Origin of the sequence: Aquibacillus halophilus, assembly GCF_009649745.1 — a bacterium.
Taxonomy (GTDB): Bacteria; Bacillota; Bacilli; order Bacillales; family Amphibacillaceae; genus Aquibacillus; species Aquibacillus halophilus.
This window is the reverse complement of record NZ_WJNG01000011.1, coordinates 173,014-226,090: the sequence shown is the minus strand read 5'-3', so window position 1 is coordinate 226,090 and position 53,077 is coordinate 173,014. Positions and strand designations below refer to the sequence as shown.

The following is a 53,077-nucleotide window of genomic DNA, read 5'->3' as shown; positions in this document are numbered from 1 at the left end:
GACGATGAGGTTGATAGGTTCGAGGTGGAAGCGTGGTGACACGTGTAGCTGACGAATACTAATCGATCGAGGACTTAACTAAAATGATATGAGTTTTATGAATCAAAGAAAAAAGTCGTTCGTTGAATAACTTGATGTCTTCAAGTTCTTATCTAGTTTTGAAGGTATATAAATATCTTCATTTCTTTAGGTCTAGTGACAATAGCGGAGAGGTCACACCTGTTCCCATGCCGAACACAGTAGTTAAGCTCTCCAGCGCCCATGGTAGTTGGGGCTTTGCCCCTGCAAGAGTAGGACGTTGCTAGGCATTTGTTATTCTATTCACTAACCTCATATAGTACGCCAGTTTGGTGTAGCTATGAAGGTTACATGAAAAGTAAAGAGTAATAAATATAGTTATTCCACAGTAGCTCAGTGGTAGAGCAATCGGCTGTTAACCGATCGGTCGTAGGTTCGAGTCCTACCTGTGGAGCCATTTGCTTCCATAGCTCAGTGGTAGAGCACTTCCATGGTAAGGAAGGGGTCGCCGGTTCAAATCCGGCTGGAAGCTCTGTAAGATAATTGATTGTATGGCCCGTTGGTCAAGTGGTTAAGACACCGCCCTTTCACGGCGGTATCACGGGTTCGAATCCCGTACGGGTCACCAAATTTTCATCTAAGTTTAAATAACTCACCTTGTTATGGAGGATTAGCTCAGCTGGGAGAGCACCTGCCTTACAAGCAGGGGGTCGCAGGTTCGAGCCCTGCATCCTCCACCATAATGCTTGCTGACCTATATCAATTGGTAGCAGCAACGAGCAATACTTCTAACAAATAAACTGAGAATCACCTCGAAGCACAATGCTTCATTGCATATGCTTGTATATGCAAAGGTTGAACAAGATAGAGCAATAAATCGATTTTTAGATTGCCGGCCTAGCTCAATTGGTAGAGCAACTGACTTGTAATCAGTAGGTTGGGGGTTCAAGTCCTCTGGCCGGCACCATTTTTCACATCTGTTTAGTGAAAGATAGACTTATTACTATGATGGAGGGATAGCGAAGTTGGCCAAACGCGGCGGACTGTAAATCCGCTCCCATCGGGTTCGTAGGTTCGAGTCCTACTCCCTCCACCATAAAATTCTATAATTTTACTTCACAGTGCATGTTATTTTGCACTATTTTTATTGGGCTATAGCCAAGCGGTAAGGCAACGGTTTTTGGTACCGTCACGCGCTGGTTCGAATCCAGCTAGCCCAGCCATTTTTATACGTCTGGATCGACAGACACTATATTTTGCTATTAGTGAGATGAACAAATTTAGTTATTGAAAAAATCAAGAGCCATTAGCTCAGTCGGTAGAGCAACGAGCAATACTTCTACCGAATAAACTGCGAGTAACCTCGAAGCACAGTGCTTCATTGTATATGCTTGTAGATGCAGAGGTCTATTAGTGAGATGAACAAATTTAGTTATTGAAAAAATCAAGAGCCATTAGCTCAGTCGGTAGAGCAACGAGCAATACTTCTACCGAATAAACTGTGAGTAACCTCGAAGCACAGTGCTTCATTGTATATGCTTGTAGATGCAGAGGTTTATTAGTGAGATGAACAAATTTAGTTATTGAAAAAATCAAGAGCCATTAGCTCAGTCGGTAGAGCATCTGACTTTTAATCAGAGGGTCGAAGGTTCAAGTCCTTCATGGCTCACCATAACAAAGGTGTATAAATTATTAGTAAAAAAATCTGCGGAAGTAGTTCAGTGGTAGAACACCACCTTGCCAAGGTGGGGGTCGCGGGTTCGAATCCCGTCTTCCGCTCCATAAAATACTATCGGGGCCTTAGCTCAGCTGGGAGAGCGCCTGCCTTGCACGCAGGAGGTCAGCGGTTCGATCCCGCTAGGCTCCACCATTATTTAAATATAAATAAAGAATGATAAAAGAGGTTGAATTCATAGTCGAATTCAACCTTTTATTTATGTAGTTGTGTAAAATTTGATAGGGTCGAAAAACGTATATATATACATATAAATGTTAGGTTGAGTCATATTGCTATTTTTGTCTACAATAGGAGTGATGAAGGAGGATAAAATATGAATAATAAATTGTCAGTAATAGGTGTACCAATGGACTTAGGACAAAATCGCCGTGGAGTTGATATGGGTCCAAGTGCGATTCGGTATGCAGGTGTAATAGAAAGACTTGAAAGACTTAAATATGATGTCCAGGATTTAGGTGATATTGAAATATCTCGTCCTAACAGAAAAGAAGTTGAACTAGAAGATAAATTGCGTAACCTTAAAGAAGTAACGGATGGAAACGAAAAATTGGCGCGAGCTGTTGCGGAGGTTGTGGAAAAAGATAGATTTCCTTTAGTATTAGGTGGAGATCATAGTATTGCAATTGGTACAATAGCTGGTGTAGCTAATCACTATGACAATTTGGGTGTTATTTGGTATGACGCTCATGGCGATTTAAATTCTTCAGAAACCTCTCCAACTGGGAATATTCATGGAATGCCCCTTGCAGTCAATTTAGGTATTGGACATGAAAGGTTAACAAATATTCTTGAATATCAGCCGAAAATCAAACCAGAAAACGTAATTATAATTGGAGCCCGTTCACTTGATGAGGGGGAACGAGAGTTAATAAAAGAAAAAGGAATAACTGTGTACACAATGCATGAAATTGATCGTATTGGAATGTCTGAAGTAATTGATCAATCAATACAATATTTCAACGGGCGTGTAGACGGAGTACACCTAAGTTTAGATTTAGATGGCTTGGATCCTAGCGATGCTCCTGGCGTTGGAACTCCTGTTATTGGAGGTCTAAGCTATCGAGAGAGTCATTTAGCTATGGAAATGCTTGCGGAAGCAGATATTATTACATCTGCTGAGTTTGTTGAAGTTAATCCTATTTTGGACGAAAAAAATAAAACAGCTACAATAGCAGTCGGACTGATGGCATCATTATTCGGTGAAAAATTAAAGTGATAAACGTAAAACCCTTGTAATTTAAATCAAGGGTTTTTTTCATTATCCATGACTCTTATATTTTTAAAAAAAGGTGTATTTTTTTGTCCATCATAGCCTTTCAACTGATATAATTGTTTTGTATATCTTACAAAATATGTATGGACTTACATACCTTGAACAATAAAGTTTTGAAAAGTATTAAAAAAAGTGAAACCTCAGGATTAAGTCACTCGTAATAGTAGTGACCGCAAATAGCGGAGGTATAGTGATGGAAACGATGATAAAAGATAAAATCAAACAAGTTAAAAAAGGGGATCAATCTGCATTCGAGGATGTAGTTGCCTTCTATCAGAATAGAGTATATCAAATTTGCTATCGAATAATAGGGAATTCTCATGAAGCGGAGGACCTGGCTCAAGAAGCGTTTATTCGAGCATATGTTAACATTCATTCTTTTGATACCCGTAGGAAGTTTTCTACATGGTTATATCGAATTGCAACTAATATAACTATCGATAGAATAAGGAAGAAAAAACCTGATTATTTTCTAGATGCACAAATAAAGGGTACTGATGGGTTAGACATGTATTCTCAACTCCCTGCAGATCAGCCATTACCAGAAGATGAAGTTGAAAGCATTGAATTACAAAACTATATACAAGAAGAAATAATGAAACTTCCTGCAAAATATCGGAGTGTTATTGCTTTAAGGTTTGTCGATGAGTTGTCCTTAAATGAAATAAGTGAGGTCTTAGACATCCCAGTTGGTACTGTTAAAACTAGAATTCATAGAGGACGAGAAGCACTTCGGAAAAGGCTTCGTCATGTTTAAAGGAGTGTGAAACGAATGGCTTGTAAAAATAATAATGTGTATTTGATGCATAAATATTTGGACGGCGAACTGACAAAAAAAGAAGAGCAACAGCTGCGCTCTCACTTGCAGTCTTGTAATGCTTGTCAGCACCATTTTCATGAATTGAAACGAACAGTTACTCTTCTTAAGAGCAATAGTCACATACAAGCACCTAGAAACTTTACAGATAGGGTAATTAATAACCTCCCTAAAGAAAAGAAACGAGTTAGTTATATGAGGTGGTTTAAAGACCATCCTGTTGTTACAGCTGCAGCAATTTTCTTTATATTTATGTTTGGCAGCATCTTTACTGCCTATGATCAAGACACGCAGCTATCCGTTACGAAGAATAAAAATTTAATCATACAAGCGGACAATACGGTTATCGTACCAGAGGGGATAACTGTAGAAGGCGATTTAGTAATAAAAAATGGCGATTTAAAAATAGATGGGTCTGTTAATGGAGATGTGACGATTATAAATGGTGAACATTTACGTGCATCAGCTGGGGATATCTCTGGCGAAATTAAACAAGTGAACCAAATATTCGAATGGATATGGTACCATATAAAGGACATGGCAAAAAGTGTCTTTACTTTAACCTATAAGTAGTCTTTCAAGCCTTTGTTGGTAAATGTCAACAAGGGCTAATTTTATGAAGGAAAGTGAAATAGATAAAATGCCCCTAAAACTAAAGTTCATGTTGCACTATGATTTACATTTCTTATAAACTCTTATAGAGTAAGATTAAGTACCAAAAATTTAACTGTATACATTCTGGTAACAAATACTTACTTAATTAGACCATTATATGGTTATAGTCTAGCGTTATTGAAAACAATATAAATATGCTATAATAATTAAAGTTATTACTCACAGATAGGAAGAGGAATTCATGGATATAAGGATGTGTAAACATGCTTGATGGGGAACTAAATATTTTAAGTATTTTACGTATTGGTGTTGATATAGCCCTTGTCTGGTATGTATTATATAAGTTGATAATGTTAATAAGAGGCACGAAGGCTATCCAGTTACTAAAAGGGATCTTTGTAGTATTAGGAATCTGGTTTTTCAGCATCCTTTTCGATTTAAGAACGGTACAGTGGATTATGTCCCAGGCTATTATGTGGGGTTTTCTTGGAATCATTATTTTATTTCAACCTGAATTAAGACGTGCTTTAGAACAGCTTGGGAGAGGAAGTTTCTTTGCTAGAAACAGTAATTCCGAAGAAGAAATTCTTAATCGAACTATTGATTCCATTGTTAAGTCATGTAACTATATGGCTAAAAGAAGGATAGGTGCACTGATTACAATTGAAAGAGAAACAGCTTTAGGAGATTATATTGAAACGGGAATTTCAATTAATGGTAAGTTAACCAATGAGCTACTGACAAACATATTCATACCTAATTCACCACTCCATGACGGTGCTGTAATTATAAAACATGAGGAAATTGTTGCGGCAGCATGTTACTTACCACTCTCAGAAAGTCCATTTATTTCAAAAGAACTAGGAACTAGACATAGAGCTGCAATGGGAATCGGAGAAGTAACAGATGCCTTGACTATTGTAGTATCTGAAGAGACTGGTCAAATTTCTTGCACAAAAAACGGGGAGTTACATAGAGACTTAGACCAGGATAGATTAATGTCAATATTAAGAAATGAATTGGAAGACAAAATGAAAGCCCCTGCTACAAGAAGCTGGAATTGGAGGGGAAAGAAGAATGGATAATTGGTTAAAAAGTCCGTGGGTTATTCGCTTTATTTCTCTTGCTTTAGCAATATTGCTTTTTACAACTGTTAGTCTTAGTGAAAATTCTAGGCAATCTGCTGATACTGGTGTAGGAGATTTTTGGAGCAGTTCAGATGAAACTCAGGTTCTAGATGACATACCTGTTAATATTCAAATTGATCAAGAAAAATACGTAGTAAGTGGGGTGCCTTCAACCGTATCAGTAACCCTACAAGGTCCAAATAGCTCAGTTACATCAACCTCTACTCAGAGAAATTTTGATGTATTTGTTGATTTAGAAGGTTTTGATCCAGGCACATATATGGTCGAACTTGAACATTCAGGTATATCCAATAACTTAGATGTTTATATTGAACCTAAGGAAGTAGAAGTGACCATTGAAGAAAGAGCCGTTGATCAGTATGATATAACAGTCGATTATATTAATGAAGACCAGATAGAACCGGGCTTTGAGGTAGTTGAAGGAACTACTAATCCTGTTCAAGTAACAATTACAAGCTCTAAAAACGTAATTGAAAAAATTGCTACTGTTAAGGTGTTTGTCAATCTTCAAGGTGTGGACGAGCCTATTGACGGTAGAGAAGTGCCTGTAAAAGTCTATGATAGCGAAGGAAATGAACTGAATAATGCGCGAATTGAACCTTCTGTAGTAGAAGTAACAGTTGATGTTCAAAGTCCGAGTAAGGTTGTACCTATTGAAGTAACTACAACTGGGGAAGTGCAGGATGGTATAACAATTAACACTATTACACCAAATCTATCAGAGGTAAGGATATTTGCTCCTGAAGATGTGCTTGCAACCATTGAAGAGATAGAAACCGAACCATTAGACTTAACCGGAATAACCGAAGTGTCGACAGTTCAATTACAATTAAATGTTCCATCTGAGATAAGAAAGATTGAAACCGAGCAAGTAGAAGTGAGTATTCAACTAGATAGAACCGCAGAAAGAGTGTTTAATTTACCAATTGAAATACAGAATTTAACTGAAGAATATTCATTAACATTCATTGAACCAGCAGAGGGTGAGATGGACTTAACCGTGCTTGGTTTAGAGGAAGAAATCGGCAACCTGTCAGAAGAAGATCTCCAACTATCGATCAATTTAGATGGTCGTCAAACGGAAGAAGAGTTTGAAATTCCAGTGGAAATTAATGCACCAGAAGGAATTAACTTTGAGCCAGAATACAGAAATATAGTGGTTAGATTGGAACAAAGCTAATACTTCTAACTTAAGGAAAAAATGAGAAAAAACGATTGTTTCTGCTGTTAACTGGAACGAGTTTTTCTCAGAGGAAGTAAAGGAGAGAGGTACATCATGGGAAAATATTTCGGAACAGACGGTGTCAGAGGAATAGCCAACAAGGAACTAACACCGGAGTTAGCATTTAAATTAGGCAGATTTGGCGGATATGTGCTTACAAAAGAGACTACCAGACCGAAGATTTTAATTGGTCGTGACACAAGAATATCTGGAAATATGCTTGAGGGTGCACTAGCAGCAGGACTTCTGTCCATTGGTGCAGAAGTAATGCGTCTTGGTGTTATTTCTACCCCTGGTGTTGCTTATTTAACTAAAGCAATGAGTGCTGAAGCTGGTGTAATGATCTCGGCCTCACATAATCCAGTAGAGGATAATGGGATTAAGTTTTTCGGGCCTGATGGATTTAAGCTGACGGATGCACAGGAAAAGGAAGTAGAAGATTTAATTGATCAACATGAAGATACACTGCCTAGACCTACTGGAGCTGATATAGGTCAAATAAACGATTATTTTGAGGGCGGGCAAAAGTATATTCAATACTTGAAAAAGTCTGTTGAGTCCGATTTTACTGGTTTACATATAGCCTTAGATTGTTCTAATGGTTCAACCTCTTCACTAGCACCACATTTATTTGCGGATTTGGAAGCGGATATTTCAACTATTGGCTCTTCTCCGGATGGATTAAACATAAATGCGGGAGTAGGTTCTACACATCCAGAAACATTACAAGCATTTGTGATGGATAAAGAAGCGGATATGGGCTTAGCATTTGACGGTGATGGAGATCGTTTGATAGCCATAGACGAAAAGGGTAATATCGTTGATGGAGATCAGATTATGTATATATGTGGTAAGTACTTAAATGATAAAGGCTTGCTTCGTCATTCAACTGTTGTGTCCACAGTTATGAGTAATATTGGTTTTTACAAAGCATTAGAAAACAACGGGATGAAAAGCAATAAGACTGCAGTAGGAGACCGCTACGTTATGGAGGAAATGCGTAAAGGTGGATATAATTTAGGTGGAGAACAATCTGGTCACATTATATTCTTAGATTACATTACTACCGGTGATGGAATGCTTACTGCCTTACAATTGGCAAACGTAGTTAAAGAAACTGGAAAACCTTTATCAGAGTTAGCTAGTGAAATGGAAAAGTTTCCTCAAGTTCTTAAGAATGTAAGAGTAGTTGATAAGCATGAGGCACTAGTAAACCCTCGTATTCAAGAAGCAATTGAGAAAGTGGAAACAGAGATGGCTGGACAAGGTCGAGTTCTCGTCCGTCCATCCGGAACAGAACCACTAGTAAGAGTTATGGTAGAAGCGCCTACACTCGACGATTGCCACAAATATGTGGATGAAGTTGTTAAGGTAATAGAAGAACTACTAGGAATGAAGTGATTAAGTTATGTGAGCAGCTATTTGTCTGCTCGCATTTTTTAATGGGTTTAAAAGGATATACTAAGGCTAATTTAACCAATACACGCTTCACAATCTATAAGGTTCGGCATAACCTATAGAGAAGCTTACTTATTAAATAATAGGTATTCCAAGCATTCATATTTATAAAACTAATGAACGAAAATTATTGCCAGCAACTACTTTCTCAGTTAGAATAAAATAAGTTCGCGCCTGCCTGATTAATTTAATATTAATTGGTAAAAACAAAAAGGCATGGATCCTTCATTCAAATATAGAAAGGAGAATCGATGTAGTATAGCTTTTAAAGCGCCAGGACTATTCCTGATACGGGATAGTTGACGAGGTGGAGGGTGATCGAGCACATTCGGCGGATACCTCCCGGTTGCACACATCTCAACCGAAATGTTTTTATTTCAAAACGAAGAGGTGACTCTTTGTACAAAAATATTAACATATGATGTAAAAACATCGTGAGAAAGGGGCAAATAGGCGCCCCATTATAATAATTGGTCGTTTTGTTTGCCCCTTTAATTTTAAGGAGGAAACAACGATATGTGTGGAATAGTTGGATATATTGGAAATAACGATACAGTTGAAATATTATTAAATGGTTTAGAGAAGTTAGAATATAGAGGTTATGACTCTGCAGGAATTGCAACACTAAATAGTGATGGTGTTAACCTATCTAAGGTCAAAGGTCGTATTGCAGTACTTCGGGAAAAAGTAGATAACAATGTTCAAGCAACAATGGGTATTGGTCATACCCGTTGGGCGACACATGGTGCACCAAGTGAAGAAAATGCTCATCCACATCAAAGTGCGTCTGGTCGATTCACAATTGTTCATAATGGAGTTATTGAAAATTACTATGAAATCCGTGATCAATATTTAGCAGATGTTTCCTTAAAAAGTGAAACTGATACGGAGATTGTAGTTCAATTAATTGAAGTGTTAAATGAAAAACTTAATGATGTGACGGAAGCATTCCGTCAAACGATTTCTTTATTAAAAGGTTCATATGCAATTGGTCTAATTGATTCACAAAACCAAGATACTATTTATGTTGCAAAAAATAAGAGTCCACTACTTGTAGGACTTGGTGATGGTTTTAACTTAGTTGCAAGTGATGCAATGGCGACATTGAAACAAACTGATCGTTATCTAGAAATCAATGATAGAGAGATCGTTATCGTTAATCGTGATTTTGTAGAGATTCAAAAATTAGATGGTATCACTGTTGAACGCGAGCCATTTACTGCAGAAATAGATGCAACGGATATTGAAAAAGGTACGTATCCACACTTTATGCTTAAAGAAATAGATGAGCAACCATTTGTTATTCGTAAAATCATCCAAAAGTATCAGGATGATCACGACAATATCAAATTAGATTCTGAAGTGCGTCAAGCGATGCTTGATACAGATCGTGTCTATATTATTGCTGCCGGAACTAGTTATCACGCTGGCCTTGTTGGAAAACAATTTATCGAAAAATTAGCAAATGTACCTGTTGAAGTTCATATTGCTAGTGAATTTTCTTATAACATGCCACTTCTTTCTGAGAAACCATTGTTCGTATTCATTTCTCAAAGTGGTGAAACAGCAGATAGCCGTTCCGTGCTAGTACGAATTAAAGAATTAGGGCACCCTTCGTTAACAATTACTAACGTTCCGGGCTCAACCCTTTCTCGCGAAGCCAACTATACGTTACACTTACATGCTGGACCAGAAATTGCAGTCGCTTCAACGAAAGCATATACTGCACAAATCGCTGTATTAGCAATATTAGCGGTAGATACAGCTCAAGCAAAAGGAATTGATTTAAGCTTTGATCCATTACAAGAGCTAGGTATTGTTGCAAGTGTAATGGAATCATTAACCGATCAAAAAGAAGAATTCGAGGAGATTGCTAAAGAATTTTTCTCAGAAACCCGCAATGCATTTTATATTGGCCGCGGGATGGATTATTTCATCGTTCAAGAAGCTTCATTGAAACTGAAAGAAATCTCTTATATTCAAGCAGAAGGATTTGCTGGTGGAGAGTTAAAACATGGTACGATTGCATTAATTGAAGAAGGCACTCCAGTAATTGCCCTCTCCACTCAGGCAAACGTAAACTACTCAATTAGAGGTAACGTACAAGAAGTAGCTGCACGAGGTGCTAAAACTTGTATAATCAGTATTGAGGGTCTTGAACAAGAAAGTGATACGTTTGTATTACCGCATGTTCATGAGTTATTAACACCATTAGTAAGTGTGGTACCGATGCAACTATTAGCTTACTATGCAGCCCTTCACCGTGAATGTGATGTGGATAAACCGCGTAATTTAGCTAAAAGTGTAACGGTTGAATAAAAACGAATCATTAAATATTAAGAATCGAGCATACACTTTTGATGTGGATGCTCGGTTCTTTTTTGTTAAAAACTATAATATCGGTAATTATTTTCTATAATAATTTCAATAGGTTGTGGATATCTTGTGAGTAATTATTTTTAATAAGGAAAAAACTAAAAAGTTCCAAACATATACACAGTTTATTCACAGATGTATCGCTTTTTAAAAAATAAGAAGTATGACTAGTGTATAACGATCTAATACTACTACTAAAAAGGAGGTAGACATAATGGGTAAAGATCGACAAGAAAGAAAGCTTAAGAAATCAAGGAAGGTTGAATCCGATAGGGATCAAGGATTAGACTATCCAGGCGCAACAAGAATAGAAGAATCAGAACAAGCAAATAAGCGGAGAAAATAGATGGGCTGGAAATAAGTTAGAGTTACCGTGCTTGTACTCGTGATAAGGGCACACTCCTTTAAAGGGTTGTGTCTTTTTAATTTTAATTATAAAAAAGTATTGATTTATTTTTAAATACGATATACAATAACTACTGTAATAATGATAATCATTATCAATTAACAGGAGGGAAATACAATGGTACTAAATACATATAAGCAATTTAAATTGTTTGGTTTGATTTTAATAATGGCTTTTGTGTTTATGTTAGCTGGATGTGGCAATACAGAACAAGAACAAGTACAAGATCAAGAACAAGAACAAGAACAAACGAATGGTGAAGAAAACTCAGATGGAGCTAGAGAAATCACTCATGCAATGGGGACGACAGAAATTGAAGGAACTCCAGAAAGAATCGTAACATTATACCAAGGAGCAACTGATTCTATTTTGGAATTTGGTGTTACACCAGTTGGGGTTGTTGAATCATGGGTACAACAGCCAACCTATGAGTACCTCGGTGACCAGCTAGAAGGTGTTCAAATCGTTGGTACTGAAACCCAACCAAATCTTGAGGAAATTGCTAAACTAAATCCAGATCTTATTATTGCGTCAAAATTGCGCCACGAAGAAATATACGCACAGTTATCTGAAATCGCTCCAACAGTGTCACATGAGACGGTATTTGATTTTCAAGGAACTGTAGAGCTAATGGGTCAAGCCATGAACAAAGAAGACAAAGCAAATGAACTATTAACAAATTGGGAAGACCGGGTAGCGGACTTTAAAGGCAAAGTATCAGAGAAATTAGGTGATGAGTGGCCTACTAATGTTTCTATCTTAAATTTCAGAGCAGATCATGCCCGTATTTACTTCACTGGATTTGCAGGGTCAATCTTAGCGGAGCTTGGATTTACAAGACCTGAAAACCAACAGAGCGAAGAGTGGGGTATTCAATTAACAGATAAAGAAAGTATTCCTGAAATGAATGCTGATGTATTTTATATTTTTAATGAGGAAGATCCAGCTGTTCAACAGACATTCGAGGAGTGGACAAATCATCCACTTTGGGCTAATCTAGATGCAGTGAAAAATGACCAAGTTTATATGGTTGACGAGGTCATCTGGAATATGGCTGGTGGAATAAAGGCAGCCAATTTAATGTTAGATGATATCTATGATAGATTTGAACTAGAGAAATAATTATATATTTTCAGAAGACAAAGACGGGGGAAAGAGTTTTCTTTCTCCTTTCTTCTTTTTAAGTATAACTATAGGTAACGAAAGAGGATTCTTATGAAACGATTAGTTTCTCGAAAATCATATAGATGGTTGGCGTTGGCTATTAGTTCTGGCCTATTTTTGTTTATTTTTATGTTAAGTATTGCACTTGGTCAGACGCCAATTCAGTTACATACTGTTTTTGATGCTATCTTTAACTATGATGAGACAATAACTGAACACATAATTATTACCACCTCACGTCTTTCTAGAGCAATTATTGCTGCTGTAATCGGAGCTAGTCTGGCTGTTGCTGGTGCGTTAATGCAAGCATTAACAAAGAATCCACTAGGTGCCCCCGATATACTAGGTGTTAACGCTGGGGCTTTGTTCTTTATTGTTGTTTCGGCAACGCTTTTTTCTGTTAGTTCACTTGTACACTACATGTGGATTGCGTTTTTAGGGGCTGCGATATCAGGAGGGTTAGTTTATCTACTCGGTTCTTTAGGTAGAGATGGAATGTCCCCTATTAAAATTGTATTGGCTGGAGCTGCAATAACAGCCCTATTTGTTTCTTTTACACAAGGGTTATTGGTAACCGATGAACAAGGACTACAAAGTGTGCTATTTTGGTTAGCTGGTTCAGTGGCCGGTCGCTCTGTCGATATGCTATTACCCGTATTACCTTTTATACTTGGTGCTGGAACCATTGCATTGTTGATGGGCGGGTCAATTAATATTCTGATGTCAGGTGAAGATGTCGCTAAAAGTCTTGGTCAAAAAACAGTTCTAATTAAAGCTCTTATGGGTTTAATAATTATTATACTAGCCGGTAGTTCAGTTGCGGTTGCAGGATCAATTGGTTTTGTTGGTTTGATTGTACCTCATATGGTTCGTGGATTAGTCGGTTCTGATTATAGATGGATAATTCCTTTTAGTGCATTGTTAGGTGCTAGCTTACTACTTTTAGCTGATATTGTGGCAAGGTTTGTTATTATGCCTCAAGAAATGCCGATTGGCGTAATGACTGCCTTATTAGGGACACCTTTCTTCATTTATATCGCACGCAGGGGGTTAGCAAAGAATGACTAAATTTATTTCAATTAGAAATAAGTCAGGATCTTTATCGTATCGTCTTAATAGAAAAACATCGCTAACTTTCCTCATCCTATTTTTATTCTCCATACTCCTATTTTTAGTCTGCTTATCGGTGGGAAGTAGTTTCATACACCCATTCGCTGTAATTAACCACTTGCTTGGGAATGGTACCGGGGAATATGATTTTGTCATAAATACACTGAGACTTCCCAGGGTCCTACTTGGCTTTATGATTGGTGCTGCACTAGGTGTTTCGGGGTTAATATTGCAGGGGATTATTCGTAATCCACTCGCCTCTCCAGATATTATTGGGATAACAGGCGGTGCATCAGTTGGTGCCATTATATTCATTGTTAGTTTTATGGGAACAGTAAGTGTGCAGTGGTTACCTTTAGCGGCTTTGTTAGGTGCAGGAATTGTAGCCACTTTTACATATGTGATGTCATGGAAAGATGGAGTAACTCCTATCCGTTTGGTACTAATAGGAATTGGGGTTGCTGCAGCAATGAAGGCATTAACAACCATGATGATTGTGCTTAGTGATACGTATTCAACAAGTACAGCTTACCTATGGTTGACAGGTAGTTTATATGCTGCGAAATGGCAAGATGTATATTCGATGTTACCGTGGATTATATTATTTATTCCACTTGCACTTTTATTCTCTAGAATAGTCAATGTTAAACAGTTAGGTGATGATGTTGCCACTGCGCTTGGAGTGAGGGTCCAACTATACCGGATGATTCTACTATTTATAAGTGTAGCTCTGGCAGGATCAGCAGTTGCTTATGCAGGTGGAATAGGTTTTGTCGGCTTGATTGCTCCGCATATTTCAAGAATGATTGCAGATCGGTCATTTTCCAGCCTTGTACCAATTACATCATTAGTCGGCGGAATTATTGTAGTTTTGAGTGATTTAGTTGCCAGAACTGCCTTTCTACCACTTGATATCCCAGCCGGTGTATTTACATCGGGAATTGGAGCACCTTTTTTCATATATTTACTATACAGAAATCGTAATATGTAAAGATACAAAATATAGGGTACAGTTTAAGTTTGTATAAAATTAATCAAAGGGTGTACATTCTAATGACTAATCAATTATTAAGCCATGAAAAACAATACCTTATTGAACAATTTCGTATTATTGATAATGTTTCAGACGAAGAAATAATACCTTTAGATAAATTAACCAATCAGGTGTTTGTAGAAGAATATATCCATAATGTAAAAGCTATATTAAGGACCGATTACAAATTTGTTGCTGCATCTCAATTGATGAAACGAATTGGTTTTCTATTAACTACACCAGCACTTTATTCAATGACAGTCTATGACAAAAGGCTTGATATGGATATGTCTAGATGTTCGTTAATAACAAAATACAAAGATGGGTTATGGTTGCCACACTTGTTTTTAGACAGCTTTAAAGTGCAGCATAAAGGAAATAAAGATAGGTTTACGTGGAGAGAGGAGATTGTGGGTGAACTATTCTCCAACTTATCACAAATCATTGCTAATGTATCAACAGTGTCAACTGTACCCAAGCCAATTCTTTGGGAGAATGTTGCAGTGTATGTTTATTGGTTATATGAGGTAAAAATGCCTTTGGAAGCTAATAGGCCAATGAACTTGGAGAGTGATTTTCATTATCTAATTAATAATGTACCAGGGCATCTTTTAAATGAGTCCAAAAATCCACTGCAACTATTTTATAGAAGAAAACAAAAAGATGAGGACATAAGAGTTCGTCGCACCTGTTGTTTTTATTATGCATTACACGAAGATGGTACATGCTGCTCTACGTGCCCTAAAAGTAAACAGGACCTGAGAAAGCTTCCTTTAAAATGACAATAAGTGACAATATTGATTAACAATGTTAAAAGATCCATAAAAAAAGAATTACAATCCCATCAAAAAAATAAATGATAATGAAAAGTTGTGGCCTCAGCTAGGGGTCACTTTTTTCTGACTTATTTTCTTTATATATGTACTTCTATCCTCGAATCTGTATGAATCTAGCTAGTAGAGCGCCGATAAAATCCCTCCATGGCTCATAATAAAGGTTGATGAATGACAGTATTTCCGATACAATTTTGATACAATACTAGTAATATATCACTGCATAAGCACACTTCCCTATTAAATATCTTCATGACATCTTTTTTGAAAGGGGTTTCAAAACTTGAGAAAACTGCTCTTCATTTATATAGTAATAATTGGATTATTTGTAGTCTATGTCTATAACTATCAAACAGAAGATTCGACAACAAGACAATGGACTGAAAATGAATTGAAAGGGAGTATGGATGAAACCTATGTGATGGTAACCTTTCAAGTTGGAATTGATTATTGGAAACGTGCATTAAAGGGTTTTGAAGATTCAGCAGAAGCGTTGAATGTCTCCGTTGAATACCGTGGTGCCACGCAATATGATGTAAATGAAGAGATCACTGTTTTAGAGCAAGTAATTGCTAGAAATCCAGCGGGAATTGCTATATCAACGATGGATCCGGAAGCGTTAAATCCTGTTATCGATAAAGCGGTAGATGCTGGAATTCCAGTTGTTATGTTTGATGCTGACGCACCAAAAAGTAAAGCATACTCTTTTTTAGGAACAGATAATTATCTTGCTGGGGTAGAAGCAGCACATAAGATGGCGGAGTTATTAAATGAGGATGGCGAGGTTGGTGTTATTACGCAACCACATCAGTTAAATCACCAGGAGCGTACACAAGGATTTCAGGATACAATTTATATGGAATATCCAGACATAAAGATTGTCTCTATCAAGGATGGAAGAGGGGATCAAAGGTTATCCAAGGTTGTTGCTCAGGAAATAATAACTGAGTACCCAGATATAGCTGGAATTTTTGCTACAGAAGCAAATGGTGGGGTAGGGGTTGGTCAAGCCACCGTAGCAAATAACCTTCAGGAATCTATTAAAATTATTAGTTTTGATACAGATAAAGGAACGCTTGATATGATTGAAGATGGTATCATTTCTGCAACATTGGCCCAGGGTACATGGGAGATGGGGTACTGGTCGCTACAATTTTTATTTCATCTTCATCATGATATCGTTGAACAAGAGGATGAACGTACTCCTTTACCACGTTATGTGGATACGGGTGTCACTATAGTAACTAAAGAAAATGTTGAGTCTTACTATCCACAATAAACCTCTCTAGAATGGATTGATCTTATTGAAGCGTTGGATACAAATAAATAATTTACCCATTCGATATAAGTTAATCTCTCACTTCTTGATTATTAGTATTATTCCAATTATTTGTCTAGGACTTTTAATTAATTGGGCAGTAGAACGTGTACTAGAAGAACAAGTAAATGAGAATACATTGCAGTTGATAAGTAAAGTGAACGAAACCTTTGAATTTTATATGAATAATATGCAAAGTATCACCTATTATATTTCCTATAATGAAGAGGTGCAGGAATTTTTTGATCAAGAAGATCAAAGTATGGAAACAGATAATGAATATGAAGTCCAACGCTATCTTCGTAATTTTACGACCTTATCTCCAGAAGTTGCGGGACTATTGGTTGTTAATAGCGAAGGAAACTATGTAAGTAATGAATTTCATGTTCCTTCAGCACAGGATTTAACAGAAGAATCTTGGTATCAAGAAGCAATTGAAAATGACGGAATTTTCAAAATAATAGGACAACCTGAAGATCGAAGTATATCATCATTGGTAAACTATAAAAACGATGAGGTAGTCTCGGTGGTGCGTTCAGTTATCGATCCTTACACACAGGAAGTTCAAGGTGTTATTTTAATAGATTTAAAACTAAGAGTTATAGCTGAAACGTTAGTTGATGTTCGTTTGGGTAAAACCGGGTATTTAATGGTGGTTGATGATCAAAATCAAAATATTTATCAGCCAGATGACCCCTTAGTTGATACAATTCCTAGTGAATGGATAGCAGGAAGGAACTCTGGCACTTTTTCAAAGGAAATTAATTCACAAAAGCTACAATTTATCTTTCAGCAATCTCCCTTTGCAAATTGGACAACGATAGGTGTGTTCCCTGCAGAAGAAACAATATTTGAAATGCGGGAAATTCAGTTCTATATAGTTGTCTTTGTCTTTATTTTAATGTTATTTGGAATTCCTGTATCGTATGTTTTATCATCATCAATATCTAAACCAATTTCGCAATTAATGATCTTTATGCGTAAAGCTGAAGAGGGAAATCTTGAAGTTCGCTACAAGGAAAAACGTGATGATGAAATTGGGTTGCTTGGACGTAGCTTTAACAAAATGCTGAAGCAAATAAATCAATTACTTCAATTAACAGAACGACATGAAAGGCAAAAACGAGAAGCGGAGTTTAGAAGTTTACAGGCAAATATAAATCCACACTTTTTATACAATACTCTCGATACGATTCAGTGGATGGCTAGGAAACAAAAAGCAAATGATGTTGCAGAGGTAGTAGAAACTCTAGCAAAATTATTTAGAATAGGTCTAAGTCAAGGCAGAGATATAATTACTTTATCTGAGGAGATAGAACATATTGAAAGTTATCTATTGATCCAAAAGACTAGATATCGGGAAAAGTTAAATTACCAAATTGATATTGATGAAGGTATTCGTTCCTTACATGTTTTAAAATTCCTTTTACAACCAATCGTTGAAAATGCAATCTATCATGGCATTAAAGAACGAAGAGGTAATGGTCATATCGTTGTGACAACGCAAGAAAAAGAAGGCAAGTTATCAATTATTATTCAAGATGATGGTGTTGGGATATCAGAATTGGAGCTTCAAGAGATGAGACAAGCCCTAAAAGAAGCAATTACTAGAACAGAAAACCAAGGAGAAACGAGAGATAAAAAAGGCTATGGGATGTTAAATGTTCAGGCACGTATTTTGCTAGCGTTTGGAGAAGGTTTTGGTTTGTATATTAACAGCAAAAAACACGTCGGCACAACAGTTGAGGTATTATTGCCAATTCTGATAGATGATAGCATGGTAAAGGGGGATAAAGCATAATGCGTATGTGGAAGGTATTAATTGCAGATGATGAGTTTATTATACGCGACGGTATCCGTTCTTCTATTGATTGGGAAGAATATGGAATGGAAGTAGTGGGGGAAGCAGAAGACGGGGAAGAAGCAGTTGAACTAGCAATTAAGTATCAAATAGATATTCTATTAATTGATTTAAATATGCCAATTTTGAATGGTATAACTGCAATGAAGCGATTAAGAAAAGATTTACCACAATGTAAAATGGTTGTCATATCTGGTTATGATGAATTTCATTATGCGCAGGAAGCCATTCGATTGCAGGTTGAGGACTATTTATTAAAACCAGTGAGTTCAGAAAAACTACAAAACCTTTTGTTGAACTTAAAACAACAGCTAGATTTAGAAGTGAATCAGGAAGAGTACTTTAAGCAAGCCACTAACCAAATTAAAAAAAATCATACAAAACTAAAAGAACGTTTCTTTCAGGATTGGATAGCAGGACAATTAAATAGTAATGAAATCATAGAACAATTACATTTTTTAAGTTTACCCCCAGTTGTGCCTGTGCAATACATGGTAATTAGATGGCCTGAGTACCATCAAAACCAAACAATTTTGCAAGAGAATGATCGACAGATATTTTTATTTGCAATTGAAAATATTGTAGAAGAAATCGTAGGGTCAAAAATGGTTACTGTATTCAGAGATCAATCCCATTTTCTTAATGTCTGTTCATGGGAACGAATGACAAATGAGCAAACCACAAAGATAAAAGTTGCAGTACAGCAATATTTAAAAATCACGGTCTATTGGCATCTAGAAGAAGTGAAAGAAGAGGATCTAACAAATTTGCCCAATGTCTATAAACTATGTATAGATCAAATAGAGAAGCAAATACGAGTATCACCAATTGTTAAACAAGCTCAAAACTATATACAGCAACAATATCAGGACTCTTCGCTCACACTAGAAAGGGTTGCAGAAGAATTACATGTCTCAACTGTTTACTTGAGTCGTATCATAAAACAGGAGTTAGGAATTTCGTATGTAGGTCTATTAACACAGCTGCGCTTAAACAAAGCAACGGATTTACTAAAGACTACAGACATGACCATTCGAGACATTGCGGAAGAAGTAGGTTATGAATCTCAGCATTACTTTAGTACGACATTCAGGAAAAACGTAGGTGTATCTCCAAAACAATTTAAAGGCTAAATTAAAATAGAAGCACTTTCCATGAATAAATGGAAAGTGCTTCTATTTATGAAGAAGTGGCCAATGCCGCTCTCCTTTTTTGAAAGATGAGAAAATTATTACAATTAGATTAAAATTTTATAAAAACAGTTTAAATTAATGTAAAGCCTTACATTTAGTTCGGTGCTATTCTATATACAGAAAGAAATTAATAGAAATGAAAGGGGTTTCAATATGATAAAGAAATTAGGATTACTTGCACTATTATTTAGTTTTATGTTAGTTTTAGCAGCTTGCGGCGGTGATGATAGCGCTTCCGGAGGTTCTGATGATGGTGGAGCAGTAGAGTCAAACGATGCTTTAATTGGTATTGCAATGCCAACAAAGTCTTCTGCAAGATGGGTAGATGATGGAGACAATATGGTTAAGCAATTAGAAGAACTTGGTTATGAAACTGATTTGCAATATGCTGAGGACGATGTTGATAAGCAAATTGAGCAAATTGAAAATATGATTGTAAAAGGTGCAGATGTACTTGTTGTTGCATCAATCGATGGTACAGCATTATCAAATGTATTAGAAAAAGCAGCTGAGCAAGAGATTGAAGTAATTGCTTATGATCGTTTGATTATGGAAACACCGAATGTTAGTTATTATGCTACATTTGATAACTTCCAAGTAGGAGTATTGCAAGCGACATACATTGAAGAGGCGTTAAACCTTGCAGAAGAAGAAGGACCATTTAACATTGAATTATTCGCGGGTTCACCGGATGACAATAATGCATATTTCTTCTGGGATGGTGCAATGTCAATATTACAGCCATATATTGACAGTGGTAAATTAGTTGTTCAAAGTGAGCAAACAGATTTTGAACAAGGTGCAACAATGCGTTGGGATGGAAACTTAGCAAAATCACGTATGGAAAACATTCTTAGTAAGGCGTACTCAGGTGGCGAAACTGTAGATGCAGTATTGTCTCCATATGATGGCATTAGTCGTGGTGTAATTCAAGCCTTAAAAGGTGTAGGTTATGGTACTGGTGATCTAGCAATGCCTGTTATTACTGGTCAAGATGCAGAGTTAGCTTCAATCAAATCAATTATTGCAGGAGAACAAACACAAACAGTTTTCAAAGATACTCGTGATCTAGCTGCTGTAGTGGTTAACATGATTGATGCAATCTTAGCTGGTGAAGAAGCAGAGGTTAATAATACAGAAACCTATGACAATGGTATAGAAGTTGTTCCTTCTTATCTAGTAGAACCAGTTTCAGTTGATGTCGATAATTACCAAGAGGTTGTAATAGATGCAGGTTATTATGATGCATCAGAACTAGAATAATTAATCATGATTTAGTGGTGGTATTTAATCACCACTAAATCATTTCATTCGTTATTTCATTAGAAGGTGGTGAGGGTATGTCAGATTTCATTTTAGAAATGCGTAATATAACGAAAACATTCCCTGGTGTTAAAGCGTTGGATAATGTGAATTTAAAAGTAAAAAAAGGTGAAATCCATGCACTAGTTGGTGAGAACGGTGCTGGTAAATCCACGTTAATGAAAGTATTAAGTGGTGTCTATCCAAACGGAACCTATGATGGTGGTATTTATTTTGAGGGTAAAGAATGTCATTTTAAAGATATTAACCAAAGTGAAGATGTAGGAATTGTAATTATTCACCAGGAGTTGGCGCTAAGTCCATTTTTATCAATAGCTGAAAATATTTTCCTGGGTAATGAAAGACAATCGAGGAAAATAATGAATTGGCAGGATACGTTTTCGCAATCAAAAAAATTATTAGAACAAGTTGGTTTAAAAGATTCACCTGAAACTGCTGTAATGAATATTGGTGTTGGTAAACAACAGTTAGTTGAGATTGCCAAAGCTTTATCAAAAAATGTTAAATTATTAATTCTCGATGAGCCAACAGCAGCGTTAAATGAAACAGATAGCGCAAATTTATTAAAGCTGCTAAATGAACTTAAAAAACAAGGAATTACTTCTATTCTTATTTCTCATAAATTAAATGAAGTTTCTAGTATTTCAGATTCGATTACTATTTTACGAGATGGACAAACCATAGAAACGATAGAAACCTTAGGTGAAAAGGTGCCAGAGGACCGAATTATTAAAGGAATGGTTGGGCGTGAGCTCACAAGTCGCTTTCCTAAACGGGTTTCTAATATTGGGGAGACCATTTTTGAGGTGAAGGATTGGAATGTCTATCATCCTCAACAACGTGATCGTAAAGTGATTGATAATGTGAATATTCATATTCGTCGTGGCGAAATTGTAGGGTTAGCCGGCCTTATGGGTGCAGGGAGAACTGAGCTAGCGATGAGTATTTTTGGCAAGACATATGGCAAAAAAATTACTGGTTCACTATACAAGAATGGTGAAGAAATTAAGTCTGATACAGTAAGTGAAGCAATCACGAATGGGCTTGCTTACGTTTCAGAGGACCGAAAAACATACGGATTAAATTTAATTGATGATATAAAAAGGAATATTACGTTATCTAATCTTAAGAGAATATCGAAAAATTCTATTATTGATGAGAACAAGGAAGTTACAGAGGCACAATATTTACGAGAAAAATTAAATATTAAAACACCAACACTAACACAACTTGCAGGAAATTTAAGTGGTGGGAATCAACAAAAAATTGTATTAAGTAAGTGGATTTTTACTGAACCTGATATTTTAATTTTAGATGAACCTACACGTGGGATTGATGTAGGAGCCAAGTTTGAAATTTATTCGCAGATTAATGAATTAGCGGCTGAGGGGCTGGCTGTATTGGTAATTTCATCCGAGCTTCCTGAGGTGCTTGGACTCTCAGACCGCATTTATGTAATGAATGAAGGGCGTATAACTGGTGAACTTGAGCGCGGAGAAGCGGATCAAGAAAGTGTTATGCGTTATATGACCGGATCTGGAGGTGCAAGTCGTGCAAACAGTAATTAATTTATTTCGAAATAATATACGTCAATATGGAATGATTATTGCACTCGTGTTAATTACAGGATTATTTTGGATTTTAACTGAGGGTATTATTTTCAAACCTTTAAATTTAACCAACTTAATCTTGCAAAATGGTTTTATTTTAGTATTAGCTGTAGGTATGGTTTTGGTCATTATTACTGGAAATATTGACTTATCAGTTGGTTCCGTAGTTGCTTTTGTTGGTGCAATTGCTGGCGTATTAATGATTAACAACAATGTACCCGTATTATTGGCAATCGTTTTATCTATTATTGTTGGTGCTTTAATCGGGGTGTGGCAAGGATTTTGGATTGCCTATGTCGGGATTCCATCCTTTATTGTAACCTTGGCAGGTATGTTAATATTCCGAGGATTGACTTTATATTTATTAGATGGTCAATCACTTGCACCTTTTCCTGAATCGTTTGGAATGTTTAGTAGTGGATTTTTGCCAGATTTAGGTTCTGATGGATTGCATATTCTTACAATCATTTTATCTGTAATTCTATCACTTGTCTTAATCTATATGGAGTTTAAAAACCGCAAAACACAATTGAAGTATAACTTTGAAGTTGTTCCTTTGTGGATCACGATAACAAAGTTGGCATTATTAACCTTTGTAATTAACTGGTTTGCTTATCAATTGGCCTTAAATAAAGGTATTCCGATTGTACTTGTGATTGTATTTATATTAATAATCATCTATACATTTATTATGAAAAATACAGTAATGGGACGTCATATTTATGCAACAGGTGGAAACAAGAAAGCGGCAGATTTATCTGGAATAAAAACAAAGCGTGTAGTATTCTGGGTATTTGTTAACAATGGTGTAATTGCAGCATTAGCTGGTTTAATGTTCGCATCCCGCTTAGACTCTGCAACACCAGCAGCTGGTAACATGCTTGAATTAGATGCAATTGCTGCAGTATTTATCGGAGGAGCGTCAATGGCTGGTGGTGTCGGTACAGTTATTGGTGCAATTATCGGTGGTCTTGTTATGGGTGTTATGAATAACGGTATGTCCTTAATTGGTATTGGTATTGATTGGCAACAGGCCATTAAGGGGATGGTATTATTACTTGCGGTCGGATTCGACGTATATAATAAGAACAGAGCCGGAAAATAATTAAATAAAAACATCACGGATTAATTTCAGTGATGTTTTTTTTCTTATTATTATGTAATGAAACCAATGGATAGATTTCTGTAAAAAACTTATAATTGGTTTTATCTAATTAATAAAGCCCTATTTCGTAATCTTTGTTGTTCTCAATATTCGCAGTTGATATAAAATGCGACGTAGTGTAGCTATTAGTTGATTTGCGCTCCGGGCAGTCGCTTTCCGCGGGCAACGCTTCAACTTCCTCGGAAGAAAACCGCTTCCTCCGGGATTTTCAGCCGTCGCTTTTCCCGCTGGAGTCGACTGCCCTCCGCTCCAATCACTATCATCTAGTGTAGTTATCAAATAAAACACTATACTAGCGGTTGAATTACACGAAGCCTTATAAAAAATAATTGAAAGATCCTCGCAATGAAATTTTCTAATTAATGAGTAATAATGTTTCATGAAATAAACGTTTCTTGGAGTTCATTTCATTTGAACAGAAAGCTGCTTTAAGTTGCGGGAAAATGCGAGACTCCTGTGGGAAAGGAACAGTCTGAAGACCCCGCAGTGAGTGTTCTTTACGAGCGAGGAGGCTGAAGCGTTCCCCGCGGAAAGCGAGTGTTTTTCCGCAGCGGCGAGGTAGCACACATCCCATAAAGACCGTAAGGAAGTCAGAATGTTACGACGCAGTTTATGGATATTCTGTCAAAGTTAAAAACTATTTACGTTTAATATCACTCATAATAAAGCCACTTTTCGGTAGTGTAGGCATTTCATCGAGACTATAGTTCATATCTTGATTAGGAACTTCAAACTCAATTTTATTAACAAGGAAATTTAAACTTACCTTCATCACTTCAACGGTAATACCCTCACCGGGACAACGGTGCCCTTTTGCCGGGTCACCTCCACCCTGGGGGATAAAATCAAACAAACTTCCCTTCCACTCCTTGAAGCGTTCTGGCCGAAATTGGTTTGGGTTGTCCCAGAGTCGTACATCATGATTCGTACCATATAAATCAAGCAATACTAACATGCCTTCTTTAAACTTACAGTCTTTCCAGATAAATCCTTTACGAACTCTTGCTCCAACAAATGGCCCAAATGGATAGTAGCGTCTGACTTCTTGGGCAAATCTCTCATAATTGTTTTCATCTTCTACCTCAAGTATGCTCTGGTACTCCGGATGCTCCTGTAAAGCCAAAGCTGCATAGGTGATAAAAGTTGCGATAGCCACAATTGGGCGTAATACGTTGATAAGTTCTATTGCAGCCATTTGAGCATCTAGCTGATTTCCATCCAGTTTTTTATGAAAAGCCATTTCATGTAGTGCTGAACCATGTTCAGCCTTAATACTTTCGTTACGGACATTTTCAATTATTTCTCTAATCCAATTTTCAGTTCTTGTTCTGGCTCTTCTACCTTTCCAATGTTGTGGCCCTACGGCACCGAAAGCATAAATCATTGAGATAAAATCGTCTGCTCGTTCCTTTACTTCGGTTTCCTCTATTGGAACTCCGGCCCATTGGCATGCAACACGACATAAGATGTCTTTAGCCTCTTCCAAAAGAACAATTTGTTCAGCTTGTTCCCATTCAGGGATACAAGCCATCCACTGCTCTAAAACTAGCTTAGCTAATCGGTCTTGTTTTGGTGGAGTCATTAGTGACATAAATAGTAGTTTACGGTGTATATGCTCTTCCCCGTCCATTGATTGGATGGCATTCTGACCAAACAATGTTTTTTGTACACGCTTAGGTGCAGCACCTTTTCGTTGAAATTTTTCATCATCATAAAATATTTTTGCTGCTTCAGCCCCACTCATACAAATTACATTTTGGCCCATCAACCGAGCTTCAAATATATCAGAATGGTATCGTTCAACCCGATTACTTATAAATAAGTATCCCTCTTGGATTAGAGCTAGACTATTGTCGAGACTTTTATCGTGGGGAATTCTTTCATTCAATGACATAATTTTAACTACCCCTTTTGAAAAATTTAGACTATGGAACTTTTATCCTACTCTAAGTATGGCTAATTAACGTAAAAATAATTACTTCAACTATTTTTTTGGATGCTGTGTTTGAGATTATTGAAGTTACCCAATATGGGGGTGTCTTCGATGTTTGGTATAATAATAGATGTTTCCTATATCACTTTATATAATTGGAAGAGAGTGTAATACTATGGCCAAAAGATTTAAAATCGTACAACCTAAAATCCCGCCATCTTTGACTAAAGAAGATTTCATAATTGAAGAGGAACCTTCCTTAAGTACTTGTTTAATTAGCGATTGTACTATTGGTGGAGAAGACATTAATCGCCTAATATTTGATCAAGTTTTTTTTAGAAACGTGATTTTTGAAGAGGTGCTGTTTAGAAATGTCGAATTGACTGATGTCATATTTGATCATTGTGATTTATCTAACGTGGATTTCAGTGGTGGAATTATACATAGAGTGGAATTCAAAGAGTGTAAAATGCTAGGTAGTAACTTATCAGAGACAACTTTTGGTAATGTTATATTTACCAACTGCCATGGGGATTTATCTTCATTTGGGTTTGCGAAGTTAAAACAGGTGAAGTTTGAAAATTGTTCTCTTAATAATAGTGATTTTTATGAGTGTGACTTTCAAAAGGTGGAATTTGAAGGATGTAAACTAGATGACACGAATTTTTCTAATACGTCGTTAAAAGGGATGGATTTAAGCAGTTGCAGCTTTGAGCAATTAATTGTTTCATTAGAAGAGATAGAGGGATGTGAAGTATCACCAGAACAAGCAATCGGCTTTTCTAAACTATTAGGATTGGTTATTAAGGAATAAGGAGTGTATCATTGCTGTTGTTGATTTCTCTTAATTTGTTCACTATGTTAAGAAAAATCAATTAGTTTGTCACTTTAATTCGATCATTTTAATTGCAAAAGTGTTTAATAGGTTGATTATTCAACCTGTTAAACACTTTTACATCTGTAATGTTAGTTAGCCTATAATTAGTGTCGTCTATTTAACCAAAGAACCCCTGACTTGGCTAAACGGGGCAATAGTCCAGTAACTGATTGTTTATACATATTGCCGAATCCATCTGATTTCCCTAAAGAACCAAGCTGTCCCTTTAACTTTATAGGTCCAGGTTTTTGCAGGACTCTATTATATAATACAGCAACCAAAACATCACCAACCTGTTCACCTTGTTTCCCTGCTAATTGGGCATTTGGTGAGTAGTTAGATGATGCACAATCCCCGACCACATATATATTGGTATGTGATGGTACTTGGCAAAAGTCATTTAAGATAACTTTACCGTGGGCATCTTTCTCAAACGGAAGATCAGCAATTAAATGATTTGGTCGAACTCCGGCTGTCCATATCGTTACGTCATTAACGAAGCAGACACCATTATTGCATACGCCATCTTTCTCGACATATTCCACATTAGCATGGTGCAATACTTCAACATCGTTTTTTCTAAACCACTCTTCTACATACTCTTGGACTTTTGAATCAAAAGCACTTAAAACGGATGCGCCACGATCAAGTAAACGAATGTTAAGGTCCGGTCTACTTTCTCTTATCTCAGAGGCAACCTCGATGCCACTTAGCCCGGCTCCAACGACAGAAACCTTTCCATATGCTCCTGCGTCTCCGACGGCTAATCCAGCATGTCTAGCCTTAGAAATTGTTTGAACACTTTGCGTGTATTCCTCCGCGCCTGATATACCATGATAGTTATCTTCACAACCTAAACCAATAACTAAGTAATCATAAGGAACTGATTCACTTCGATCATGGAAGGAAATTTGTTGGCTTTCTGTATCAATCTTTGCAATTTCCCCATAGACCATATCTACTTGATCATGTGTGGGGAAGGCGACCCTTACTTCCTTATCAGCTGAGGTACCAGCCGCAAGTGTATAAAACTCTGTTTTTAGTGAGTGGTAGGGGTTTCTATCAATCAAAGTAACGTGTATGCTGCCGGATATCCCAGTTTCCATTAACGTTTGTAGTACTTTCATGCCACCGTAGCCGCCACCTAAAATGACTATTTTTCTCATAGATATACACCTATCCTTTAATAAAAATTAATTCCTTTATAGACAAATTAAATCAAGACTTCCATCTTATTAAGAGAACATTTATAGGTTTGTTTCTTCCACCTTAAAGATTAACAAAAATTCAGTAAAAAGACTAGAAGAATAATAAGGCTACCGGTTAATAAGTGTAGATATTGATTAATTAATATACTAAAGGTGATTAAAATGTTTATTCAATTGAGTTTTAAAAAGTGAGCATTGGTCAATCTAAACTCAAATTTTTTCAAAAAAATAGAAAGCAGGGTTAAGCCTTAATGCTATGCCAATGTAAACGAATTCACTGATATGGCAAGGTTTTAAACCTTGTTAGATTATCTTACAAGTTTATTGTGTGAAAATTCTGACCCTGGTAAATTGTTACTTAACAAGTGATGTTAACTCATATCACACAAAAGGGGAGAATATTTATGGAAGAACAAATGATTACAACATTGGCTTTAATGGATAACCTGTGGGTTATCGTTGGTACATTTCTAGTTTTGCTTATGTTAGGTGGATTTATTTTACTTGAAGCAGGATCGACTAGAATGAAGAATGCTGGTCACATTGCTGGTAAAACAATCTTCACTGCTGGGATTGGATCTTTAGTGTTCTGGGCAGTAGGTTATGGATTTATTTACGGAGAAGGAAATTGGTTTATAGGATTAGGAAGTTTCTTTTATGGAGATGCATCATTTAGTGGAGAAGGATTATCTCCAGCTGTAGATTTTATGTTTCAAATGATGTTTGCTTTAGTAGCTTTAACAATTGCGTTTGGTGGTTTTGCTGAACGTGCGAAATTATCTGCTTATGTTATTTTTGCAGTATTATTCTCAGCACTAATTTATCCGGTCGTAGCCCACTGGATTTGGGGTGGTGGCTGGTTAGCTGATCATGGTAAGCAAGACTTTGCTGGTTCAACTGTAGTACACTTAACAGGTGCGATGGCAGCTCTTGCAGCAACTATAGTATTGAAGCCTCGTATTGGAAAATACAATAAAGACGGTTCTTCTAATGAGATTGCTGGTCATAACCAAGTATTCACTGCATTAGGTGTATTGCTTCTATGGGTAGGTTGGTTTGGTTTTAATGGTGCTAGTACTTTTGGAGTAGCTGATGCATTTTTTGGATTTGCTATCCTTAATACACAACTAGCTGCTGCAGCTGGTGCAGTCGCTGCAATGCTTGTTGCTTGGGCTTTAACAGGAAAAGCGGATGTCCCTACTACTTTAAATGGTGCTTTAGCTGGTTTAGTAGCTATAACTGCTCCCGCTGGTTTCGTTGATCCATGGGCTGCAGTGGTAATCGGTTTAATTGGTGGAGTGATTGTAGTATTTAGTATGAAGCTATTTGATAAGGCAAGAATTGATGATCCGATTTTTGCGCTATCTGTTCACGGTACAGTTGGTGTTTGGGGTACACTTGCTAATGGACTATTTGCAGTACCAGCCTTCTCAACAGATATCGGTTGGGGGCAAGCGGGCTTATTCTACGGTGGTGGATTTACACAACTTGGGGTTCAAGCAATGGGTGTAGTAACTAGTGGTTTATATGCATTCGTTGTAGCCTTCATTATTTTAAAAGTTATGGATAAAGTAATGGGTGGAATTCGTGTTACAGAAGAGGAAGAAATTATTGGTTTGGATTTAAGTGAACACGGTGGATATGGATATCCTGAAAACATCCCACATCCAAGCGATAAGCCAGGTGCGTAATAAAGAAAGTTTTGATCGTAGTAAGGAGATTGATGATGTTTTGAATAGTTACGCTGATATAAAAAAATGGCGAAAACAAGAACTAGTCACAGTTTCAACAGATCATCAACAATTAAATGAATTACATGATGAAGTAATTAAAAAAACAGTAGCAATTTCTATGGATAAAGTGCAAAGAGAGTTGGGAAAACCTCCCGCTCCCTTTGCTTTCTTTTTAATGGGTAGTGCAGGTAGGTTTGAGCAATCCGTATTAAGTGATCAGGATCATGGAATAATTTTTAATGGTAGTGATGACAATCAGTTTTATTTCTTGAAGCTAGGATCAGAGATTACTGAGGCCTTAGCGGAAGTTGGGTATGAACGATGTGATGGCTTAGTGATGTCCTCTAATCCACTTTGGTGTCAGTCAATTGAGGGTTGGACTAGTCAAATTTCAGACTGGTTAGATGAAGCAAGCTGGCAATCACTCCGTCACTTCTCTACCTTTTTTGACTCTAGAGTATTAGTTGGTGAAACAGACTTCTTAACAGAACTAAAGCAAGAAGCCTTTTCGATTTTAAAAAAGCAACCGAGACTCTATCTGCGTCTGGTTGAAAATGTGGATTTTGTAAAAAAGGGAATCGGTATTTTCGGTCAGTTATTGCCTGAATTACATGGTGAACATTCGGGTGCGATTCAGTTAAAACAAACAACATTTTTTCCGTATGTGAACTCTCTAAGATTACTAGCTTTGAAGGATAGTATGTTTGAACCTTCAACATTATCAAGGTTTAAGGAGCTATCACCAAATACGTATCCTACAATAAAAAACTATGAGGATGATTTTATAGAATTGCTAAATTTTCGTCTTCATTTTAGAAAAAATGCCAGGAACTATAACGAAGTCCACCTTATCCATCTTGATGCATTGACTAAAAAAGATAAACAACACCTTAAGAAATTGATGAAACAAGGGTATAAACTTTTTTCTGAAACAAAATTACTAATGGTAAAAGAGTGTTCAACATGGTAATGAACCAAATGCTTCAATTTGTAAAACAGATGTCAGGGAAATTGAATTCAAATGTTTATACGGGATTACCGAATCATACAGATGCGAGCAAAATGGCCTATCTTCGAAATTTGCAAAGGGAATTGAAAAACAAAGATGTTTTGGAAATTCCACTCAATGAACTAAAAGTCATTGTGTTTGATATTGAAACAACGGGTTTTTATCCTTATAACGGAGATAAAATGTTATCAATTGGTGCTATAAAGATGCAGGGGGATCAAATTCTTGAAGATCAAGTTTTTTATAGCCCTATTTATAGTGAAACCGCACCTTCTGAAGAAATTGAAAGGCTGACAGGAATTACGAAGGATCAGTTGGAAAACGCACCGCCTATCCATAATGTATTAAAAGACTTTTATTATTTTATCAAAAGCGATACGCTCGTCGCGCATCATTCAAGTCATGAGAAACAGTTTATGAAACATGCGACGTGGACGTCTATGAAAACAAGTTTTCAGCATCGTATCATCGATACGTCTTTTTTAACAAAAATAATCGAACCAGAAACAAAATTGGTTACGCTTGATGAATGCTGTGCTCATTATGGCATTGCAATAGAACACAGACACCATGCTTTGTATGATGCTATTGCTACTGCAAAGTTATGGTCAGAAAGTGTTCAATCAATACAAGAAATGGGTTTTTCTAATTTAAAGGATGTCTACTCAGAGATAGCTAATATTAAATAGTGCTAGATTGGAGAAAAACAGAGGGGGGAAGGGGGATTGAAAAACGAAATTCCTGATGATGTAGCAACTTTCCCGATGAGTGTTGTTAAAGATATGACAAAGTTATCCGGCCGACAGATACGTTATTATGAAGAACAAGGCCTCGTCAAACCTGTTAGAAATGATGGCAATCGAAGGGTGTTTTCCCTAAATGATATTGATCGACTAATAGAGATAAAAACGTTCATAGATAAAGGGATTAATGTTGCCGGAATAAAAGCAATGCTAAAAGATTAACATATTTAGTCAAGTTATAAATAGAAACTAGGTCTAGAGTATACTGAAAAAAGGTGCGGAATTCATTAAGGGATGAATTCCGCACCTTTTTTCAGTTTATTCTCTAAGCTAAATCACTTAGAGAACCTAACTAATATAATTTACCTTGACGATATAAAATGGTGGATAGCTTCATAACGGCATGATTGTAACAGTTTTGCCTAAGCGGGAATGAGTCATTGAAAAATTTAGGAAAGACTGTCTCAAATGTAGTTGACATTTTATCATAGAGCAGTTTAAAAACTTCTTCTTCCTTGTAAAATTGAGTTTCTCTTCCTTGCATCCATTCTAGATAAGAAACAATAACTCCTCCAGCATTAGCTAGAATATCTGGAATAACTATTACTCCATTATCACTTAAGTATTTATCAGCCTCTTGAGTAATTGGTGCATTAGCACCTTCTACAATTATTCGAGCCTTGATATTACTTTGATTTGTTTCGGTTATTTGGTCTTCAAGGGCGGCTAGAAATAACACGTCGACATTTAGCTCAATCAAGCTGTCACGGTTTTGAACGGTTGCTTCAATCCCAAAATCTTTTAGTATATTTTTGTCTGTTGGTAAGTCTCCTTCATGGTTATTGCTATAGTTTATTAATGCAGGTATATCTAATCCATCAGAGTTATAAAGAGTGACGTACCGATCACTGACAGCCACGACTTTGTTTTCAAGATGAACACAGTTATAGGCTTCAAGGGCAGCTACTGAACCAACATTGCCAAAGCCTTGGACGGCAATTGTTAAGGGGCGATTATGTTCTAAGGTTGTTTGAACAAATCGATTCGTACTGTTTTTATCCATTAGAGTTTTGTTATCTTTCACAAAGTCATATAGTAAATATTTAAAGGAATAATAAACTCCTTTTCCTGTGGCCTCTCTTCGACCTAAGGATCCTCCGTTCATGACACTTTTTCCGGTGAAGCTTCCTCGATATGTTTCACCAGGGTGAATGGATTTAAATTCAGCCATCATCCAATCCATTTCACGTTCCCCAGTACCAATATCAGGAGCTGGTATATCTTTTTCAGTACCAAGAGAATCACTGAAATAATGAACATACTTTTTACAGATAAGATTTAATTCTTTTTCGCTATAATCTCTAGGGTTAATGACAACGCCCCCCTTACCCCCGCCGAAAGGAACATCGTGAAGAGCGTTTTTTAATGTCATTAACTTTGCCATGTTTACGACTTCATCCTCATTAACTGATTCATGAAAACGAATCCCACCTTTGTATGGCCCGAGGGTATTGTTGTGTTGAACTCTAAAAGCTGGAATTCGAACTATTCTACCATTCTCAAGTGAAATACGTAAAAATGATTTGTTTATGTGATTAGGGGTAGAAAGAATAGAAACTAATGATTGATAAGCTCTCTCTCTTGTATCCCCATTTAGCCTTGGTAAAAATATGTTCTCATCTAGCAGCGCGCCTAGTGACTGTTGAATTACTGATTCCATTTTATTATCCATATAAGTTTTCCTCCATCTATTGAATAGATATGTAAAAATTGTAAACAGGTATCATTATATTAGGTATACCTTACTTATAGTTATGGTAAACATTTTAGATTTTAAATTTGATCCCAATACTGGCGGTTTTAATTGGTATTTACCTGTTATAAGGACCGAGCATCAACATACACACCTGATAAGAAATTACAGTCTAAAAAAACAGCTGGAAAATGCTAATCCAGCTGTTTTAAAGTTAAGTATTTAATTTTAAACTTATCTTCTATCTCCACCAAGTAAGTCAAACAGCCCTCCAGCTACACTGCCTTCTCCTTTGTTTTTGTTTCCTCCTTGTGGAGCTGCTGCGAATACGCGGCTTGCTAAACGGCTAAATGGTAAGGATTGAATCCATACCGTACCAGGTCCTTTTAAGGTAGCAAAGAAGAGACCTTCTCCGCCAAACATGGCTGTTTTAATACCGCCAACGAAATCAACGTTATAATCGATATTACCAGTCATGGCGACTAGACATCCGGTATCAACACGTAAGGTTTCACCAGGTTCTAAAACCCTCTTATGCATTGTTCCTCCAGCATGAACGAAAGCCATGCCATCACCTTCAAGTTTCTGCATAATGAATCCTTCTCCGCCAAAGAAACCTGCGCCAACTTTTTTCTGAAACTCAATACCGATGGCAACGCCCTTGGCTGCCGCTAGGAAAGCATCCTTTTGACACACTAATTTTCCGTCAAGCTCGCTCAAGTCCATTGGTATAATCTTACCTGGATAAGGAGAAGCGAAGGAGACGTGTTTTTTACCTTGTCCCTCATTTGTAAATGTAGTCATGAAAAGGCTTTCTCCGGTAATTACTCGTTTACCTGCACCAATTAGCTTTCCCATTAATCCGCCTTTGTCAGGAGAACCATCCCCGAAAATCGTTTCCATCCGAATGTTTTCATCCATCATCATTAAACTGCCGGCCTCAGCTATTACTGTTTCATCTGGATCTAGCTCAACCTCAACAAACTGCATGTCATCCCCATATAGCTTGAAATCAATTTCGTGATTATTCATCTTTTCCTCCCCTTTCAGTAATTAGTATTACGAACCGCCAAATAAATAAAAGATTCAGAATACTGGTGGTGCGATAGTGTTGTTATCTTATTTTATGCAATAGATAGATAGCTCTATGTTAAGTAAATCACTTCTAAGCGGAATTTACTATTATACCTAGGTATAATAATATTTTTCTTTTTAAGAATAATACCTTTTTATTAGTAAAAGTACGTGATGAAACCAAAGAAAAAATCATTACAATATTCAAGAATTTGACGATATTAAGAAGGATTTAAAAGTATTTAAAAGAATTTTAAAATATATATTTACTTTTTAGTTATATTTGGTATGATATAGAGGAATTCATTAGTAAATGAAGGATTTTCGGAAGAAAGGGGATGCTCCTATGGTAACATCTCTTATAATGTTGTCGGCAACTGTGTTTTTTGCATTCTTAACTTTATCTGTGGTTGAGAAAATGAGAACACGCAAAAAGAAAAAGACAATATTTGATTTAAACCAACCCCAACCAACTGTTGTATAGGTAAAAAATTAAATTTTAATCATCTTTCTGATTCGATAGTTAGCAATCAGGTCATGGCGCCTTCAGGATATTTACCTAGATAGGCGTTTTTATTTACAAAAAAATAGTGCTAATAATAGAAAAAACGACTAACTAATTAGTCGTTTTTAAATGTTAACTTAAGATTGTTTTTCGAATAAGTTAATGATTTCCACAATGGTATAAACGGCTTGTTCCATATTATCTACTGATATATATTCAAATTTGCCATGGAAATTCTCTCCACCTGTAAATATGTTAGGTGTAGGCAAACCCATGAAGGAAAGTTGAGATCCATCAGTACCACCACGTATGGGCTTCACTAGCGGTGTGATGTTTAAATTTTTCATAGCTTGATAAGCGATATCCACAATCTCCTTTACCGGTTCGATTTTTTCTCCCATGTTATAATACTGATCTTTCATTTCCAGTACAATGTTGTCTTCTCCATATTTCTCTCCAAAATCTTTGACTAACTCTTCTATAACCGACTTTTTAGAATTGAATTTTTCTCGACTATGATCTCTAATTATGTAATAAAGTTTTGTTTGTTCAACGTCGCCATCTATTGAGATTAAATGGTAAAATCCTTCGTATTCTTCCGTGAATTCAGGTGCTTCATCCTTAGGCAATTTATTATGGAATTCCATAGCGAGTTTTCCAGAATTGATCATTTTATTTTTTGCTGTTCCGGGGTGGACGTTATTTCCTTTAAAAGTAATTTTAGCCGCTGCTGCGTTAAAGCTTTCATGTTGAAGTTCTCCAATTGGGCCACCATCAACGGTATAGGCAAAAGAAGCACCAAATGCTTTCACATCAAACTTATGTGGTCCGCGACCAATTTCTTCGTCTGGTGTAAATCCAATTCTAACTTTACCGTGCTTTATTTCAGGGTGATCAATCAAATAAACCATTGCAGTCATAATTTCGGCTATACCCGCTTTGTTATCTGCTCCGAGTAGTGTGGTACCGTCCGTAGTGATGAGTGTGTGTCCTTTATAGTTTTTTAGCTCCGGATAATCCTTTGGAGATAAGGTCACTTTAAGTGATTCGTTTAATATAATATCATTTCCATCATAGTCTTCTATTAATTGTGGATTGACATTAGTTCCAGTGAAATCTGTCGCTGTATCAATGTGAGCTAAAAATCCTATTGTTGGTACATTTTTAGTTGTATTTGAAGGAAGGCTTGCAAATACATATCCATTTTCATCGACGTTTACTTCATCCATACCAATTTGCTTTAATTCGCTAACCAACATATTGGCAAGTGTCCATTGTCCAGGGGTTGATGGACAGGATTGGTTATTTTCACTTGATTGCGTGTCCACCTTAACATATGAAGTGAATCGTTCTATAATTTGCTTTTTCAATGTAATTTCATCTCCATTTCACGATTATGGAATTATCTTAGCATAAGTGAGGAACTCTAACATAGGAAAATACTTTTGTTAATTAACAAAAGAATACTTAAATGAGGTGATAACTTGAATAGAAACAAAAAACAAGATGGTAGTTTTAATAAAAAGACAAAAGCGAACTCTGCAGAAGGTATCGGAATACGGACCGAATTAGATTCTGAGCATCCTTATCATACAATTGATCAATATGCAGGCGATTCGGTAGATGAGCATAAGGAAATTGAAAATGCTAATGAACATTTTGCTGATGAAGAGCTAGACCAAATTAATAATAATTCATAATAAAAAGTAACAAAGGGATAAAACTAGGTTTCTGATAAGGTCTTTTATATGTTGCTTAACTAAGTCGTGTAAAGAGCCGCAAAAGGACTGCTAACGCATAGCGCATAGAAATTCAGAAAACTTTTGCTATATAATTTTATGTATAAAAGGGAATACGGTCATTGTCATATAGTGCCATGATTTGGAGGGGAAAAGTGTCAGGCACAAAATGAAGCATCCTTTAGTTGTACCTGACACCTTCTTTTCAGTGATGATGCACCACCTATTTTCGGTAGATCACAGTGCTATACACTTGAGCTGGCGCTTTTGGGTTGATATATTTTTTTGCACTATTAACGGCTGTTAGTCCTTCGGTATAGCCGGATGCGATTAGCATGGTCTTTCCTGGATAGGCTGTTGCGTCTCCTGCAGCGAATATCCCGTCTATATTTGTCGCCATTTGGTGATCGACAACCACTCTGTTACTATCTGTCTCCAATCCCCAGTTATCGAAAGGTGTTTGATTCATTTTAAGCCCATTATACGTAAGTAAATGATCTACTTTGATTCTCTCTTCAACATCCTTAGATTTAATCGTTATACTTTCCAGCCAACCATCTTCCCCATGAAGTTGTTGCAGGTCGCTGTTTAGTTTGACAATAACAGAAGAATCACGCAAACGTTCTAATTCAACATCTGCTGCATGTTGAAAGGTTTTCTTACTATTAACTAGATAAACTTTCTCAGCAATGCTCTCTAATGTAAGTGCCCAATCAATACCAATTCTCGTATTGGAGTTAAGCATCACTTGTTTTCCGGCATATTGCTGTGGGTTGTGCATCGTATAATGATGAGTTTTATCTGTGTACATGCTGATATTAGCTAGGTCTGGTTGCACAGGATCGAATCTTCCAGTTCCTGTTGCAACGATAACGGTTTTAGCAAGATGAACAGTCCCTTCTGTTGAAGCCAATGAAAAGATACCATCTTCGTTTTTCGTTACCTCTTCAATCCATTCGTTATAAACAATCTTGGGTTGATGCATGTATGCTTGTTCTTCCATTTGTGCTAATAAATTATCCCCGGTGATTTTAGGGATTCCTCCAATATCATAGATCATTTTCTCTGGAAGAAACTTTGCCACTTTTCCACCTAGCCTTGAGTCAGATTCAATGATTTTTGTTGTCATATCACGCATTCCGCAATAAAATGCGGTAAATAACCCCGTGGTTCCCCCACCAATGATAATTACATCATATATTTTGCTGTTCTCCTCCATATACAATCCTCTCTTCCGTTATTTAACTCTTCATTAACAAATAAATGAAATAACTGCCGCCAACCAGTGACACAACCAGTCCAACTGGAATTTCCGATGGTGCTAGAATATTCCGACCAATCGTGTCTGACACTAACAGTAACAATGCTCCCATTAATGCTGTAATCGGTAGAAATAATATATGGTTAGGCCCGATTAATTTTTTCGATAAATGCGGTGTGACCAACCCGACAAAGGCGATGCCACCCCCGACAGCTACACTTGCCCCAGCTAGTGCTACTGCAATTAAGAGTAGAAACAATCGATGTCGTTCCACATTTGTTCCGAGTCCTTTAGCAATATCATCACCTAATTGTAAGGTGTTCAAGACATTTGATTGATACATCGCCAAAGGAATAAGGATTAAGACCCATGGCAATAGTGCCAGGACATAGGTCCAGTCGATTCCAGATATATCTCCAGATAGCCATACTGTTGCACGGGTAAAATCATTTGGGTCCATTTTTAGCTGAAACATAATAATTAAAGCGGCAAATGCACTATTAATCCCAATACCTACTAAAATCAAGCGGATCGGTGTGATGCCGTTCTTCCATGAAATCAGATAAACTAATAAGGCTGCAACCAACGCACCGGAAAGAGCGGTGAGTGGTAATAGAAACACGGAAAGGGAGGATACTTCGGCCATGTTATTTTGGAACAAGTAAATGTACAAAACGACTGCAAAACCCGCTCCGGCATTAATTCCGATAATGCCAGGGTCAGCTAATTCATTATGAGTTACACTTTGTAAAATTGCACCAGATATCGCCATTGCAGCTCCGATTAGAATTGCTATCACAATGCGAGGTAGCCGGAAGTGAAAAAGCACCATGCTTTCTTGTTCACTGCCTTGACCAAATAACGTCTTTAAAACATTTATCGGTGAAATCGAAACGACACCTAGATTCAGGTTAAGTAAGAATGTTCCTATAATGACTGTAATTAAAATACTGGCTACAATTAACATTCTTTTGGTTCCAACTGTCCTAGTTTTCATTACATCCCTCTCCCTTCACGTCGTGCCAAATAGAGGAAGAAAGGGACACCGACTAAAGCTGTCACTGTTCCTACCGGTGTTTCAAATGGAGGATTTATCATTCTCGATGCCGTGTCCGCAATGACTAATAATAGTGCACCTAACACAGCGGAACAAGGAACAATCCAACGGTAATCGACACCGACAAGAAAGCGAGTAATATGAGGGATGACTAGCCCAATAAAACCAATCGTTCCAGCTACTGATACAGCGGCCCCTGTCAGTAATAAAACCACGAGCGTACCTGTAAATTTCACAAAAAAGGTCCGTTGTCCTAGCCCTTTAGCAACATCATCACCTAAGTTTAGTACAGTGATTGAGTTGGCTAGCAGTAAGGCGATGACAAACCCAATCAGTAAAACTGGTGCAAGGATTTGAACGTGCATCCATTGTACACTCGAAACACCTCCTGCATACCAAAAGCTAATATCCTTCGCAACATTAAAATGGATGGCGATCGCATTCGATAAGGAGCTTAGTAGGGCAGTAACAGCTGTTCCGGCTAGGGCTAGCTTTACCGGTGTCAAACCAGTTTTTGAAATGGAGCCTATCCCAAATACAATGACAACTCCGATACCTGCGCCAACAAACGCCCAGAGCATCATGATAAAATTAGATGCTTGTGGCATAACGACAAGTGCGATGGCCATCATAAAAGAAGAACCAGCGGTCACACCCATAATGGAAGGAGAGGCAAGCGGATTACGAGTCATTCCTTGCATGAGTGTCCCAGACATGGCGAGACCTGCACCGATTAAGGCGGCAGCAAGCGCTCGCGGAATACGAAGCCCTCTAATGATTTGATGGGAGGTAGAACTGGGGTCGAACTGGGTAAGGCTATGCCAAATGGTTATAAAATCAATGTCGGCAGCGCCGTACAAAATCGAAAGTCCAATAGATAATACTAAAACAGCCAATCCTCCAAATAAAATCACTGTCGCAATAATTGGTCTTGAAGTAGGTTTTGTATGTAAATGTTCTGATGTTGGATTAGCCATAATTGTATTTCTCCTAATAGAGTCCATGATTGAGAATCATTATCATTATAGTATAAAAGGGTGGAAGGAGCAATCAATCCTATCAAAAGGAAAATATAGGTGTTGCAATTGATAATGATAATTGTTATCATTTGGTAAGTTAGAGAAAAAGATAAAGGGGATAATCTAAGATGAAAAATAATAAGTTTTACATATTAATGAGTTTGTTGGTATTCGTTCTATTATTAGCGGCATGCGGAAATGAAGACGAAGAAAATGCCGAACAAACTGATGAGACTAATAATGAAGAAACGGCAACTAACGATGACCAAGACACAGAAGAGGAAACGGAAGCAATGGAGCGGACGTTGACTGATGCAATGGGTAATGAAGTAACAATCCCGGCAGAGCCTGAGCGCGTAATTGCTTCTTATCTAGAAGATTACTTAGTAGCGTTAGGCATTACTCCGGTAGCACAATGGTCTGTTGGTGATGGAGCAAGTATTCAAAATTATTTGGAGGGTTCCTTAGCGGATGTTCCAACAATTCCTTATGATCTTCCATTAGAAGCGGTAACAAGTTTTGATCCAGATCTAATTATCATGGACTCTGCAGGAATGGTAGAAGGTAATAAATACGACCAGTATAATAGAATTGCTCCGACATATGTGATCGGATCCGAGGAAAACAATGATTGGCGCGATGAATTGTTAGAAGTAGGTAAAATATTTGGCCAAGAAGAAAAAGCGGAGCAGGTACTAGCTGATTATGAAGAAAAAGCCACTGACGCTAAAGAAGAAATCCAAGCTGCAATCGGTGATGAATCCGTAGCTGCATTATGGCTAGTTAGCAATACCTTCTATATCGTAAGTGAAAATCTATCTAGTGGAGATGTACTATACGGTGATTTAGGGTTATCAACACCAAATGTGGTCACAGAGATATCTGCAAGCTCAGAAGCAAACTGGTCAGAAATTTCGCTAGAGAAGCTAGCAGAATTAGATGCAGATCATATTTTCCTAATTAATAGTGATAAAGGAACTGGTTCTGAAATGCTTCAGCAGGATATTTGGAAAAACATCCCTGCAGTAAAAAACGATAATATCTACGAATACGAATCAACAACTAGCTGGCTATACACCGGTCCTATCGCTAATACACAAATGATAGATGACATGTTAGCCGATTTAACTGAGTAGGGAAACATGGTGGAAGGTGCTAGGAATGTTCAACGTGATTTAGGTGAAGCAGCCAATCTCGGTAGAACAGCAATTAGTTATTAGATTAGATCTAATCTATCAAACAATTAAAGAATAATATGTGTAACAAACAAAAACCCGATGACCAATGTCATTCGGGTTTTTGTGCTCGAAAATATCAATTTTTCTTATGAAGTCTCTTAGTCTCATATGGTAAGATAATTGTATACTATTTTATCGGGGGAAGCGGGAGATCATGTATGAGGGAAAGGTTTTTATGGGCAGGAATAACTGTAATTATCATGAGTTGGTTTGGTAACTATTTATACTTTCAATCACAGCAGCTAGATGAACCAATTTTTTTAGACCATTATTATCAAATGTATCATTCCGAAGCAGTGCAAGAAATACCATTAACATTTTATTATTTAGCAAATAAACAAAATCCGATGGAAGTTAATTACATAGAAATGAATGGAATCGAAGCATACCCAGTCTCAAATAATGTTGGATTTACGATGTTTAATAACAATCAGCCTCAGATAAATTACCGGCAGGAGTTTACTCATCACTACTTAATGGAGGTTACGGTAACCATTCGTAATGATATGGATAAAGTTGTTAACGAAAATGATGAAGCCTGGTCCTTTAATACTATGGATGTTTATTTTTCCAATGGTGAACATATCAACGCAAATATAGGTGAAGTAGTTATCCAATCCCATCACAATCAGCCCTTAGTGCTAGACACAAGATCGGGTGGTTCGAGCAATCAACATCGAAGCGCTGTATCAATGGTTGCCAACCAACCTATTAGGATACAAGACATATCGGTCCCCTTTGATAGATTGACAGATGATGTTTCGATTAAGGTAGGGCTCAATGAAGCGAACTCAAATAAGATGATTAGTAGTCCTGGAGTTAATCAGGCATTGGATTTACCATGGGAAGAATTACAAGCACCAACCGTTGAAGCAATTATGTTTCCATTTGATCTAGCTAAAAATGATTTTATGGGTTTGTATATGCAGTTCGATTCTAATAGAACTAGCTATTATCAATTTGATATCCAAATTAGTGGAACAAGAGATGATGGGCAGCCTTTTGTAAGTGGAGTTCCAATTAATGATCAACCATACTTAGATGAAAATGATCTTGACGCAATCATCGAAACAAAAGGAGGGAATATGAGATGAAGTTTGCTTTCAAAAGGCTGTTTTGGGGTTTCCTCTTGGTACTATTAGAAATCCATATTCTAGTTATTGATATATTTCCCGATCCAGTAGGGTATTATTTAATTTTATCGGGTCTTACATGGCTAATTAAAGATTATCCGGTTGGAAAAAAGGCTAGTAATATAGCAGGGTTTCTCATAATTTTCTCGATTCCGACTGTTTTCATTAACCAAAGTAATATGAATGAAACAATAGGGCAAGTAGATATATTTAGTGGCCTGTCATTGTATATGGTTGCGCTTGAGCTTATCAAATTAGTACTCGTTTTCTATGTATTCAAATTTATGCTAGAAATAGCACAAGCAAGTGCTGATAACAACCTTTATCATAGAACTCTCAATACATTTAAAGTTTATATGATAATCATGTTGGTGGGTCATTTATTGCAAGCATTTACAATGAATGAATCCGGTATGGTGGCGTTTATGGTGTTTGCTCTGATCGTTATGTTAGCAATGGAGGTTGTGTTCTTAGTTCTTTTAAGTAAATTTAGTAAACTAGATGATGACTTTACAAGTCAGGCATATAATGAACAGGTATAGTGAATGGGATAAACTAAAGATAATAGTTTGAAGCCATTAAGACAATGTTAGATTCCTTTTACAGTGTGAAGAAATATATAGAAGTACAAGTTTTCAGTAAGGTAGTTTATTGAATTGAAAAATGAAAGCAGGGATTATTCCCCGCTTTCAATAAGATTTCGATAGACAATAGTGTCCTCAGGTCTTTTACCGCGTTGTAAATCCCATATAGTTAAACCAAAGTCCATTTGTAGGTGGGGATAGTCACGGAAATTCTTCCAATCTCCACCCCACTCAAATCCCATCTCCTTAGCTATTTCTACTACTTCCATCCAATCAGATTCACCATTATTATTTCCGTCATAGTAAACATCCCAAATTACATCGCCATTTTCCAGTTGTAGAGCAAAATCAATGGCCAGACCATAATTATGGTAAGATTCTCCACCTTGAACATTAGTAACAATGTTACCCTCTGTAGTTCTACCTCTCGCATAAAGGGCGTTCTGTTCTTCTATAGATCTAAAATCATCGGTAATGAGTATATTTATTCCATTTGTTGCCGCCTGTGCGATTAGCCTATCTTGATATATTTCGATAACTGGATCAAGTTGTGTCGGCATTGGAACATCAGTTCTAGTTCGGTACTTATCAAATATAAAAAAAGCAACGACAATAATAATAAATAAAAAGATAATAGGAAGAATTTTATTGAATTTCACCAATCTGTGCACCTCTTACTATTTATCAAAGGCATCCATAGCCTTAAAAACTATGGATGCCTATATTAGGTAAACTTAGGATATCATATTTTTCTAAATGGGGTGATGAATATTTCTAAAGATAGTCTGATGAGTTTATTGCTTTCGGGGATTGGTTCTCCATTTGCTTAATTCAAAGGCTTAACTTGTCTTTTCTTGGTTTGATTGCTGGGGTTTATCAATTAAACTATCCAATCGTTGAATTCTTTCAAGTGCAGAAAATTGGTCAATAGTTCGATAATGATGCGCTCCGCTTGGTTCCTCATCGGCCTCATCAGCTAGAGATACTACAAGCTGTAATGGATTCAGCTGTAGTTCTCCATCGGGGAGATAGGAATCAGTGTGTAGCAATATTGCTAGAGCAATCGTTTTGGCGCTTTGCGGATTCTCGCCAGATCGAATTAACAATTTATGAGCTCTTGCAGCTCCTTTTATGGCATGAATATCATTTTCCTTATATGATTCATAGTCCCATTCACCATTACGATACCATTTATAATGACCAATATCATGTAAGAGCCCAGCCTTTGCAGCTAGATCAGGATCAACTTTATATGAATTAGCAATTATATAAGCTTTTTCAGCTACAGTAATTGCATGAGCAATGCCAGATCTACCTAAATACTTTTGTGCAATAGGGTGTGTAAATAATTTTTCTAAGGTGACATTTCTCATCAATTTAACCTCCTTTACATGTGAATTTTTTATAAAATTATAAATTATTTATAAAAGGGTATTGCTAAATAAAATATCACATTGATTTTAACGGTGCAAGTTGTTTGTGATATCATATATCATACTTTTTAGAACTTATTATGTGAAATTAAGGTGAAAACAGTATATTTATATAATTAAAAGTGTTAAATTTAAATAGGTAAAATTAAAAATCTGAATTTAACAAATTCATTGAACAATTTTTAGTTAACTATTATAGTTATTACAAGAGAATGGTCAGGAGGAATCGTTTATGAAAAAGGATTTGCGTATTAAAAGTAAAGTATTCGATGATGCAAAAAGAGCTCCAAACCGCGCTATGTTACGTGCTGTTGGGGTAACTGATGAAGATTTTAAAAAACCAATGATTGGTGTTGCTAGTACATGGAGTGAAGTTACTCCTTGTAATATCCATATTGATGATTTAGCTCGAAGTGCCAAGGATGGTGCTAGAAAAGCGGGAGCTGTACCTTTAATTTTCAACACAATAACTGTATCCGATGGTATTTCGATGGGTACTTCAGGAATGCGTTATTCTTTACCAAGTAGAGATGTAATTGCAGATTCGATTGAAACGGTAGTTGGTGCAGAGAACCTTGATGGCCTTGTAGCAATTGGTGGCTGTGATAAAAATATTCCTGGATGTTTGATTGCGATTGGACAAGCTGAAGTTCCATCTGTCTTTGTTTATGGTGGTACAATCGCAGCAGGCCATCTCAATGGAGATAAATTAGATATTGTTTCTGTGTTCGAAGGTGTAGGTAAACACAACAATGGCGACATTAGCGATGAACAGCTACACGGAATAGAATGTCATGCTTGTCCAGGTGCTGGTTCTTGTGGTGGTATGTACACAGCAAATACAATGGCATCCGCTGCAGAAGCACTCGGTATGAGTTTACCAGGTAGCTCTTCCAATCCCGCTGAATCAAGCCTAAAATCTGAGGATTGTAATAAAGCTGGAGCTGCAGTGTATAATTTATTAGAAAAAGGTATCTATCCGAAGGACATTATGACTAAAGAAGCCTTTGAAAATGCAATTACTCTAGTTATGGTGTTAGGTGGATCAACTAATGCGGTACTTCACTTGTTGGCTATTGCAGATGCTGTTGACGTTGATTTAACGATTGATGACTTTAACCGTATCCAAAAGAAAGTACCACATCTTGCAGATTTGAAACCAAGTGGTAAATATGTAATGGAAGATTTACATCGAGTTGGTGGCGTTCCTGCAGTAATGAAGCTATTACTTGAAGCTGGTTATTTGCATGGTGATTGTTTAACTGTAACAGGAAATACGATTGCAGAGAATTTAAAGGATGCCCCTTCCTTACAAGAAGGACAGGATATTATTTTACCGTTTGATAATCCAAAACGGAAAGATGGGCCATTAGTTATCTTAAAAGGAAATCTTGCGCCAAGTGGTGCAGTTGCAAAAGTTTCTGGTGTGAAGGTTAAACGTCATACGGGACCAGCGCGGGTGTTTGATACAGAAGATGAAGCAACAACAGCCGTTATTAATAACAAAATTAATGAAGGTGATGTATTAGTTATTCGTCATGTGGGACCTAAAGGCGGGCCTGGTATGCCGGAGATGTTGTCAATATCAGCGATTCTTGTTGGTAAAGGTATGGGGGAAAGTGTTGCACTACTAACTGATGGAAGATTCTCAGGTGGTACTCATGGTTTAGTGGTAGGACACATAGCTCCAGAAGCTCAAGTGGGAGGACCAATAGCACTTTTACAAGAGGGTGATTTGGTCACCATTGATTCAGATTTGCAAGAAATTACGATGGATGTCCCTGAAGCGGAGCTAGAAAACCGCCGCAAAAATTGGGTGCCACGACCGTTATATTCTAAAGGTGTATTAGGGAAATATGCACATAATGTTTCCTGTTCATCTAAAGGTGCAGTAACAGATTATTTCAAATAGTAATGTTAAAAATCCCTCGATGGAAAGTGCTTATTTCCTTCGAGGGATTTTTCTGTAAATGTATAAAAATACAATTATCCTAATGCCCCGCTTACTGGATAAAGGTCTACGTTTATTTCCGTAGGTATCCCCTGAGCTATTTTTGCTAGCTCAGACCCTAGATAAGGGCCTGTAGTTAAACCTGAAGAACCTAAACCATTTGCTATTAAAACCCCTTCATGGGTTGGAAGTGATCCTATAACCGGGAGAAATCCTGGAGTAGATGGCCGAAATCCAACTCTTGCCTCAATGAAAGTGCTAGTTGAAAGTCCAGGAGCAACATGTAAGGCTTTTCCGAATATTTCCTTTAATCCACCAGGAGTAACGCGATAATCTAGTCCGACATTGTTTTCGTGAGTAGCACCAATAACTACTCTACTATCACCAAAGGCCAACAGATACTGATCATTCGGAGGCATTACGACAGGCCATTCGCTTGTATCTTGTTCAGGAAGCTTTAGATGCACAATTTGGGCCTTTTGTGATTCAACTAAAAATGACACACCCAAAGGCTTCAGTAAATCTTTTGCCCAAACTCCTGCAGTAACGATAACTGTATCTGCAGCTAGTTCATCACCATTTATTAAAACTCCTGTTGCTTTGTTGTTGGTTAGCTTAATTTTAGCGGTGCCTTCAATAAAATTTGCTCCATGTTTTATGGCACTTCGTTGTAAGGAGTCACGTAATAAACGTCCATCCACACGAGCAGCACCACTAACGTGTACCGCCCCATAGCCTTCCGCCAAAGGAGGAAATAATGATTTCGTCTGGTTCGCATTTAGAAGTTTAATATCTCCTATTTCTGGTGCATCTTCACGCCTTTGTATTGCTCTTTCAATCATTGCTTCTAACTTTTTCTTTTCTTGATGAATACTTATTGCTCCGACACGCGCATATCCAGTATCAGCTTCCCCGTCCTTTTCAAGTGAGTTGACTAAGCTTGGATAGTAGCGGGCTCCATTTTTTGCTAACTGGTACCATGCTTGATTTCTGCGTTGAGATAACCACGGACAAACGATACCAGCTGCCGCATCTGTTGCTTGCCCCGGTCCTTTTTGATCAATCATTGTGACGTTTGCCCCGGCCTTAGCTAAATGATAGGCGGTTGAAGAACCGAGTATTCCCGCGCCAATAACAATGAAATTTTGCATATTTAATACTCCTCGTTGATATGGATTGGATTACATAAGAAGAAGTCTGTGCTTCTATAGTTTGCTATAAATGGAAGTTCTAAACAAGTTAAGAAATTTTATACACTTTTACTATAAAATAATATCAGAAATTTATTGTATAAAGATGTACATGGTTAAGTAATTATGTGATATAATGTTCTTCAAATCTTTAGAATATTTAAAAGATATAGATTATAGGGGGAGAATGACTAATGAAGAACAAGTGGCTCTATTTTTTGGGTTTAGCAATTATAAGTATGTTAATTTTAGCGGCATGTGGAGCAGGTGAAGAAACCAATTCTTCAGGGTCAGATTCTCCAGCAGAATCTGAAGAGGAGACAGACCAGGAAGAGCAAAGTGAGGGATCAGATGAGGCGGAAACAGAGACTTACACAATTGGTGCTACACAAATTGTTGAGCATCCTTCTCTTGATGCTGCCTACCAAGGTTTTAAAGATGCAATCGCAGATGCAGGCTTAGAGGTAGAGTATGATTTTCAAAGTGCTCAAAATGATGTGAATAATGGTAAAACTATCGCTAATAACTTTGTAGCAGATAATGTGGATTTGATTTTCGCTAATTCCACTCCAAGTGCACAAAGTGCTTTATCAGCAACTAGTGATATTCCTATTATCTTTACTTCTGTAACAGATGCTGTTGCAGGTGGATTAGTGGAAGCGATGGATCAACCAGGTGAGAATATCACTGGTGTACTTGACCTTCACCCAGATTCAATAGTAAACACAGTGAATTTTATTGATACTTACTTTGAAGGAGCAAAAGTTGGACTTATTTACAATTCTGGTGAGGCAAATTCAGTAGCTCAGATTGATGCAGTAAACGCTGCTATTGAAGGAACTAGTTTAAGTACAGTCGAGCGTACTGTCGCTACTTCAGCCGATGTACAGACAGCTACGACAACATTAGTTGGTGAGGCAGATGTTATTTATGTTATTACAGATAACACTGTTGTAGATGCTTTAGAAGCAGTTATCGGTGTTGCGAATGAACAAGATATACCTCTAATTGTTGGTGAACCGAACTCTGTAGAAAAAGGTGGATTTGCAACCTTTGGAATTGATTACCATACGATAGGTTACCGTGCTGGTGAAATGGCAGTTGAAGTATTAACAGGTCAAAAAGCAACATCGGATATTCCGGTGGAGGTTCCACCTGAAATGCAGCTGTTTATTAATAAAGGTGCTGCAGAAGAGCAGGGGATTGAATGGAATGCTGAGTGGGATGAAAAAGCTCAATTCCTAGAAACAGCAGAAGAGTAAGACTGTTTAACTTTAAATTTTACTAATAGTAAAACTAAACCGACATTATCCCGTTAAGGTTTAATGTCGGTTTTCTTTTTAAGCGACAAGGGAGAGATACAGCATGTTTTTTTCAATGTTCGGAGCCGTTGAATCAGGTATAATTTTTGCAATCATGGCACTTGGTGTTTATTTATCTTTTCGGGTTTTAGATTTTCCTGATTTAACTGTTGATGGAAGTTTTGTAACTGGTGCTGCAGTTGCTGCAATGTGTATTGTCAATGGTGTTTCACCTATTATTGCAACGGTACTAGCAGCAGTGGCTGGTTTCGTGGCTGGAAACATTACAGGGATATTAAATACAAAAGGGAAAATAAATCCATTATTATCAGGTATTTTAATGATGACCGCCTTATATTCAATCAATTTAAGAATAATGGGTGGGAGTCCCAATATACCACTGTTAAATGAACCAACTGTGTTTAATTTTCTAGAGACGGCATGGGAAAAGACAGGAATTGATCAATTTTTAAACGGTTTACTTACCTCCATCGGAGTAGAAGTAGTACCAGGTACATGGATTGTTATCTTTGTGATGATTATTATTACAGTGATCGTAAAATTAATAACGGACTATTATTTAAAAACAGAGATTGGCTTGGCACTTCGAGCTACTGGTGATAATGAGAAGATGATTCGTAGTTTGTCAGCAAATACCGATACCTTAAAAATTGTTGGGTTAGGTTTTTCAAATGGATTGGTAGCATTATCAGGTGCCTTAATTGCTCAAAATGATGGTTTTGTAGATTTAAAATCTGGAATCGGAATGATTGTTATTGGACTTGCCTCCGTTATTATCGGTGAAGCGTTGTTCGGAAAGAAAACCATTGTAAGAACAACACTTGCAGTTATACTTGGGGCGATTGTCTATCGTATGGTGGTCACGGCGGCGCTTAAGGTGGATTTCCTTGAAACGGGAGATATGAAGTTGATCTCAGCAATTCTAGTTGTTGCAGCTTTAGTTACTCCTAAAGTTATTGCAACAGTAAGAGAACAAAAACGACGCCAACGGAAACGAATCGATTTAAACAACAAGGCAAAGGGGGCGTAACAATTGTTATATTTGAGTGATATATCAGTAACTTTTAATGAAGATACACCTGACGAAAAAAAGGCGTTGCAGGATATTAATTTAACTCTTGAACAAGGCGAATTTGTTACTGTGATTGGTAGTAATGGTGCTGGGAAATCGACACTGATGAATGTTGTTTCCGGTAGCTTGAAGCCCGACATCGGAACTGTAAAAATAAATAATAAAGATGTTACCCCTCTACCTGAATTTAAACGATCAAATTATATAGGAAGGGTGTTCCAGGATCCAATGGCTGGAACTGCTCCTTCGATGACCATTGAAGAAAACTTAGCGATGGCTTATGCGAGAAACAAGAAGCGCAGATTTCGTATAGGGGTTACAAAGAAGCGGAGAGAGTTATTTCGTGAGTACTTAAACACGCTTCATTTAGGACTTGAAGATCGTTTGAATGCTAAAGTGGGCATGCTATCTGGTGGGGAACGACAAGCGTTATCATTATTAATGGCGACCTTTACTGAACCAAACATCTTGTTACTTGATGAACATACGGCGGCATTAGACCCTTCTCGTGCGGAACTGATCACCAAGCTAACCGGTGACGTGGTAGAGAAATTCCACTTAACTACCTTAATGGTTACACACAATATGCAGCAAGCATTGGATTTAGGCAATCGCTTGATTATGATGGATAAAGGACAAATTATTCTTGACGTTTCAGGTGAAGAAAAGCAAGATCTCACAATAGAAAAGCTATTACAAGAATTTCAACGAATTCGAGGAGAACAATTAGTAAATGATCGTGCTGTTTTAGGATAATCAGAAGGATAAATAGATGACTCAATTGATGAATATACAATCATTGGGTCATCTATTTTTATTTAGGCTCTTTTCGTAAGTTTTGTTGCTTTTTAATCTTCGTACTTGATATAAAAAGCGTCGTAACATACCACGCTCTTCACCACTACGGAAATACACTACGCTTTCCGCGGGTGGCTGTTGAGCCTCCTCGTGCTACGCACTGTGGGGTCTCACCTATGCCATTCCCTCCCGCAGGAGTCTCCGTGTACTTCCTGCGTTAGTATAGTGTTGTGTTTGATAACTACTACATTAAACCAGCCAGAGCTAAATACTTATAATGGTTGATTGTGGTGTAGACAATCGACTCTAGAGTGAAAAGGAACAAAGTTCTCATGCGACGAGTAACCCAGGTATTTTCGAGATGTCCATGGATTCCGCCTACGCTAGTAGTAGTGTTTTTTTATTAAGAAAAAACCCATGAATTTATTGTCTCAAGGATCCACCCTTGAACAGTGAGCTACTCAAAGCGGAGGAAAAATACGACACTCCTATGGGAAAGGAACAGTCTGAAGACCCCGCAGTGAGTGTTCTTTACGAGCGAGGAGGCTGAGGCGTTCCCCATGGAAAGGGAGTGTTTTTCCGCAGCGGCGAAATAGCATTATTCCCATAAAGACCGTAAGGAAGTCAGATGGTTACGTCGGAGTCTATGGACTATTCGAAAATAACAACAATCTTTTAGAAAACAGCCTATATTTAAATAGGAATTATCAGAAAGGCTTAATAAAGAAGACCAACTACGTATAATATTTACTTGTAAAAAAGAAGGTAATTCTAACTAGACTGTCTAACTATAAGTAAGTGAGTAAAGGTTTATTTTAGGGGGAAGATGGATGGAAAAATTACCTCAAGAAGAACGAGAAGACATAGTCAGAAACGAGCTAGCAGATCTTAAAAAATATAATTTTATAAATGATAAAGACTACCAATTCCTTATCAGTTCTTATAATAAAATGGCGATAAAAAGACAAAGGGAAGCAAATCAAGAAGGATACATACTGGCTGAAAAGATCGAAGCTGAACCTAATGGAGAAATAAAGGAGAAGCAACAACCAAAAAAACAAGAGAAGCCGAAAAAGAAATTAACCAAAGAACAAGTTCGGGAGCGGAACATCAGTTGGTCGCTTATACTAGGTGTTGTATTATTGCTTATTAGTGGCTTAGTAGTTGCGACTAGTAATTGGGAACAGATGGGGCCCGGATTAAGAGTATTTTCCATTTCATTTATTGCTATTTTCTTTTTACTATTAAGCGGAGTTTCTAGTAAGCTCTTAAAGATTGAAAAAACAGCCTTTGCTTTTTTAACACTTGGCAGTTTGCTCATTCCTATTGTTGTAGTAGCAATTGGATTCTTTGAGCTAATAGGCACCTATCTTTCATTGACAGGTGAAGGGAGATATTTCTTAGGTCTTATCGGAGCTTTAATTCCCCTTCCGCTTTATATGAGAAATGCAATGAAACATAGGAGCCGCCTATTTGTTTGGATTTCCTACATATTTTTAACATTAACTGTGGCTTTCCTAATTGCTTCTACAGGAGTATCCTTAGATGGATTTTATCTTTTGATTATGCTGTTCAATGCTGCATTGTTATACGTTTATCATCGTATCAATGTAAATCAAAGAATTGCTATATTCATAAAGGAACTCCCAGCATATTCACAGTTAAACTTAGTAATTTCTACATTATTGATGTTATTTATTTACGAACAGGCAGTTTTCTATAGTTTTAACCTTTTGTTAACTGCAGCTATCTATATTTCAATGGTTTATGTTTACAGAACAAAGGAATACCAATTTGTATTTACTGCGCTATTTGCTTACGGAGTTTATCAGCTTGTAGAGCATACCTTTTTGGCAAACGTTGAATTTATAATCTATTCATTAGTAGGCATAGTCTATATAAGTTTCTCCTTCATCACAAAAAATAATAGTTACCTAGAGAGAATGTTCCGTTTTACAAGCGGAATCATTTCATTTTTTGTATTTGTCTATGTGAGTTATCAGGGCATAGTTTTAAAGGCTGATGAAAATAGCCTAGTGTTGTTAGTGGCTTATATTGTTATAGCATTGAATTATTGTTATTTGGCTTATTTAACAAACTACAAGATATTCAAATATCTATCACCTGTCTTTATTATTGTTGCGGGATTTCAACTTTGGGAAAATATAAATAGTTGGATTGGTATTAACCACCCCGATTTGTTTATGTTCTTGTTTGGTGTCGGGTTGTTCCTTGCGATAGGGATATATAACAAGCATAAATTTATACTTCCAATTCAAAGGAGTAGCTATTATCTATCAATAACTCTAATGATAGGGTGTATCGCTTATAGTGCCCTAGCGATGGAATATATTAAAGTGGCATGTTTCTTCCTAGTGCTTGCAGTGCTTAGCTTTATCGTGATCAAAAAAACTCAAGGAGTTCAGGAGAGGATCATTGCTGAATGGGGGCATTCAGTGAGCATACTCTTAGGTTTTTTAGTTCTTTATCCAAAATTTATAAGTGTTTCGGTTGAATATGAAAATAATTTCAATATTCCATTTCATTATGCCGTAGCAGGTATGTTGCTATTTGGGATTAGTATTGGGTGGGGGCGATATAGTGAGAGTGGTTTATCTAGATCTACCTTCTATACCGGACAATTTGCCTATTTATTTAGTCTTTTGCAATTACTTGACTATATTGAAATTGATGAGTATTTTGTTAGACCATTATTATTATTAATTGGAATTGGAGTGTTTGTGTGGTTTGTTCACAGGACTAA

General features: G+C 37.0%; 44 protein-coding genes, 10 tRNA genes, 2 rRNA genes and 1 pseudogene (1 of these 57 cut by a window edge). 45 read left to right on the top strand and 12 right to left on the bottom strand.

Going from position 1 to position 53,077, the window contains the following annotated elements:
- The 30 genes from GH741_RS14280 to mmsB all read left to right on the top strand — a co-directional run.
- Positions 1–82, top strand: a 23S ribosomal RNA gene (locus tag GH741_RS14280); the annotation flags it as partial.
- Positions 83–191: 109 nt separating this feature from the next.
- Positions 192–307, top strand: a 5S ribosomal RNA gene (gene rrf / locus GH741_RS14275).
- Positions 308–400: 93 nt separating this feature from the next.
- Positions 401–475, top strand: a tRNA-Asn gene (locus GH741_RS14270).
- Positions 476–478: 3 nt separating this feature from the next.
- Positions 479–550 (top strand) — tRNA-Thr (locus GH741_RS14265).
- Positions 551–571: 21 nt separating this feature from the next.
- A tRNA-Glu gene (locus GH741_RS14260) sits at positions 572–646 on the top strand.
- A 36-nt stretch (positions 647–682) separates the two neighbouring features.
- Positions 683–758, top strand: a tRNA-Val gene (locus GH741_RS14255).
- Positions 759–909: 151 nt separating this feature from the next.
- Positions 910–985, top strand: a tRNA-Thr gene (locus GH741_RS14250).
- 43 nt (positions 986–1,028) lie between these two features.
- Positions 1,029–1,114: transfer RNA gene (locus tag GH741_RS14245), tRNA-Tyr, on the top strand.
- A gap of 52 nt (positions 1,115–1,166) precedes the next feature.
- Positions 1,167–1,241 (top strand) — tRNA-Gln (locus GH741_RS14240).
- A 373-nt stretch (positions 1,242–1,614) separates the two neighbouring features.
- Positions 1,615–1,690, top strand: a tRNA-Lys gene (locus GH741_RS14235).
- Positions 1,691–1,725: 35 nt separating this feature from the next.
- A tRNA-Gly gene (locus GH741_RS14230) sits at positions 1,726–1,800 on the top strand.
- 12 nt (positions 1,801–1,812) lie between these two features.
- Positions 1,813–1,888 (top strand) — tRNA-Ala (locus GH741_RS14225).
- A gap of 181 nt (positions 1,889–2,069) precedes the next feature.
- The gene (rocF, locus tag GH741_RS14220; RefSeq protein ID WP_153737434.1) at positions 2,070–2,972 is read left to right on the top strand and encodes an arginase; all 903 of its coding nucleotides are present in this window, start codon (positions 2,070–2,072) and stop codon (positions 2,970–2,972) included.
- Positions 2,973–3,222: 250 nt separating this feature from the next.
- The gene (sigW, locus tag GH741_RS14215; protein ID WP_153737433.1) at positions 3,223–3,786 is read left to right on the top strand and encodes an RNA polymerase sigma factor SigW; all 564 of its coding nucleotides are present in this window, start codon (positions 3,223–3,225) and stop codon (positions 3,784–3,786) included.
- Between the two features lie 15 nt (positions 3,787–3,801).
- On the top strand, positions 3,802–4,419 hold the full coding sequence (locus tag GH741_RS14210; RefSeq protein ID WP_153737432.1) for an anti-sigma factor family protein: 618 nt from the start codon (positions 3,802–3,804) through the stop codon (positions 4,417–4,419).
- Positions 4,420–4,724: 305 nt separating this feature from the next.
- The gene (cdaA, locus tag GH741_RS14205; protein ID WP_153737431.1) at positions 4,725–5,546 is read left to right on the top strand and encodes a diadenylate cyclase CdaA; all 822 of its coding nucleotides are present in this window, start codon (positions 4,725–4,727) and stop codon (positions 5,544–5,546) included.
- Positions 5,539–6,789 (top strand): CdaR family protein, encoded by a 1,251-nt coding sequence (locus tag GH741_RS14200; RefSeq protein WP_153737430.1) that lies wholly within the window; start codon positions 5,539–5,541, stop codon positions 6,787–6,789. The genes cdaA and GH741_RS14200 overlap by 8 nt, the downstream gene beginning before the upstream one ends.
- A gap of 96 nt (positions 6,790–6,885) precedes the next feature.
- Entirely contained in the window at positions 6,886–8,232 is a 1,347-nt protein-coding gene (gene glmM / locus GH741_RS14195; RefSeq protein ID WP_153737429.1) for a phosphoglucosamine mutase, read from the top strand.
- A gap of 573 nt (positions 8,233–8,805) precedes the next feature.
- The gene (glmS, locus tag GH741_RS14190) at positions 8,806–10,608 is read left to right on the top strand and encodes a glutamine--fructose-6-phosphate transaminase (isomerizing) (protein WP_153737428.1); all 1,803 of its coding nucleotides are present in this window, start codon (positions 8,806–8,808) and stop codon (positions 10,606–10,608) included.
- Between the two features lie 271 nt (positions 10,609–10,879).
- The gene (locus tag GH741_RS14185) at positions 10,880–11,011 is read left to right on the top strand and encodes a YpzI family protein (RefSeq protein WP_153737427.1); all 132 of its coding nucleotides are present in this window, start codon (positions 10,880–10,882) and stop codon (positions 11,009–11,011) included.
- A gap of 177 nt (positions 11,012–11,188) precedes the next feature.
- Positions 11,189–12,193 (top strand): ABC transporter substrate-binding protein, encoded by a 1,005-nt coding sequence (locus tag GH741_RS14180; protein WP_153737426.1) that lies wholly within the window; start codon positions 11,189–11,191, stop codon positions 12,191–12,193.
- A 93-nt stretch (positions 12,194–12,286) separates the two neighbouring features.
- The gene (locus tag GH741_RS14175) at positions 12,287–13,303 is read left to right on the top strand and encodes a FecCD family ABC transporter permease (RefSeq protein WP_153737425.1); all 1,017 of its coding nucleotides are present in this window, start codon (positions 12,287–12,289) and stop codon (positions 13,301–13,303) included.
- On the top strand, positions 13,296–14,336 hold the full coding sequence (locus GH741_RS14170; RefSeq protein ID WP_153737424.1) for a FecCD family ABC transporter permease: 1,041 nt from the start codon (positions 13,296–13,298) through the stop codon (positions 14,334–14,336). The genes GH741_RS14175 and GH741_RS14170 overlap by 8 nt, the downstream gene beginning before the upstream one ends.
- Positions 14,337–14,398: 62 nt before the next feature.
- On the top strand, positions 14,399–15,160 hold the full coding sequence (locus GH741_RS14165; RefSeq protein WP_153737458.1) for a (2Fe-2S)-binding protein: 762 nt from the start codon (positions 14,399–14,401) through the stop codon (positions 15,158–15,160).
- Between the two features lie 334 nt (positions 15,161–15,494).
- Positions 15,495–16,490: a substrate-binding domain-containing protein gene (locus GH741_RS14160; RefSeq protein ID WP_153737423.1), complete on the top strand. Its 996-nt coding sequence runs from the start codon at positions 15,495–15,497 to the stop codon at positions 16,488–16,490.
- Between the two features lie 25 nt (positions 16,491–16,515).
- Positions 16,516–18,330, top strand: a complete 1,815-nt coding sequence (locus GH741_RS14155; protein WP_153737422.1) for a sensor histidine kinase — start codon at positions 16,516–16,518, stop codon at positions 18,328–18,330.
- Positions 18,330–19,523 carry a response regulator transcription factor gene (locus GH741_RS14150; RefSeq protein ID WP_153737421.1) on the top strand — a complete coding sequence of 398 codons (1,194 nt, stop codon included), beginning with the start codon at positions 18,330–18,332 and terminating at the stop codon, positions 19,521–19,523. The genes GH741_RS14155 and GH741_RS14150 overlap by 1 nt, the downstream gene beginning before the upstream one ends.
- Before the next feature lie 216 nt (positions 19,524–19,739).
- Positions 19,740–20,846 carry a multiple monosaccharide ABC transporter substrate-binding protein gene (chvE, locus tag GH741_RS14145; RefSeq protein WP_338079457.1) on the top strand — a complete coding sequence of 369 codons (1,107 nt, stop codon included), beginning with the start codon at positions 19,740–19,742 and terminating at the stop codon, positions 20,844–20,846.
- Positions 20,847–20,923: 77 nt separating this feature from the next.
- Positions 20,924–22,474 carry a multiple monosaccharide ABC transporter ATP-binding protein gene (gene mmsA, locus GH741_RS14140; protein WP_153737419.1) on the top strand — a complete coding sequence of 517 codons (1,551 nt, stop codon included), beginning with the start codon at positions 20,924–20,926 and terminating at the stop codon, positions 22,472–22,474.
- Complete coding sequence (gene mmsB / locus GH741_RS14135; RefSeq protein WP_338079453.1) at positions 22,458–23,621, top strand: multiple monosaccharide ABC transporter permease; 1,164 nt, start codon at positions 22,458–22,460, stop codon at positions 23,619–23,621. The genes mmsA and mmsB overlap by 17 nt, the downstream gene beginning before the upstream one ends.
- Before the next feature lie 120 nt (positions 23,622–23,741).
- On the opposite strand, the gene GH741_RS14130 is transcribed toward mmsB, so the two are convergent.
- Both GH741_RS14130 and GH741_RS14125 read right to left on the bottom strand, forming a co-directional pair.
- The gene (locus tag GH741_RS14130) at positions 23,742–23,960 is read right to left on the bottom strand and encodes a hypothetical protein (protein ID WP_170287635.1); all 219 of its coding nucleotides are present in this window, start codon (positions 23,958–23,960) and stop codon (positions 23,742–23,744) included.
- A gap of 358 nt (positions 23,961–24,318) precedes the next feature.
- On the bottom strand, positions 24,319–25,569 hold the full coding sequence (locus GH741_RS14125) for a CYP152 family fatty-acid peroxygenase CypC (RefSeq protein WP_205677343.1): 1,251 nt from the start codon (positions 25,567–25,569) through the stop codon (positions 24,319–24,321).
- Positions 25,570–25,789: 220 nt separating this feature from the next.
- On the opposite strand from GH741_RS14125, the gene GH741_RS14120 reads away from it, so the two are divergent.
- Positions 25,790–26,428 carry a pentapeptide repeat-containing protein gene (locus GH741_RS14120; protein WP_153737416.1) on the top strand — a complete coding sequence of 213 codons (639 nt, stop codon included), beginning with the start codon at positions 25,790–25,792 and terminating at the stop codon, positions 26,426–26,428.
- 167 nt (positions 26,429–26,595) lie between these two features.
- On the opposite strand, the gene GH741_RS14115 is transcribed toward GH741_RS14120, so the two are convergent.
- Positions 26,596–27,657: an NAD(P)/FAD-dependent oxidoreductase gene (locus GH741_RS14115; protein WP_153737415.1), complete on the bottom strand. Its 1,062-nt coding sequence runs from the start codon at positions 27,655–27,657 to the stop codon at positions 26,596–26,598.
- Positions 27,658–28,103: 446 nt separating this feature from the next.
- Between GH741_RS14115 and GH741_RS14110 the strand changes: the two genes are divergently transcribed.
- The 4 genes and pseudogenes from GH741_RS14110 to GH741_RS14095 all read left to right on the top strand — a co-directional run.
- Positions 28,104–29,390, top strand: coding sequence for an ammonium transporter (locus GH741_RS14110; RefSeq protein ID WP_240795505.1), 1,287 nt, complete (start codon positions 28,104–28,106; stop codon positions 29,388–29,390).
- Positions 29,341–30,402 carry a DUF294 nucleotidyltransferase-like domain-containing protein gene (locus tag GH741_RS14105; RefSeq protein ID WP_153737455.1) on the top strand — a complete coding sequence of 354 codons (1,062 nt, stop codon included), beginning with the start codon at positions 29,341–29,343 and terminating at the stop codon, positions 30,400–30,402. The genes GH741_RS14110 and GH741_RS14105 overlap by 50 nt, the downstream gene beginning before the upstream one ends.
- Complete coding sequence (locus tag GH741_RS14100; RefSeq protein WP_153737414.1) at positions 30,396–31,130, top strand: exonuclease domain-containing protein; 735 nt, start codon at positions 30,396–30,398, stop codon at positions 31,128–31,130. The genes GH741_RS14105 and GH741_RS14100 overlap by 7 nt, the downstream gene beginning before the upstream one ends.
- Before the next feature lie 75 nt (positions 31,131–31,205).
- Positions 31,206–31,388: pseudogene (locus GH741_RS14095) on the top strand (MerR family transcriptional regulator); the annotation flags it as partial.
- Positions 31,389–31,536: 148 nt separating this feature from the next.
- Here the strand turns inward: GH741_RS14095 and GH741_RS14090 are convergent.
- Positions 31,537–32,916, bottom strand: a complete 1,380-nt coding sequence (locus GH741_RS14090; RefSeq protein ID WP_153737413.1) for a Glu/Leu/Phe/Val family dehydrogenase — start codon at positions 32,914–32,916, stop codon at positions 31,537–31,539.
- A gap of 255 nt (positions 32,917–33,171) precedes the next feature.
- Positions 33,172–33,969 carry a TIGR00266 family protein gene (locus GH741_RS14085; RefSeq protein ID WP_153737412.1) on the bottom strand — a complete coding sequence of 266 codons (798 nt, stop codon included), beginning with the start codon at positions 33,967–33,969 and terminating at the stop codon, positions 33,172–33,174.
- A gap of 388 nt (positions 33,970–34,357) precedes the next feature.
- On the opposite strand from GH741_RS14085, the gene GH741_RS14080 reads away from it, so the two are divergent.
- Complete coding sequence (locus GH741_RS14080) at positions 34,358–34,495, top strand: hypothetical protein (RefSeq protein ID WP_153737411.1); 138 nt, start codon at positions 34,358–34,360, stop codon at positions 34,493–34,495.
- Positions 34,496–34,653: 158 nt separating this feature from the next.
- On the opposite strand, the gene pepT is transcribed toward GH741_RS14080, so the two are convergent.
- Entirely contained in the window at positions 34,654–35,886 is a 1,233-nt protein-coding gene (gene pepT, locus GH741_RS14075) for a peptidase T (RefSeq protein ID WP_153737410.1), read from the bottom strand.
- Between the two features lie 114 nt (positions 35,887–36,000).
- Between pepT and GH741_RS14070 the strand changes: the two genes are divergently transcribed.
- A complete protein-coding gene (locus tag GH741_RS14070) occupies positions 36,001–36,216 on the top strand; it encodes a hypothetical protein (RefSeq protein WP_153737409.1) in 216 nt (71 codons plus the stop codon).
- A gap of 262 nt (positions 36,217–36,478) precedes the next feature.
- On the opposite strand, the gene GH741_RS14065 is transcribed toward GH741_RS14070, so the two are convergent.
- From GH741_RS14065 to GH741_RS14055, 3 genes are read right to left on the bottom strand one after another with little or no spacing between them, the layout of a single operon-like run.
- Complete coding sequence (locus GH741_RS14065) at positions 36,479–37,474, bottom strand: NAD(P)/FAD-dependent oxidoreductase (protein WP_153737408.1); 996 nt, start codon at positions 37,472–37,474, stop codon at positions 36,479–36,481.
- 22 nt (positions 37,475–37,496) lie between these two features.
- Positions 37,497–38,513: a FecCD family ABC transporter permease gene (locus GH741_RS14060; protein ID WP_153737407.1), complete on the bottom strand. Its 1,017-nt coding sequence runs from the start codon at positions 38,511–38,513 to the stop codon at positions 37,497–37,499.
- A complete protein-coding gene (locus GH741_RS14055; RefSeq protein WP_153737406.1) occupies positions 38,513–39,550 on the bottom strand; it encodes a FecCD family ABC transporter permease in 1,038 nt (345 codons plus the stop codon). The genes GH741_RS14060 and GH741_RS14055 overlap by 1 nt, the downstream gene beginning before the upstream one ends.
- Before the next feature lie 170 nt (positions 39,551–39,720).
- Here GH741_RS14055 and GH741_RS14050 point away from each other — a divergent pair, with 170 nt between their 5' ends.
- From GH741_RS14050 to GH741_RS14040, 3 genes are all read left to right on the top strand, one after another.
- On the top strand, positions 39,721–40,728 hold the full coding sequence (locus tag GH741_RS14050) for an iron-hydroxamate ABC transporter substrate-binding protein (RefSeq protein WP_153737405.1): 1,008 nt from the start codon (positions 39,721–39,723) through the stop codon (positions 40,726–40,728).
- Between the two features lie 260 nt (positions 40,729–40,988).
- Positions 40,989–41,924, top strand: coding sequence for a hypothetical protein (locus GH741_RS14045; RefSeq protein WP_153737404.1), 936 nt, complete (start codon positions 40,989–40,991; stop codon positions 41,922–41,924).
- Positions 41,921–42,505 (top strand): hypothetical protein, encoded by a 585-nt coding sequence (locus GH741_RS14040; protein WP_153737403.1) that lies wholly within the window; start codon positions 41,921–41,923, stop codon positions 42,503–42,505. Before GH741_RS14045 ends, GH741_RS14040 begins: the two co-directional genes overlap by 4 nt.
- A gap of 134 nt (positions 42,506–42,639) precedes the next feature.
- On the opposite strand, the gene GH741_RS14035 is transcribed toward GH741_RS14040, so the two are convergent.
- Both GH741_RS14035 and GH741_RS14030 read right to left on the bottom strand, forming a co-directional pair.
- Positions 42,640–43,206 (bottom strand): M15 family metallopeptidase, encoded by a 567-nt coding sequence (locus GH741_RS14035; protein ID WP_338079456.1) that lies wholly within the window; start codon positions 43,204–43,206, stop codon positions 42,640–42,642.
- 180 nt (positions 43,207–43,386) lie between these two features.
- Positions 43,387–43,920, bottom strand: coding sequence for an HD domain-containing protein (locus GH741_RS14030; RefSeq protein WP_153737402.1), 534 nt, complete (start codon positions 43,918–43,920; stop codon positions 43,387–43,389).
- 292 nt (positions 43,921–44,212) lie between these two features.
- On the opposite strand from GH741_RS14030, the gene ilvD reads away from it, so the two are divergent.
- A complete protein-coding gene (gene ilvD / locus GH741_RS14025) occupies positions 44,213–45,892 on the top strand; it encodes a dihydroxy-acid dehydratase (RefSeq protein ID WP_153737401.1) in 1,680 nt (559 codons plus the stop codon).
- A 74-nt stretch (positions 45,893–45,966) separates the two neighbouring features.
- Here the strand turns inward: ilvD and GH741_RS14020 are convergent, their stop codons facing one another.
- Complete coding sequence (locus GH741_RS14020) at positions 45,967–47,082, bottom strand: NAD(P)/FAD-dependent oxidoreductase (RefSeq protein ID WP_153737400.1); 1,116 nt, start codon at positions 47,080–47,082, stop codon at positions 45,967–45,969.
- Between the two features lie 233 nt (positions 47,083–47,315).
- Between GH741_RS14020 and GH741_RS14015 the strand changes: the two genes are divergently transcribed.
- The 4 genes from GH741_RS14015 to GH741_RS14000 all read left to right on the top strand — a co-directional run.
- A complete protein-coding gene (locus GH741_RS14015) occupies positions 47,316–48,383 on the top strand; it encodes an ABC transporter substrate-binding protein (protein WP_153737399.1) in 1,068 nt (355 codons plus the stop codon).
- A gap of 103 nt (positions 48,384–48,486) precedes the next feature.
- Positions 48,487–49,473 (top strand): ABC transporter permease, encoded by a 987-nt coding sequence (locus GH741_RS14010; RefSeq protein ID WP_153737398.1) that lies wholly within the window; start codon positions 48,487–48,489, stop codon positions 49,471–49,473.
- 3 nt (positions 49,474–49,476) lie between these two features.
- A complete protein-coding gene (locus GH741_RS14005) occupies positions 49,477–50,271 on the top strand; it encodes an ABC transporter ATP-binding protein (protein ID WP_153737397.1) in 795 nt (264 codons plus the stop codon).
- Between the two features lie 872 nt (positions 50,272–51,143).
- A protein-coding gene (locus GH741_RS14000) for a hypothetical protein (RefSeq protein WP_153737396.1) crosses the window boundary here: on the top strand, positions 51,144–53,077 show its 5' portion. Its footprint extends 1,516 nt past the window's final position; the window shows 1,934 of its 3,450 coding nt (coding positions 1–1,934); its start codon is at positions 51,144–51,146; its stop codon lies off the right edge, out of view.

What these genes read in the sequence shown, in the direction of transcription:
- rocF (WP_153737434.1), top strand. Translation starts at nt 2,070, where the DNA reads ATGAATAATAAATTGTCAGTAATAGGTGTACCAATGGACTTAGGACAA.
- sigW (WP_153737433.1), top strand. Translation starts at nt 3,223, where the DNA reads ATGGAAACGATGATAAAAGATAAAATCAAACAAGTTAAAAAAGGGGAT.
- GH741_RS14210 (WP_153737432.1), top strand. Translation starts at nt 3,802, where the DNA reads ATGGCTTGTAAAAATAATAATGTGTATTTGATGCATAAATATTTGGAC.
- cdaA (WP_153737431.1), top strand. Translation starts at nt 4,725, where the DNA reads ATGCTTGATGGGGAACTAAATATTTTAAGTATTTTACGTATTGGTGTT.
- GH741_RS14200 (WP_153737430.1), top strand. Translation starts at nt 5,539, where the DNA reads ATGGATAATTGGTTAAAAAGTCCGTGGGTTATTCGCTTTATTTCTCTT.
- glmM (WP_153737429.1), top strand. Translation starts at nt 6,886, where the DNA reads ATGGGAAAATATTTCGGAACAGACGGTGTCAGAGGAATAGCCAACAAG.
- glmS (WP_153737428.1), top strand. Translation starts at nt 8,806, where the DNA reads ATGTGTGGAATAGTTGGATATATTGGAAATAACGATACAGTTGAAATA.
- GH741_RS14185 (WP_153737427.1), top strand. Translation starts at nt 10,880, where the DNA reads ATGGGTAAAGATCGACAAGAAAGAAAGCTTAAGAAATCAAGGAAGGTT.
- GH741_RS14180 (WP_153737426.1), top strand. Translation starts at nt 11,189, where the DNA reads ATGGTACTAAATACATATAAGCAATTTAAATTGTTTGGTTTGATTTTA.
- GH741_RS14175 (WP_153737425.1), top strand. Translation starts at nt 12,287, where the DNA reads ATGAAACGATTAGTTTCTCGAAAATCATATAGATGGTTGGCGTTGGCT.
- GH741_RS14170 (WP_153737424.1), top strand. Translation starts at nt 13,296, where the DNA reads ATGACTAAATTTATTTCAATTAGAAATAAGTCAGGATCTTTATCGTAT.
- GH741_RS14165 (WP_153737458.1), top strand. Translation starts at nt 14,399, where the DNA reads ATGACTAATCAATTATTAAGCCATGAAAAACAATACCTTATTGAACAA.
- GH741_RS14150 (WP_153737421.1), top strand. Translation starts at nt 18,330, where the DNA reads ATGCGTATGTGGAAGGTATTAATTGCAGATGATGAGTTTATTATACGC.
- mmsA (WP_153737419.1), top strand. Translation starts at nt 20,924, where the DNA reads ATGTCAGATTTCATTTTAGAAATGCGTAATATAACGAAAACATTCCCT.
- GH741_RS14120 (WP_153737416.1), top strand. Translation starts at nt 25,790, where the DNA reads ATGGCCAAAAGATTTAAAATCGTACAACCTAAAATCCCGCCATCTTTG.
- GH741_RS14115 (WP_153737415.1), bottom strand. Translation starts at nt 27,657, where the DNA reads ATGAGAAAAATAGTCATTTTAGGTGGCGGCTACGGTGGCATGAAAGTA.
- GH741_RS14110 (WP_240795505.1), top strand. Translation starts at nt 28,104, where the DNA reads ATGGAAGAACAAATGATTACAACATTGGCTTTAATGGATAACCTGTGG.
- GH741_RS14105 (WP_153737455.1), top strand. Translation starts at nt 29,341, where the DNA reads ATGGATATCCTGAAAACATCCCACATCCAAGCGATAAGCCAGGTGCGT.
- GH741_RS14100 (WP_153737414.1), top strand. Translation starts at nt 30,396, where the DNA reads ATGGTAATGAACCAAATGCTTCAATTTGTAAAACAGATGTCAGGGAAA.
- GH741_RS14090 (WP_153737413.1), bottom strand. Translation starts at nt 32,916, where the DNA reads ATGGATAATAAAATGGAATCAGTAATTCAACAGTCACTAGGCGCGCTG.
- GH741_RS14085 (WP_153737412.1), bottom strand. Translation starts at nt 33,969, where the DNA reads ATGAATAATCACGAAATTGATTTCAAGCTATATGGGGATGACATGCAG.
- GH741_RS14080 (WP_153737411.1), top strand. Translation starts at nt 34,358, where the DNA reads ATGGTAACATCTCTTATAATGTTGTCGGCAACTGTGTTTTTTGCATTC.
- GH741_RS14065 (WP_153737408.1), bottom strand. Translation starts at nt 37,474, where the DNA reads ATGGAGGAGAACAGCAAAATATATGATGTAATTATCATTGGTGGGGGA.
- GH741_RS14060 (WP_153737407.1), bottom strand. Translation starts at nt 38,513, where the DNA reads ATGAAAACTAGGACAGTTGGAACCAAAAGAATGTTAATTGTAGCCAGT.
- GH741_RS14055 (WP_153737406.1), bottom strand. Translation starts at nt 39,550, where the DNA reads ATGGCTAATCCAACATCAGAACATTTACATACAAAACCTACTTCAAGA.
- GH741_RS14050 (WP_153737405.1), top strand. Translation starts at nt 39,721, where the DNA reads ATGAAAAATAATAAGTTTTACATATTAATGAGTTTGTTGGTATTCGTT.
- GH741_RS14045 (WP_153737404.1), top strand. Translation starts at nt 40,989, where the DNA reads ATGAGGGAAAGGTTTTTATGGGCAGGAATAACTGTAATTATCATGAGT.
- GH741_RS14040 (WP_153737403.1), top strand. Translation starts at nt 41,921, where the DNA reads ATGAAGTTTGCTTTCAAAAGGCTGTTTTGGGGTTTCCTCTTGGTACTA.
- GH741_RS14030 (WP_153737402.1), bottom strand. Translation starts at nt 43,920, where the DNA reads ATGAGAAATGTCACCTTAGAAAAATTATTTACACACCCTATTGCACAA.
- ilvD (WP_153737401.1), top strand. Translation starts at nt 44,213, where the DNA reads ATGAAAAAGGATTTGCGTATTAAAAGTAAAGTATTCGATGATGCAAAA.
- GH741_RS14020 (WP_153737400.1), bottom strand. Translation starts at nt 47,082, where the DNA reads ATGCAAAATTTCATTGTTATTGGCGCGGGAATACTCGGTTCTTCAACC.
- GH741_RS14015 (WP_153737399.1), top strand. Translation starts at nt 47,316, where the DNA reads ATGAAGAACAAGTGGCTCTATTTTTTGGGTTTAGCAATTATAAGTATG.
- GH741_RS14010 (WP_153737398.1), top strand. Translation starts at nt 48,487, where the DNA reads ATGTTTTTTTCAATGTTCGGAGCCGTTGAATCAGGTATAATTTTTGCA.